The sequence below is a fragment of the Serratia sp. J2 genome, assembly GCF_046269175.1.
In the GTDB taxonomy this organism is placed as follows: Bacteria; Pseudomonadota; Gammaproteobacteria; order Enterobacterales; family Enterobacteriaceae; genus Chania; species Chania fonticola_C.
In genome coordinates this window covers 115,344-172,254 of record NZ_JBKABN010000003.1, presented here as the reverse complement: position 1 = coordinate 172,254, position 56,911 = coordinate 115,344, and the positions used below count along the sequence as shown (strand labels likewise).

Annotated in this window: 55 protein-coding genes and 1 riboswitch (2 of these 56 only partly in view); of the genes, 19 read left to right on the top strand and 36 right to left on the bottom strand. The window is 54.5% G+C overall.

Annotated features, from left to right (window positions below; genetic code table 11):
- Positions 1–1,123: the 3' portion of a glutamine-hydrolyzing GMP synthase gene (gene guaA / locus ACKWMY_RS04390; RefSeq protein ID WP_024527003.1), read on the top strand. The gene continues 455 nt to the left of window position 1, outside the view; the window shows 1,123 of its 1,578 coding nt (coding positions 456–1,578); its start codon lies off the left edge, out of view; the stop codon is at positions 1,121–1,123.
- Between the two features lie 204 nt (positions 1,124–1,327).
- On the opposite strand, the gene ACKWMY_RS04385 is transcribed toward guaA, so the two are convergent.
- Entirely contained in the window at positions 1,328–1,615 is a 288-nt protein-coding gene (locus ACKWMY_RS04385; RefSeq protein WP_029710740.1) for a putative quinol monooxygenase, read from the bottom strand.
- Between the two features lie 2 nt (positions 1,616–1,617).
- Positions 1,618–2,067, bottom strand: a complete 450-nt coding sequence (locus tag ACKWMY_RS04380) for a winged helix-turn-helix transcriptional regulator (protein ID WP_409485951.1) — start codon at positions 2,065–2,067, stop codon at positions 1,618–1,620.
- A 95-nt stretch (positions 2,068–2,162) separates the two neighbouring features.
- Here ACKWMY_RS04380 and ACKWMY_RS04375 point away from each other — a divergent pair, with 95 nt between their 5' ends.
- Positions 2,163–3,371 carry an MFS transporter gene (locus tag ACKWMY_RS04375; RefSeq protein WP_409485950.1) on the top strand — a complete coding sequence of 403 codons (1,209 nt, stop codon included), beginning with the start codon at positions 2,163–2,165 and terminating at the stop codon, positions 3,369–3,371.
- Between the two features lie 23 nt (positions 3,372–3,394).
- Here the strand turns inward: ACKWMY_RS04375 and ACKWMY_RS04370 are convergent, their stop codons facing one another.
- The 3 genes from ACKWMY_RS04370 to ACKWMY_RS04360 form a co-directional block, all read right to left on the bottom strand.
- Positions 3,395–4,645, bottom strand: a complete 1,251-nt coding sequence (locus ACKWMY_RS04370; RefSeq protein WP_409485949.1) for an MFS transporter — start codon at positions 4,643–4,645, stop codon at positions 3,395–3,397.
- An 87-nt stretch (positions 4,646–4,732) separates the two neighbouring features.
- The gene (locus ACKWMY_RS04365) at positions 4,733–6,157 is read right to left on the bottom strand and encodes a DASS family sodium-coupled anion symporter (RefSeq protein WP_065686593.1); all 1,425 of its coding nucleotides are present in this window, start codon (positions 6,155–6,157) and stop codon (positions 4,733–4,735) included.
- Positions 6,158–6,198: 41 nt separating this feature from the next.
- Positions 6,199–7,551, bottom strand: coding sequence for an adenylosuccinate lyase family protein (locus tag ACKWMY_RS04360; protein WP_261160608.1), 1,353 nt, complete (start codon positions 7,549–7,551; stop codon positions 6,199–6,201).
- Between the two features lie 245 nt (positions 7,552–7,796).
- On the opposite strand from ACKWMY_RS04360, the gene ACKWMY_RS04355 reads away from it, so the two are divergent.
- Complete coding sequence (locus ACKWMY_RS04355; protein WP_065686591.1) at positions 7,797–8,525, top strand: GntR family transcriptional regulator; 729 nt, start codon at positions 7,797–7,799, stop codon at positions 8,523–8,525.
- Between the two features lie 8 nt (positions 8,526–8,533).
- Here the strand turns inward: ACKWMY_RS04355 and ACKWMY_RS04350 are convergent, their stop codons facing one another.
- From ACKWMY_RS04350 to ACKWMY_RS04340, 3 genes are read right to left on the bottom strand one after another with little or no spacing between them, the layout of a single operon-like run.
- Positions 8,534–8,959 (bottom strand): GNAT family N-acetyltransferase, encoded by a 426-nt coding sequence (locus ACKWMY_RS04350; protein ID WP_074029441.1) that lies wholly within the window; start codon positions 8,957–8,959, stop codon positions 8,534–8,536.
- Positions 8,960–8,997: 38 nt separating this feature from the next.
- Positions 8,998–9,468, bottom strand: coding sequence for an SRPBCC family protein (locus tag ACKWMY_RS04345; protein WP_024527009.1), 471 nt, complete (start codon positions 9,466–9,468; stop codon positions 8,998–9,000).
- 13 nt (positions 9,469–9,481) lie between these two features.
- Entirely contained in the window at positions 9,482–10,033 is a 552-nt protein-coding gene (locus ACKWMY_RS04340; protein ID WP_409485948.1) for a DUF1571 domain-containing protein, read from the bottom strand.
- Positions 10,034–10,275: 242 nt separating this feature from the next.
- Here ACKWMY_RS04340 and ACKWMY_RS04335 point away from each other — a divergent pair, with 242 nt between their 5' ends.
- From ACKWMY_RS04335 to ACKWMY_RS04300, 8 genes are all read left to right on the top strand, one after another.
- Entirely contained in the window at positions 10,276–11,460 is a 1,185-nt protein-coding gene (locus ACKWMY_RS04335) for an SIS domain-containing protein (RefSeq protein ID WP_308871349.1), read from the top strand.
- Positions 11,450–12,181, top strand: a complete 732-nt coding sequence (locus ACKWMY_RS04330; protein WP_308871348.1) for a GntR family transcriptional regulator — start codon at positions 11,450–11,452, stop codon at positions 12,179–12,181. The genes ACKWMY_RS04335 and ACKWMY_RS04330 overlap by 11 nt, the downstream gene beginning before the upstream one ends.
- A 187-nt stretch (positions 12,182–12,368) precedes the next feature.
- A complete protein-coding gene (gene agaB, locus ACKWMY_RS04325) occupies positions 12,369–12,842 on the top strand; it encodes a PTS galactosamine transporter subunit IIB (RefSeq protein ID WP_308871347.1) in 474 nt (157 codons plus the stop codon).
- A gap of 35 nt (positions 12,843–12,877) precedes the next feature.
- On the top strand, positions 12,878–13,663 hold the full coding sequence (gene agaC / locus ACKWMY_RS04320; protein WP_308871346.1) for a PTS galactosamine transporter subunit IIC: 786 nt from the start codon (positions 12,878–12,880) through the stop codon (positions 13,661–13,663).
- Complete coding sequence (agaD, locus tag ACKWMY_RS04315; RefSeq protein ID WP_409485947.1) at positions 13,653–14,507, top strand: PTS galactosamine transporter subunit IID; 855 nt, start codon at positions 13,653–13,655, stop codon at positions 14,505–14,507. The genes agaC and agaD overlap by 11 nt, the downstream gene beginning before the upstream one ends.
- A 58-nt stretch (positions 14,508–14,565) precedes the next feature.
- Entirely contained in the window at positions 14,566–15,003 is a 438-nt protein-coding gene (agaF, locus tag ACKWMY_RS04310; protein WP_308871344.1) for a PTS galactosamine/N-acetylgalactosamine transporter subunit IIA, read from the top strand.
- 199 nt (positions 15,004–15,202) lie between these two features.
- Positions 15,203–15,517, top strand: a complete 315-nt coding sequence (locus tag ACKWMY_RS04305) for a helix-turn-helix transcriptional regulator (RefSeq protein ID WP_342342518.1) — start codon at positions 15,203–15,205, stop codon at positions 15,515–15,517.
- Positions 15,510–16,769: a type II toxin-antitoxin system HipA family toxin gene (locus ACKWMY_RS04300; RefSeq protein WP_308871343.1), complete on the top strand. Its 1,260-nt coding sequence runs from the start codon at positions 15,510–15,512 to the stop codon at positions 16,767–16,769. The genes ACKWMY_RS04305 and ACKWMY_RS04300 overlap by 8 nt, the downstream gene beginning before the upstream one ends.
- Before the next feature lie 37 nt (positions 16,770–16,806).
- On the opposite strand, the gene ACKWMY_RS04295 is transcribed toward ACKWMY_RS04300, so the two are convergent.
- The 4 genes from ACKWMY_RS04295 to ACKWMY_RS04280 form a co-directional block, all read right to left on the bottom strand.
- Positions 16,807–18,057: an ABC transporter substrate-binding protein gene (locus ACKWMY_RS04295; protein ID WP_409485946.1), complete on the bottom strand. Its 1,251-nt coding sequence runs from the start codon at positions 18,055–18,057 to the stop codon at positions 16,807–16,809.
- A gap of 11 nt (positions 18,058–18,068) precedes the next feature.
- The gene (locus ACKWMY_RS04290) at positions 18,069–19,547 is read right to left on the bottom strand and encodes an ATP-binding protein (protein WP_409485945.1); all 1,479 of its coding nucleotides are present in this window, start codon (positions 19,545–19,547) and stop codon (positions 18,069–18,071) included.
- A complete protein-coding gene (locus ACKWMY_RS04285; RefSeq protein WP_308871340.1) occupies positions 19,528–20,235 on the bottom strand; it encodes a response regulator transcription factor in 708 nt (235 codons plus the stop codon). Before ACKWMY_RS04285 ends, ACKWMY_RS04290 begins: the two co-directional genes overlap by 20 nt.
- A 217-nt stretch (positions 20,236–20,452) precedes the next feature.
- On the bottom strand, positions 20,453–22,045 hold the full coding sequence (locus ACKWMY_RS04280; protein WP_024527012.1) for an ABC transporter substrate-binding protein: 1,593 nt from the start codon (positions 22,043–22,045) through the stop codon (positions 20,453–20,455).
- A gap of 245 nt (positions 22,046–22,290) precedes the next feature.
- Here ACKWMY_RS04280 and pepT point away from each other — a divergent pair, with 245 nt between their 5' ends.
- Positions 22,291–23,520 carry a peptidase T gene (pepT, locus tag ACKWMY_RS04275; RefSeq protein ID WP_409485944.1) on the top strand — a complete coding sequence of 410 codons (1,230 nt, stop codon included), beginning with the start codon at positions 22,291–22,293 and terminating at the stop codon, positions 23,518–23,520.
- A gap of 485 nt (positions 23,521–24,005) precedes the next feature.
- On the top strand, positions 24,006–24,944 hold the full coding sequence (glsA, locus tag ACKWMY_RS04270; protein WP_074029435.1) for a glutaminase A: 939 nt from the start codon (positions 24,006–24,008) through the stop codon (positions 24,942–24,944).
- A gap of 111 nt (positions 24,945–25,055) precedes the next feature.
- Here the strand turns inward: glsA and ACKWMY_RS04265 are convergent, their stop codons facing one another.
- From ACKWMY_RS04265 to rluF, 3 genes are all read right to left on the bottom strand, one after another.
- Entirely contained in the window at positions 25,056–25,271 is a 216-nt protein-coding gene (locus tag ACKWMY_RS04265; RefSeq protein ID WP_024527015.1) for a YgdI/YgdR family lipoprotein, read from the bottom strand.
- Positions 25,272–25,352: 81 nt separating this feature from the next.
- The gene (locus ACKWMY_RS04260) at positions 25,353–26,939 is read right to left on the bottom strand and encodes a phosphoethanolamine transferase (RefSeq protein ID WP_024527016.1); all 1,587 of its coding nucleotides are present in this window, start codon (positions 26,937–26,939) and stop codon (positions 25,353–25,355) included.
- Between the two features lie 376 nt (positions 26,940–27,315).
- Positions 27,316–28,065, bottom strand: coding sequence for a 23S rRNA pseudouridine(2604) synthase RluF (rluF, locus tag ACKWMY_RS04255; protein ID WP_024527017.1), 750 nt, complete (start codon positions 28,063–28,065; stop codon positions 27,316–27,318).
- A 111-nt stretch (positions 28,066–28,176) separates the two neighbouring features.
- Positions 28,177–28,268: riboswitch (TPP riboswitch) on the top strand.
- 36 nt (positions 28,269–28,304) lie between these two features.
- Here rluF and thiM point away from each other — a divergent pair.
- From thiM to ACKWMY_RS04235, 4 genes are read left to right on the top strand one after another with little or no spacing between them, the layout of a single operon-like run.
- The gene (gene thiM, locus ACKWMY_RS04250) at positions 28,305–29,099 is read left to right on the top strand and encodes a hydroxyethylthiazole kinase (protein WP_024527018.1); all 795 of its coding nucleotides are present in this window, start codon (positions 28,305–28,307) and stop codon (positions 29,097–29,099) included.
- Positions 29,096–29,896: a bifunctional hydroxymethylpyrimidine kinase/phosphomethylpyrimidine kinase gene (gene thiD / locus ACKWMY_RS04245; RefSeq protein WP_024527019.1), complete on the top strand. Its 801-nt coding sequence runs from the start codon at positions 29,096–29,098 to the stop codon at positions 29,894–29,896. The genes thiM and thiD overlap by 4 nt, the downstream gene beginning before the upstream one ends.
- Positions 29,883–30,146 carry a hypothetical protein gene (locus tag ACKWMY_RS04240; RefSeq protein ID WP_409485943.1) on the top strand — a complete coding sequence of 88 codons (264 nt, stop codon included), beginning with the start codon at positions 29,883–29,885 and terminating at the stop codon, positions 30,144–30,146. The genes thiD and ACKWMY_RS04240 overlap by 14 nt, the downstream gene beginning before the upstream one ends.
- A 19-nt stretch (positions 30,147–30,165) precedes the next feature.
- Complete coding sequence (locus ACKWMY_RS04235; RefSeq protein WP_409485942.1) at positions 30,166–30,624, top strand: inhibitor of vertebrate lysozyme family protein; 459 nt, start codon at positions 30,166–30,168, stop codon at positions 30,622–30,624.
- An 82-nt stretch (positions 30,625–30,706) separates the two neighbouring features.
- On the opposite strand, the gene gutQ is transcribed toward ACKWMY_RS04235, so the two are convergent.
- The 16 genes from gutQ to ACKWMY_RS04155 all read right to left on the bottom strand — a co-directional run bounded on the left by gutQ (position 30,707) and on the right by ACKWMY_RS04155 (position 47,182).
- Positions 30,707–31,678 (bottom strand): arabinose-5-phosphate isomerase GutQ, encoded by a 972-nt coding sequence (gene gutQ, locus ACKWMY_RS04230; RefSeq protein ID WP_309205219.1) that lies wholly within the window; start codon positions 31,676–31,678, stop codon positions 30,707–30,709.
- A complete protein-coding gene (locus ACKWMY_RS04225) occupies positions 31,671–32,447 on the bottom strand; it encodes a DNA-binding transcriptional repressor (RefSeq protein ID WP_021178807.1) in 777 nt (258 codons plus the stop codon). The genes gutQ and ACKWMY_RS04225 overlap by 8 nt, the downstream gene beginning before the upstream one ends.
- Before the next feature lie 83 nt (positions 32,448–32,530).
- On the bottom strand, positions 32,531–32,887 hold the full coding sequence (gutM, locus tag ACKWMY_RS04220; RefSeq protein ID WP_024527023.1) for a transcriptional regulator GutM: 357 nt from the start codon (positions 32,885–32,887) through the stop codon (positions 32,531–32,533).
- 246 nt (positions 32,888–33,133) lie between these two features.
- Positions 33,134–33,913, bottom strand: a complete 780-nt coding sequence (srlD, locus tag ACKWMY_RS04215; RefSeq protein ID WP_024527024.1) for a sorbitol-6-phosphate dehydrogenase — start codon at positions 33,911–33,913, stop codon at positions 33,134–33,136.
- Positions 33,914–33,923: 10 nt separating this feature from the next.
- Complete coding sequence (gene srlB, locus ACKWMY_RS04210; protein ID WP_211135643.1) at positions 33,924–34,286, bottom strand: PTS glucitol/sorbitol transporter subunit IIA; 363 nt, start codon at positions 34,284–34,286, stop codon at positions 33,924–33,926.
- An 18-nt stretch (positions 34,287–34,304) separates the two neighbouring features.
- Positions 34,305–35,294: a PTS glucitol/sorbitol transporter subunit IIB gene (locus tag ACKWMY_RS04205; RefSeq protein WP_024527025.1), complete on the bottom strand. Its 990-nt coding sequence runs from the start codon at positions 35,292–35,294 to the stop codon at positions 34,305–34,307.
- 15 nt (positions 35,295–35,309) lie between these two features.
- Positions 35,310–35,858: a PTS glucitol/sorbitol transporter subunit IIC gene (locus ACKWMY_RS04200; protein ID WP_021178802.1), complete on the bottom strand. Its 549-nt coding sequence runs from the start codon at positions 35,856–35,858 to the stop codon at positions 35,310–35,312.
- Between the two features lie 243 nt (positions 35,859–36,101).
- The gene (gene fbaB / locus ACKWMY_RS04195; protein ID WP_409485941.1) at positions 36,102–37,151 is read right to left on the bottom strand and encodes a class I fructose-bisphosphate aldolase; all 1,050 of its coding nucleotides are present in this window, start codon (positions 37,149–37,151) and stop codon (positions 36,102–36,104) included.
- 224 nt (positions 37,152–37,375) lie between these two features.
- Positions 37,376–38,062 (bottom strand): GntR family transcriptional regulator, encoded by a 687-nt coding sequence (locus ACKWMY_RS04190; RefSeq protein WP_024527027.1) that lies wholly within the window; start codon positions 38,060–38,062, stop codon positions 37,376–37,378.
- A gap of 101 nt (positions 38,063–38,163) precedes the next feature.
- Positions 38,164–39,624, bottom strand: coding sequence for a mannitol dehydrogenase family protein (locus tag ACKWMY_RS04185; protein ID WP_409485940.1), 1,461 nt, complete (start codon positions 39,622–39,624; stop codon positions 38,164–38,166).
- A gap of 67 nt (positions 39,625–39,691) precedes the next feature.
- Positions 39,692–41,086, bottom strand: coding sequence for an MFS transporter (locus ACKWMY_RS04180; RefSeq protein ID WP_024527029.1), 1,395 nt, complete (start codon positions 41,084–41,086; stop codon positions 39,692–39,694).
- 107 nt (positions 41,087–41,193) lie between these two features.
- Complete coding sequence (locus ACKWMY_RS04175; RefSeq protein WP_409485939.1) at positions 41,194–42,207, bottom strand: Zn-dependent oxidoreductase; 1,014 nt, start codon at positions 42,205–42,207, stop codon at positions 41,194–41,196.
- A 14-nt stretch (positions 42,208–42,221) separates the two neighbouring features.
- Complete coding sequence (gene manD, locus ACKWMY_RS04170) at positions 42,222–43,436, bottom strand: D-mannonate dehydratase ManD (RefSeq protein WP_024486179.1); 1,215 nt, start codon at positions 43,434–43,436, stop codon at positions 42,222–42,224.
- A 442-nt stretch (positions 43,437–43,878) separates the two neighbouring features.
- Positions 43,879–44,778, bottom strand: coding sequence for a lipid kinase YegS (gene yegS, locus ACKWMY_RS04165; RefSeq protein ID WP_074029415.1), 900 nt, complete (start codon positions 44,776–44,778; stop codon positions 43,879–43,881).
- 532 nt (positions 44,779–45,310) lie between these two features.
- On the bottom strand, positions 45,311–46,663 hold the full coding sequence (yegQ, locus tag ACKWMY_RS04160; RefSeq protein ID WP_024527032.1) for a tRNA 5-hydroxyuridine modification protein YegQ: 1,353 nt from the start codon (positions 46,661–46,663) through the stop codon (positions 45,311–45,313).
- Between the two features lie 180 nt (positions 46,664–46,843).
- Positions 46,844–47,182 (bottom strand): YegP family protein, encoded by a 339-nt coding sequence (locus ACKWMY_RS04155; RefSeq protein ID WP_024527033.1) that lies wholly within the window; start codon positions 47,180–47,182, stop codon positions 46,844–46,846.
- A gap of 345 nt (positions 47,183–47,527) precedes the next feature.
- Here ACKWMY_RS04155 and ACKWMY_RS04150 point away from each other — a divergent pair, with 345 nt between their 5' ends.
- Together ACKWMY_RS04150 and ACKWMY_RS04145 are read left to right on the top strand one after the other, a co-directional pair.
- Positions 47,528–47,788: an antitoxin gene (locus ACKWMY_RS04150; RefSeq protein WP_024527034.1), complete on the top strand. Its 261-nt coding sequence runs from the start codon at positions 47,528–47,530 to the stop codon at positions 47,786–47,788.
- A 6-nt stretch (positions 47,789–47,794) separates the two neighbouring features.
- On the top strand, positions 47,795–48,184 hold the full coding sequence (locus ACKWMY_RS04145) for a type II toxin-antitoxin system VapC family toxin (RefSeq protein WP_024527035.1): 390 nt from the start codon (positions 47,795–47,797) through the stop codon (positions 48,182–48,184).
- 3 nt (positions 48,185–48,187) lie between these two features.
- On the opposite strand, the gene baeR is transcribed toward ACKWMY_RS04145, so the two are convergent.
- The 5 genes in view from baeR to ACKWMY_RS04120 are tightly spaced (at most 29 nt apart) and all read right to left on the bottom strand, a layout consistent with a single transcriptional unit that may run on beyond the window.
- Positions 48,188–48,904 carry a two-component system response regulator BaeR gene (baeR, locus tag ACKWMY_RS04140; protein WP_065686567.1) on the bottom strand — a complete coding sequence of 239 codons (717 nt, stop codon included), beginning with the start codon at positions 48,902–48,904 and terminating at the stop codon, positions 48,188–48,190.
- A gap of 12 nt (positions 48,905–48,916) precedes the next feature.
- Positions 48,917–50,287: a two-component system sensor histidine kinase BaeS gene (gene baeS / locus ACKWMY_RS04135; protein ID WP_024527037.1), complete on the bottom strand. Its 1,371-nt coding sequence runs from the start codon at positions 50,285–50,287 to the stop codon at positions 48,917–48,919.
- Entirely contained in the window at positions 50,284–51,729 is a 1,446-nt protein-coding gene (locus ACKWMY_RS04130; RefSeq protein WP_024527038.1) for an MFS transporter, read from the bottom strand. Before ACKWMY_RS04130 ends, baeS begins: the two co-directional genes overlap by 4 nt.
- A gap of 29 nt (positions 51,730–51,758) precedes the next feature.
- On the bottom strand, positions 51,759–54,839 hold the full coding sequence (gene mdtC / locus ACKWMY_RS04125; RefSeq protein ID WP_409485938.1) for a multidrug efflux RND transporter permease subunit MdtC: 3,081 nt from the start codon (positions 54,837–54,839) through the stop codon (positions 51,759–51,761).
- Positions 54,836–56,911 carry the 3' portion of an MdtB/MuxB family multidrug efflux RND transporter permease subunit gene (locus ACKWMY_RS04120; RefSeq protein ID WP_199063006.1) on the bottom strand. The gene runs 1,044 nt beyond the window's last position, so only the last 2,076 of its 3,120 coding nucleotides appear in the window; its start codon lies off the right edge, out of view; it ends in the stop codon at positions 54,836–54,838. Before ACKWMY_RS04120 ends, mdtC begins: the two co-directional genes overlap by 4 nt.

The window sequence follows — 56,911 nt, the reverse complement described above, 5'->3', positions numbered from 1 at the left end:
AGATTTCGTCACCGTTGCCAGTACCGATACCTGCCCGTTTGCCATTATGGCCAACGAGGAAAAACGCTTCTACGGCGTACAGTTCCACCCGGAAGTCACCCATACCCGCCAAGGCCAGCGTATCCTGGAGCGTTTCGTACTGGATATCTGTGGTTGTGAAGCGCTGTGGACGCCTGCCACCATCATTGAAGATGCCGTTGCGCGTATTCGTGAGCAGGTCGGTGAAGATCACGTGATCCTCGGCCTGTCTGGCGGTGTGGACTCATCCGTTACCGCCATGCTGCTGCACCGTGCCATTGGCAAGCGCTTGACCTGCGTATTCGTAGATAACGGCCTGCTGCGCCTGAACGAAGCTGACCAAGTGTTGGAAATGTTCGGTGACCACTTCGGCCTGAACATCGTGCACGTGGCGGCAGAGAACCGTTTCCTGAGCGCGCTGGCGGGTGTTGATGAGCCAGAAGCCAAGCGTAAGATCATTGGCCGCGTCTTTGTCGAAGTATTCGACGAAGAAGCCTGCAAGCAGAGCGCCGTGAAGTGGCTGGCTCAGGGCACCATCTACCCGGATGTGATCGAGTCTGCTGCTTCGGCTACCGGCAAAGCGCACGTGATCAAATCGCACCACAACGTCGGTGGCCTGCCGAAAGAGATGAAGCTGGGGCTGGTGGAACCGCTGAAAGAGCTGTTCAAAGACGAAGTGCGCAAGATTGGTCTGGAGCTGGGCCTGCCGTACGACATGCTGTACCGTCACCCGTTCCCAGGGCCAGGTCTGGGCGTGCGCGTATTGGGCGAAGTGAAGAAAGAGTATTGCGATCTGCTGCGCCGTGCCGATGCGATCTTCATCGAAGAGTTGCACAAAGCCGATCTGTACAACAAGGTCAGCCAGGCGTTCACCGTGTTCCTGCCGGTGCGTTCCGTTGGCGTGATGGGTGATGGCCGTAAATACGATTGGGTTGTCTCTCTGCGTGCGGTAGAAACCATCGACTTTATGACCGCGCATTGGGCACACCTGCCGTACGATTTCCTTGGCCGTGTTTCCAACCGTATCATCAACGAAGTCAACGGTATTTCCCGTGTGGTTTATGATATCAGCGGGAAGCCACCGGCGACGATCGAGTGGGAATGATTCAGTCGATTTCCTCCCTGCACTGAAGCATTTAGTTTGATATTAACCCTCTGTTTTTACAGGGGGTTTTGTTTTTACTCTATTATGAATTTCGACTAACTCACACCTGTTGACGGTATTGCCAATTGGCATATTGTTAGTCTGCTTAACTTTATTTTTGTACGAAAAACTAGCCCAAGGAGCACATGGGCTGTAATCATGCTGTTAGACAAAGGGATCCATCAATATATAGCTGGCATCCTTACGTTTATGTTGATCGATCAGCGGCACCAGGCGTTTAAAGTGTTCGGTCGCGCAGTGAGCATCCAACGCCGCGCGATCTGGCCACTCTTCGATAAAGATAAAGTGCCCGGCATCCTTTTGATCGACATACAGATCATAGGCAATGCAGCGGGGTTCCTGCTTGGTGGCTTCAACCAGCTCTTGATAAAGTGGCAACACCGTTTCTATCGCTTCAACCTTGATAAAATCTTCGGCAATGACTTTCAGCATTTTTATTTCTCATCCACTTTTACGACTCGAGTATTGCGTAAGTTGAGTGCTTGCCCGGCATGACCGATTGGTGTCATACGAGGTATTGGCTGGCCGCTGTCGTTTTCCACCAGGCGTGAATAGTCCTCTCCTGCCGCAAAAAGATGATCCTCTCCCCATTGGCGCAGTGCGACGATAATCGGGAAGATTTCGCGGCCTTTATCGGTCAGCAAATACTCCTGATAGGCGCTGCCATCGGCGGCAGGGCTTACTTGCAAGATCCCCTGGGCGACCAGCGTGCGTAGCCGAGTGGAAAGAATATTCTTTGCCATCCCCAGATTCTTTTGAAACTCACTAAACCGGCTGATGCCGTCAAAGGCGTCGCGGATGATCAACAGTGACCACCAGTCACCCAGCACATCCAAGGTTCGTGCTACTGGGCATTGAGCATCCTCAAGGCTTTTTCGTTTCATGCTGCGGCTCCAGAATTATTCTGGTTGCATTATAAAACCTCTTTCACTAAAGTGCATTGAGTTTAATAATGAAACCACTTGTAACGAGGCGCTTGATGAGTGATAAACCGCTGGAAGCCTTCCGCTCGCAGTCTGTTGAGCTTTTACCTACGTCACTGGTGCTGCTGTTGGCCGCAGCCTGCGCTTTCAGCGTGGCCACTGTTTATTACGCGCAACCGCTGCTTGATGCCATTGCGGAGGATTTTAATATCAGCTTGGCAAGAGTAGGGATGGTGATTACGGCGACCCAGGTCGGTTGTGCCTGTGCGCTGTTATTGGTGGTTCCTTTGGGGGATTTGCTGGATCGCCATCGCCTGCTGGCAGTGCAGCAAATACTGCTGATGCTCGCGTTGCTGATGGTCGGCGTGTCGAGCAGCAGCGTGGTGCTACTCGTGGCTATGCTGTTGGTGGGACTGTTGGGAACCGCAATGACGCAGGGATTGATCGCCTTTGCCGCTACGTTGGCCTCCCCGCAGGAACGTGGACGCGTGGTGGGGGCCGCTCAGGGCGGAGTGGTGATGGGTTTACTGCTGGCGCGCACTCTCTCTGGGGGACTCGCGGATATCGGCGGTTGGCGAACGGTCTACTTTTTCTCAGCGGCTATTACCCTGATATTACTTCCTGTTCTGGCTCGTTTATTGCCAAAGCAGCCAGCTTCCGAGGTGAAGTTAAGTTATTGGCAACTGCTGAGCTCAATGCTGAGCCTGTTACGCCATGACCGGATTTTGCAGGTGCGCGGTATGTTGGCGTTGCTGATGTTCGCGGCATTCAGCATCTTCTGGAGCACGCTGGTTCTCCCCTTGAGCCAGCCCCCATTTCTTTTTTCTCATTCGACCATTGGTGCATTTGGGTTGGTAGGGGCAGTTGGTGCGCTGGCGGCGATGAGAGCCGGGCATCTGGCTGACCAAGGCTGGGGGCAGACAGTTAGCGGGATGTGCCTGTTGTTGTTGATGATCGCTTGGTTGCCGCTTGGGTTGATGGAGCGAGGAATGGCGTACCTGATTGGCGGTATCATCTTGCTGGATCTGGCCGGGCAGGCAATCCATGTCCTGAATCAGAGCATGATTTTCACTGCGCACCCGCAGTCCCACAGTCGCCTGGTTGGGTGCTACATGCTGTTTTATGCCGTCGGCAGTGGGTTGGGGGCGTTTGCCGGTAGCCATATTTATGCGTGGGCGGGGTGGCATGGCGTATGCTGGCTGGGCGGCTCGGTAAGCCTGGTGGCATTGCTGTTTTGGTGGCGCACGCTGAAATATTGCCGTTGACCCTTCCATACGCCAGTGCAGGGTTATGCTGCCGCTTTTTTTTCCGCCATACCCTGGATAAACAACAATCCCAACGCAATGACGACTGGGATAAACACCAGCATATTCAGCCAGAACCAGCCGAGAATATGCATCATCTGCCCAGATAACAGAGAGGCTAATGCGGTGGTGCCGAAGACAAAAGAGTCATTCAGTGATTGAACCTTCAGCCGTTCTTGATGTGTGTAACAAGCGCTCAGCATGACGGTCGCGCTGACAAAGCCAAAGTTCCAGCCGACGCCAAGCAGAATTAATCCTCCCCAGAACCAGATGACCTCGGTGCCTATCATGGAAACCGCAGCGGCGCAGGCCGTCAGCAATAGCCCGCTGGCGCAGACGTTACGTGGCCCGAAACGCGATATCAGCCGGCCAGTGATAAACGCCGGCGCGTACATGGCCAGAATATGCCATTGGATACCTAATGTGGCAGTAGACAGGCTGTGTCCGTGATGGATCATCGCCAGCGGCGTTGCGGTCATCATAAACGTCATCAGCCCATAAGAGACCAAGGCTGCCACTGCGGTGGTGATAAAGCGCAATGAACCGGCGATTTCCCCCAGAGAGCGAATTTTATCTGTTGATGTTGTTTGAACGGGGTCGGAAAGCGGGTTTTGTTGAGCCGCCAAGCGAGCGGTCATGCGCCGCATTTGCCATAAAAGCAGCAACGCAATCAACGCCAGCAGAGACTGCCCGAGGAAACTGGCCGACAGGGGAACTGGCAACAGGTTTTGCGTCCAGATCACCAGTTGTGGGCCAATCACTGCTGCCAACAGTCCGCCAAGCATAACCCGGGAGATCGCCACGGGTTGCTCAGGTTTGGTGACATAATCCGTTACCGCAAAACGGTAGCTTTGCACGCACGCCGCGTAACCCCCGGCCATCAGACAGCCCAGACAGAACAGGATGAAGGAGCCGTTTATGACGCCCCATGCAGCTATTATCCCCCCGATGAGCGCACTGAGCGCACCAAGGGTATAGGCGTTAACGCGCCCAAAGCGGGCTATCAGGGCTCCTACAGGTAACACGGACAAGGCCAGGCCAATATTGAAGAGACTGACCGGCAGCGTGGATAAGGCTTTATTACTGCTTAATGTCTCACCCACCAATCCGCCCAGTGAGATGATAATCGCAGGTGAGGATGCACCTATCGCCTGAAGGGCAAAAAGCAGATGTACGTAGCGCTTTGTTTGTGCGCGGTAGGTGTCTATCCCTGTATTGACGCCAGCCGGATCCACGATGGCTATTCCTTGGTTGGTTATGGGGAGTGAATGCACTGAATGAATCAGGCGCTATGCCCATGACGCCTGATTCGGTAATAGTAATCAATAGTACCCCAGCAATTTCCACCAGGCGAGGCCGACAACGAAGATCAGAATGACGTTGAACGTCACCACGCAAAAATTGATTTTGTAGAAACGTGGCCGTTCAAAATATCCCTGAGCGAAGTAAATGGGGCCAGGGCCGCCGCCATATTCGGTATTTCCCCACATCAAATTGCTGAAAATACCAAAACAGATGGCAACCATCATCGGTGGCGCGCCAGCAGCGATAGCGGTAGCCGCGAACGGTGCATACAGTGCAGCGACATGGCCGGAGGCCGTGGCAAACAGATAATGCACATAAATATACAGTATCCCCAGAATGACAAACGTCTGCATTGCGCCAAAACCGCTAATAGTGGTTTCGAGCTTGGTGGTCATCCAACTGATAAAACCGAGGCTGGATAGCCCGCCCGCCAGGCTGATGATGACGCTGAACCAGATCACCGTATCCCACGCGGCCTGATCTTTAAGCAGGTCTTTCCAACTCACGGCATGAGTAGCAAACAGATAGGCAGCCAACCCCAGCCCTACCGTGGTGGCCGATAATCCTGTCAGCAGACTGGTGCCCCAGCCCAGCAGCGCCAAGATAAAACCCAGCGCGACCTTTTTTTCAACGCCTGACATAGCACCCAGCTCATTGAGGGCACGGCGTCCCATGTCTTTCGCTTCCGGGGTCTTTTTAAGTTCCGGGTTCAAGATCTTATAGACCAGCAGTGGCATCAGGAAAAAGCACACCATGGCGGGAACGACCGCGGCCACGAACCAGCCACCCCAGGTTATTTCTACCCCCAACGAATCTTTTGCCAGGCTGCCCACCAGTGGGTTCGCCGCCATACCCGTCAGAAATATGGCACCGGTAATGGGGGTGAACTGGAAGCACACCATAATCAGAAAGTCGCCGATCTTTTTACCGCTCTTACCTGGTGCCGACCCTAAGACTTCATTGATAGAGCGTACGATGGGAAAGATGATGCCTCCCGATCTGGCGGTTACCGATGGCATGGCCGGAGCCATAATCAGATCGGATACCCCTAGCGAGTAGGCAATCCCCAGGCTGCTGCCACCAAATAGTGACAGCATTTTATAGGCGATACGCTTGCCCAAGCCGGAGGTAACGAACCCCAGTGACAGGATATAAGCACAGAAAATCAGCCATACTGTCCCACTGGCAAAGCCGGATAAGGCTTTAGCCTCCGTCAGGGTTCCGGTAAAAATGGCTACGCAAAGCGCGACCAGCATGACTGCCCCGGAGGGCAGTGGTTGAGTCAGAATTGCCGCAATAGTTGCTGCAAAGATGGCGAACATCTGCCAAGCCTGCGGTGTTAATCCCTCGGGGACCGGGTAAAGCCAGATTGCCAAGCCTAAAAGCAGTGGGATCAGGGTGGCGATAGCTTTTTTCTTTCTGTCGGGTGATCCTGCTGACATAATTATCTCCTTATACAAGGATTGAATTTCCTGCGGATGCGTTAGCCCTGTTTGGCTGATTGCTGTACTGCCCGATCCACCATTTGCGGTGCCATACCCAAATAATTGGTCGGATCGGTAAGCTGCTCAATCAGCTCTGGCTCCAGACGACTGGCAATAGCCGGTAACGCGTTCAGCACATCGGCGAGGCGTCCACCCTGTTCATTGACAATGCGGCAGGCGTCATACACCACATCATGGGCATCCTGGCGGCCAATATAAGGTGCAAGCCCCATCATCACGGCTTCTGCTACGATCAACCCATTAGTCATGTCCAGGTTTTTTGCCATGGCAGCTTCATCCACAATCAGCCCACCGAGCATAAATCTTGCCTGCTTCAGTGCACCGGCGCTGAGAATGAAGCTTTCTGGGATGGCTATCCATTCGGCATGCCAGGGCCCGGTAGCGCGCTCCAGATCCTGGACCATCGCATCCAACATCAACCCAGCCTGCTGACGAACTCCTTTGGCACAGGCCAGCATAAGCTCACTGGATATGGGATTGCGTTTTTGCGGCATGGTACTGCTGGCACCACGGCCTTTGACGAAGGGTTCATAGAGTTCGCCGAATTCGTTTGAGGCCATTAGCATGACGTCATAGGCGATTTTGCCCAACGATCCGGTGATCAGGCCCAACAGGTTAACGGCTTCGGCAAAACCGTCGCGTGCTACATGCCAGGTGGAGTCCGGAGTACCCAGCCTCAGCTCTTCCATCATCGCCTGCTGCACAGCCAGCCCCTTATCCCCCAGCGATGCCAACGTCCCGGCGGCTCCGGCGAATTGACCTACCAGGACGCGCGGGCGGGCTTGTGCCAGGCGTTCAGCGTGCCGATCAAACATATTGAGCCAGATTGCCGCCTTATAACCGAAGGTGATCGGCAAGGCTTGCTGCAAATGGGTGCGTCCGGCCATTGGGGTGGTTCGGTAGCGCTGTGCCATGTCAGCCAGAATGCGGCGTAGTTCGTTGATATCGGTTTCGATAAGTTCGAATGCATCGCGGATTTGCAGGACTACTGCGGTATCCATAATATCTTGTGTCGTTGCCCCCCAGTGAACGTATCCCCCTGAGCTGCCAGCCTGCTTCGATATCTGATGCACCAACGGTAAAATGGGATAGCCAACGATTTCGGTTTCATGACGCAGTAGGTCAAAATCCAGCGTGTCTGCACTGCATCTGGCCGCAATTTCCTCTGCGGCTTCCACTGGGATCACCCCACAGCGAGCTTCGGCTTTGGCCAGAGCGACCTCCACCTCGACGTACTTGCGTACCAACTCGCGATCATCAAAAATGGCACGCATTTCCGGGGTACCAAAAGCGTCACGGAACAGAATAGAATCAAGAACATTAGAAGCCATATTGCCTCCCTGAGTGTAAGAATGGTGGTAAGATTTATTTCATATGTCATATAGGGACAGGTGGCTAAACAGCAGCTCGTGAGGCGCGAGGAAACGAGGACTCTTGCTGTTCAGGTTACCTTAAATGTCCGTACATTTGATATGTACGGACAATATAGTATGTACGGACATTTGAGCAAAGCTGTCTTGCTACAACTTTGTGATGTTGATCTGAAAGTTTTTTCGGGAGTAACGGCCAGACCGCTATGAAAGAATCTCTTTATAAACGTATTGCTCGTGAGCTGGTGCAAAGCATTGCCTCGGGTAAGTACCCGGTAGGCACGCTGTTGCCACCTGAAATGGAGCTGTGCGAACAGTTTGATGTCAGCCGACATACCATTCGTGAAGCCTTGCGTGATATCACCGAGCAGGGGTTGATCGTCAGGCGTAAGGGGATTGGCACGCTGATAGTGGAAAAAAAATCAGACAGCGCTATGAATCACCCGCTGGCCAGCCTGGAAGATTTGCTTTTCCTGGCCAACAATAACCTTCGGGTGGTGAAAAAGATTGATGAGGTGGTGGCTGATGAGGAGCTATCTCAAGTGATCGGCGGTGCGCCAGGGTCGCGCTGGTTACATATCGCCAGTATCCGTGAAGACGGCGCAAAGAAAGACGCCCCCATCTGCTGGACAGACAGCTATACCCGACTTATTTATGACAAGATACGTCGCCTGGTGCGCAGCGATCCCTACGCATTGATCAGCGAGCTGATTGAAAAACATTATGGGGTCAAGAGTGAAGAGGTTCGGCAGACCATCACCGCCGTTGGTGTATCGCCGAAAATTGCCAAAGTGCTTGGCGTTGAACCCGGCTCACCCGCACTGAGAATTGTTCGTCGTTACGTGGACCGCCATGGTGAAACGTTCGAAACGACGGTGTCCATCCATCCGGCGGACAGATACGCTTGTTCCATTGTGCTGAAACCGCAAGCTTAAGAACAACGCTATCCTTTCGGCGAATGTAAAAGGTAATACTCTTCGCCGCCGTCACCACCGGTGGAGACGATCTGCCAGCCGTGCTTGTGATAGAACGCCAGCGCCTTGTCATTTTTCACCAGGCACTTGAGCGACCCGGTTGAGGTAAACGTCTGTTCTGCGGCATGCAACAGCGCGCTGCCCACGCCCTGCGGCGGCAGGAGAGGATCGACATACAGATTATGAATAAAATTATCGGCGTGATAAATCGAGACAAAGCCGAGCAGCTTGCCGTCCCGTTCGGCTACCCAGATCTCTTCGCCAATCGTTGAGCGATCAAAATCTTCCAGCCGATAATTTCGCGTGTCACGCCAGGTAAAGGCGGTTTGGCGGGCGGCCAGATACAGGCTGCGCAGGAAAAGGCGATCGGCCTCTTGGTAAGGTCTTATGTGCATGGCGGCTCCTGATGATTTGCTAGCACTATAGCTGACAATCAACTCATTTCAACGCTGGTACCCAGCCGTTGCGCCAATCCTTTGGCTCCGGCCCGCATCACCGCATCGTGGTTCCAGCGAAATAACGGTGCTGCCAGCGGTGCCAGGCAGTTCATCCAGAGCGTAGTGGTTCGGACATGCCAGGTATAACGCGCAAGGGTATAAACCCCATCGGAACTTAACAGCCATTGGCCAACCCCTTCAACTTCGCCGCTGGCTTGTCCCTCCAATAGCTGTAGTGGCACGATATTGACTATATGCATGTCGAAAGTGATGCGGTAAGGCAGCACGCCTTGCCAGGTATAATGATGTAGCGCCCCGATCCCAAGCTCATTGCCTTTCACTATCTCGACCACCTGTAACAGGTTTTTCCACCAGCTTGGCCAGATATCGGGATGATAGAGTACCTCCCACACCGTCTGTAATGGGGCTTTGATACGCCAGGTGGTGACGAACTGGTATTCGGCCATATTGGGCTCTGCCTTAAGGGGTAAAGAAGTCAGTGGGAAAATGCAGGTTGAACACCAGAGCGTCCATCATCACGGTTTCTATTTCTCGATTGTCGGTATCGTAGCTGACCACCTTGGTTGGGAAGCTGTGACTATCCTCTAACCAAACCTCATAACGGTGAACGCCACCGACATTAACCCCCGCTGCTCCAAGGATGGTGACATGCAAAGCGGCTTGTCCCGCCAGGGCTTCCTTACCGATGACGGTCGTTTTTCCCCCTTGCTGGAGGTGGCGAATATTACGCAGCAAGGTGCCAACGTCCGATTGGTCTATGCGATGGCCGTTAGGGCCTTGTACCAACGAGTTGCTGGGTGACAGGCTCAGCACTGGCAGAGTGCCGATACCGAATGGCCATACGCGTACCTTAGCGCTATCGGGATCATAGATCAGCACGGCACCACGATGAGGTTCGCTGAAATCCATCCGCACATAGCCCGGCTTACGGTAGCTGTAACGCATCAGGTTGCGATCGCCTTGTGCCGAGCGTGAGTCGATCTTGCACTGATACTCAGCAATCTGGGCCAATTGCTCCTGCGCCTGACTAATCGGGTCAGAGGGGGATGCTGCGAAAGTATGAGCGCTAGCTATCAACATCGTTGCCAGAAGCCATTGGTGGCCGAATAAGTGGTTGATACTTTTCTCCCTGTGGAACCCTGGCCGAAAAAGGCTGGCCTCATTAATTAAATATAGGATCTGGATCACAGACGATAGCGGTTTTATTCTTCATTCTGAAAACATCATAACATTCGAATGTTTGGAGGTTTAAGATGCCACATACCCTGAGTGAACTTTTTGACCAGCAACAATGGCAGCAGAATGGCGGATTGCTGACGCTGCAATCGATCTGTAATCAGCCGCAGATCTGGCAAGCCGGCTTTGATATCGTGCAACAACATCGTGAGGAGATAGAGAGCTTTTGGCGAGGACTGGGCGATAAGCCACTGAATATCATTCTGTGTGGCGCTGGCTCTTCACTCAGCGCCGCGCGGGTCGCTGCTACCTGGCTGCGCCAGCAAACCGGGCACAATATCCGCGTATTGGCCAGCACCGATATCGTCGTCAAACCCGAACTGTATCTGGAGGATCAGCCGACGTTACTGGTGTCGATCACCAGTTCAGGCAGCACGCCGGAGAGCATCGCGGTGCTGGAGCTGGCCGAGCGCTATATTGATGAGTGCCACCATCTGTTTATCGTCAACGATCCCCAGGGTGAATTGCCCAAGCGCAGCCAGCAACAGCCAAGAACGCTCTATATCCCGGCACCGGCAGAGACTAAAAATGGCTCGTTTGCCGCCGCCGCCGAGTTCACGCTCCCTATCTGGTACCTGTTGCTGATCTTCCTGCCGCAGCAATGGGAACGTGCAGAACAGGCGCTGAATATCTACCGGCATGGCGCTCGTTACTTCTTATCGCAGCAAATGGCTATCTTGGATCAACTGGCGCAGAGTGAGATGCCGGTAGTGATCAGCCTGGGTTCCTCATCGCTGCAGTTTATCGCCGCCGATGCCAGTCTGAAGCTGCTGGAGATGTGTAACGGCCTGCAAGCTACGGACGATTTCTCTCCGCTGGCGTTCCGTCATGGGCCAAAACTGATCGTGAACCAACCGGTGACCGTGGTGAATTATCTCTCGCCAGACCCGGAGATCCTGCGTTACGACCTGGATATGGCGGCCGAGCTGAAGGCACAGCGTCATCCGCAAGGAAAAATCATCGGTATCTATGCCAACGAAGATCCGCGAGTTGCGCAGGCTTGCGACCAGTATCTGCATTTTGATGCTGCCGAATTAACGCAAATGCCCGAAGTGTTTAGTGGCCTGCTGTATGTTATCTTTGCCCAAATGTTAGGACTTTTACGCGCCCGCCATCTGGGTGTGCAAGCCGATATGCCGTCCAACGATGGCAAAGTGGCCAAAGTCTGTCGGGTGACGATCTACGGAAGAGATGATGGTTAACGAGCTCGAACAAGCTGCACCGCTGTATTTACATATTGCCAAGAACTTACGTGAACGGATTGAAGCGGGTGAATTCCCGCTTGATTCGCTGTTGCCGCCGGAGCAGGCGCTTTGCCAGCATTACCAATGCGGTCGCGTCACCTTACGCGCCGCGGTGGAAATGTTGGCGCAGCGCGGCTATCTGACCAAGAAACGGGGTTTTGGTACCATGATCACCACCCCGGCTTGGTTGTCTGATAACACCTTGCCGGTGAGCTTCAGCGAGAAAATGGAGCAGGCCGGTTTGGCGCACCATACGCAGGTTTTGCGGCTTGAACGCTGCCAACCCAGCTTACAGCAGGCGCAGAATCTTAACCTTCCACCCCAGCAACAGGTGCTGTTGCTGGAGCGTTTGCGCTTCGTTGAAGGGCTTCCTGCCCTGTATGAAACCACGCTGCTGCCCGCCGAACGTTTTGCCACACTGGATCGTCTGCGGGTTGAGCAATATGGGCTGTATTACACCTTGGCGCGGGACTTTAACCTGCTGAGTATGCAGGCGCAGGATGATTACCGTGCCCTGGCCGCGTCTACACTGGTGGCACAGCGACTGGATTTCTCCCCGGGCCAATCCTGCATTGAAATCACCCGTTTGGCCTCCAGCCACGGTACGCCTTTTGAGCTGACCGTCAGCTACGCCAATACCGAACGTTATCCCCTGAGTTTCCGCTACTTGCGTGGTTAAGCCGCCAATCCTTGCGGTGTTGCAAGATAGGCCGCCTTATCTTGCAGCGCTGCAATAAATCAACATTATCATGTAGCCTTCGCGCGTTTTGTTCGCCGTAGACTGAGGTTGTCCGCTTCTCTACCCGTCGGGTATCCCGCAGGGGAAGAAGAAGCAGGCGTCTTTATTCTTGGCAAGGAGAAACGCTATGGCAAACCCGAATATTCTTTTACTGCGTATCGATAACCGTCTGGTGCATGGCCAGGTTGGCGTTGCGTGGTCCTCCTCACTGGGCGCCAACTTGCTGTTGGTTGCCGACGACGGTGTAGCAAACGATCCGCTGCAACAGCAAATCATGTCGATGACCGCTGAATCGATGGGGATTGGCATCCGTTTCTTCTCGCTGCAAAAAACCATCGAAATCATTAATAAAGCTTCGGCGGCGCAGAAGATCTTTATCGTTTGCCGCACCCCACATGAAGCGCGTGTGCTGGTGGAAGGTGGCGTGCCGATCAAGGACGTCAACGTGGGCAATATGCACTTCGTTGAGGGCAAACAGGCGCTGAGCAAGAAGGTCTACGTGGACGAGCAGGATCTAACCGACCTGCGGGCCATCAAGGCCAAAGGGGTTACGGTGTTTATTCAGGACACGCCAAGCGATGGTAAAAGCAACATCAACTAATCGGTTACCACAACTCAACAATGGCAGGATAAACCATGCATGAAATTACGCTTATGCAGGGCGCCGGATTGGCAATAATGGCCTTGATAGTCGGTATCGACTTCTGGTTAGAGGCCCTTTATATCTTCCGTCCTCTGATAGTTTGCACGCTGACCGGCGCGATCCTGGGTGATATCCAGACGGGGCTGATCACCGGGGCTTTGACCGAGCTGGCCTTTACTGGCCTGACACCGATTGGCGGCACTCAGCCACCGAACCCCGTGTTGGCGGGGATCATGACGACGGTGATTGCCCACAGTACCGGCGTGGACGCCAAAACGGCCATTGGGCTCGGGCTGCCGTTCAGCTTCCTGATGCAGTACATCATTCTGTTCTACTACTCAGCCTTCTCGTTCTTTATGCAGAAAGCCGATAGCTATGCCAAAGCAGGCGATACCGGTTCGCTGGGCCGTCTGAACCTGCTGCTGACCAGCATTGTTGCGGTGACCTATGCGGCAGTGACGTTCCTGTGTGCCTATGTTTCGCAGGGGGCGATGCAGACGCTGGTGCAATCAATGCCAGCCTGGTTGACGCACGGATTTGAAGTAGCCGGTGGCATATTGCCTGCCGTTGGTTTTGGCCTGCTGCTCAAGGTCATGATGAAGACGCCGTTTATTCCGTTCTTTATCGTCGGCTTTTTGTTTGTCACCTTTATTCCGGTACAAAACCTGTTGCCGGTAGCGGTGCTGGGCGCGGCGTTTGCGGTGTACGAATACTTTAACCAGCAGAAAAAGGCTGTGGCTCCAGCAATCACTTCGGGGGATATGGAAGATGGCATCTGAAATCAATGTGACCGAAACGGCGCTGCCTGCGGTGGATGAGCAGGGCAACCCGCCAAAAACCGTGCTGACCCGGGGCGATATTACCCGCCTGGGTTTCCGTTCCGCGCTGTTGCAGTCAGGGTTTAACTACGAACGTATGCAGGCCACAGGCTTTGCCAGCGCGCAAGCGCCGTTGCTGAAAAAAATCTATGGCAAGGATAAAGATGCGCTAGCCGCATCCATGACAGACAACCTGGAGTTCATTAACACCAATACCAACGCCGCCGGGTTCCTGATGGGGCTACTGATCTCACTGGAAGAGCGCCGTGAAAGTCGCGACCTGATCAAAGGCTTGAAGGTGGCGCTGTTCGGTCCGTTGGCGGGGATTGGTGATGCCATCTTCTGGTTCACTCTGCTGCCGATCGTCGCTGGGGTGTGTGCCTCTTTCGCCAGCCAGGGCAGTATTCTTGGCCCGGTGATTTTCTTTGGCGTTTACCTGGCGCTGTTCCTGTTACGGGTGGTCTGGACTCATCTGGGTTATTCGCTCGGGGTGAAAGCCATCGACAAATTGCGGACCAGCTCGGTGGCAATCTCGCGGGCGGCTACCATTCTGGGGGTGACGGTGGTTGGCGGGCTGATCGCTTCCTATGTCCATCTGAGCGTAGTGGCGAAGGTGGAGGTGACCGCAGGCCATGCGGTTTCCATTCAGGAGGCATTCTTCGATAAGGTCTTCCCGAACCTGTTGCCGCTGGGCTATACGCTGCTGATGTATTACCTGCTACGGGCCAGGAAGGTTAGCCCGGTAACCCTGATTCTAGTGACGTTTGTCCTGTCGGTGGCGTTGTCCTGGCTGGGGGTGCTGTAACGCATCATTTTAGTGGGGTGCTCGCTGAAATTTTAATGACTTAGCAGGAGAGTCTGTAATGATTAACCTTATTATCACCGGGCATGGTCGGTTCGCCAGCGGGCTGTTTAATGCGGTTGAGCAGGTGATCGGCCCACAGCCCCAGGTTGTGGCCGTGGATTTTATGCCGGAAATGAGTACCCAGCAGTTGGATGAACAACTGAAACAGGCGCTCGAGTCTCTGCCTGTGGGCAGCGGAACTCTGTTCTTTACCGATCTGATTGGCGGTTCTCCGTTCCGCAGCTCGGTGTTGCTCAGCCAGGCGTTACCCGCCAGCGACGTGATTGCCGGAACCAACCTGCAAATGCTGGCCGAGATGATGATGGAACGCGACGAGGTTGACGATGTTAAGGTCTTTGTTGCCCAGGCGTTAGCCTGCGGGAAGCAGGGGATCTTGAATTTCCGCTCAGCCGATCAAAGTAAGCCTGCCACAGAAGATTTCAGCGACGGAATCTGAAACTTTCCCTCGGGCTACCTGGTGGTGGCCCATTATTTCCCGAGTGATTTAGGAATATAAATCCATTTTATTGTATATTAAGTTTTATTTATCGGTATAAGACACTATATTTTATAGTTATGAGCCTTGTTGGCTGTAACTGCTAACTCTATAATTATTGTGTTAGGGAGCTATAACGAAGGGAGGGGGGACACGCATGTTGGACTTAAGCCTTAGTAAGCCGAGTGAGATAGTCAAACTGCTGTGCGAGCGCCTACGTACAGAACGGTTAGCTTTGCAGATGACGCAAGCTGATGTGGCCGCACGTGCTGGCATTGGGGTCAATACGGTGTCCAATTTGGAGGCTGGGCGCAGCGTGGGTTTTGAGAACGTGATCCGGGTAGCCATGGTGCTTGGACGAAGTAAGGAGCTGGAAGCGCTCTTCTTGCCTAAGCTGGATAGCTTGGAGGACATTCTGCGCTATGAAAGCAGTGCCAAGCGTCAACGCACCAAGAGGAAACTCACTCATGCTTGAACAGGTTGATGTCTATTATGATGGCTGGGGTGAGCATTGGAGGTGGGGCACACTGGTTTCTACGACAGCTATTACCGGTCGTCCGCTGATTGCGTTTGAGTTCAGCGACGAGGCGAAGAATAGAGGATTAGAGTTGTCCTCTTTCAGACTTCCTTTGGCGGGGGGCAAGTTACGCAGGGATTTCCCACCCCATCAATGGGGGCTACCTGGACCTGTCTACGACTCGTTGCCAGACGGTTGGGGTATGTTGCTGATGGAGCGTTTGTTCAAGCGCCGCGGCCTCAATCCAGCACGTATTGGCCCATTAGAACGCTTGGCCTACATTGGCAATAATGCCATGGGGGCAATGTCGTTTGAGCCTGTGGCACTCGAGGGGCTAGTGCCTGAAGTGCATCTTGCCGTTGAGCGGCTGGCCGCAGAAGTACAGGAAGTGCTCAATGGTGAGGGAGGGGAGTTCCTGCAGCAATTGCTGTCGGTGGGCGGTTCTCCGCAAGGTGCCAGGCCAAAGGCCCTGGTTTATCGCGATCCTCAAAGCGGAACATTTACCACCGCTTTCATACCAGGATTTGAAGCCTGGCTGATCAAGTTTCCGGCCAAACAAGAGCATCCCGAAGTGTGTGCTATCGAAATGGTCTATGCCGAATGCTTGCGCACGTGCGGTATCCAGACCCCCGATACTCAGCATTTCATCCTGCCTGATGGGTTGGCGGCTTTCGCGATCAAACGCTTTGATCGCCAAGATGGCCTACGCGTGCCTATGCAAAGTCTTGCCGCATTTACCGGAGCCGATTACCAAACTGCTGGCACTTTGGACTACGTAAATTTCTTGCGCGCGACTCAGTTATGCACCAATGATATGCGGCAGAAGGCGCGCGCGTTTGAGCGTGTAGTCTTCAATATTGTGTTCAACAACCGAGACGACCACCCCAAGAATTTTTCCTACATTATGTCATCTACCGGTGAATGGAAGTTAGCACCAGCCTATGATGTGACTTTTTGCGAGGGGCCGGGCGGGTACCATCAGATGGACGTGATGGGCGAGGCTTTGGATATCTACCGAGAAGGCCTGCTAGCCCTGGCGGATGAAGCAGAAGTCCCAATGGATACGGCTGGCAGCATCATTGATCGAATGTGTGACGTGGCCAGCCAGTTTGCGACTATAGCTCGCAACATGTACCCAAGTGCGATCACGCAAGATACCCTGCGCACTATTCAACATCGGATTGACGAAAATATCGATCTGCTACGCTAAACTTGGGGTTTAGTACTCAAGGGCAACGGCCCGAAGATTATAACCCTTTCACTGCAATCAACGCGGTGTTTAACTGAGTTACCGCCTGCTTGGCAGACATATCGGGATGGGTGAAAAAGTCATTCAGCACGCGGAAAAACACCTCTTTCGTCTGTACATCCACCGCCATTGAGTGTGCCATGCTCGGCAGTAAACGGTCGGCGGCTCCTGCACTCTTGAACAGCTTGGCGGCTTTTTGTGCGCAAACATCAAAGGTGCTCATGTCGATATCGGTACGTGCCGGAATTGACCCTTTGATCTGATTAAAACGACGTTGGAAATCGGGGTCCATAAGCACATCCGCCAAGTGGCGCTGTGCCTCAATGGCCGTGGCGTTGCCGTTCTGCTGCAAAATGGCAAAGCTGTCGGTGCCGTAGATAAAATAGTCTTCACTGCCGGGTGTCGCGACGCACAGAAAATCTTTCCCCGGCACGGCGCCCATCTGCATTAGCTCGCCTTTGGCCCAGTCCCCCATGATCATCATGGCGGCCTTACCGCTGTAGAGCAGCTCGACGGACTCATGCCATGGGCGGCCTGCGGAATTAGGATCGATCTCGTCATGCAGGCGGCGGAACTGTTCCAACACGTGGATCATGCGATCGCTGGTGATGGCCTTGCTGTCCAGCCTTTCGAATACGTCGCGATAGAAATCCCCCCCTTCAAGGCCCAGCAGGATATTTTCAAACAGCGTGGCGTCTTGCCATGCCTGGCCACCATGGGCTAGCGGAATATAACCTGCGGCCTTCAACTTGTCGGCGACAACAAAGAATTCGTCCCAAGTGGTGGGGATGGGGAGATGGAGTGCCTTGAACGGCTTGGGGTTGATCCACAGCCAGTTGATGCGGTGATTATTAACCGGTACGGCCACGTATTCCCCGTGATACTTGGTGAACTGCTGGATCATCGGCGGCAGAACGCGATCCCACGCGTCGGTTTGTTCTTTGGTGTAGGGGCTGGATAAAAAGCCCAATGCGCCCCATTCCTGGATAAATTTGCCTTCCATCAGCGCTGCGGTGGGCGGATTACCGGCGATCATGCGGGTTTGCAGCACGCTGTAGGCGCTCTCGCCCCCGCCGCCTTTCACCGTAAAGTCTTGCCAGGTATCGCCTTTGGCGGCCAGCGCCTGCTTGAGCACCTCCAGGGCAGCGGATTCACTCTCGGAAGTCCAGTAATGCAGGACTTCCACCGTGGCAGCCAAGCTCTGGGCCGAGAGACTTAACAGCAGGCAGGCTAACAGCGATTTTTTCACCGGGCTCTCCATTACATGTAACGCCGTAAGCGCAGTACGGCGATCAATCCACCGCAGGGATGATTATATAAAGTGATATCGCCGCCGTGTGCACGGGCGATCCCTCTGGCGATGGCTAGCCCAAGCCCATTGCCTTGTTGCTCATGCTGTAACCGATAGTAGGGTTTGAAGACGTTCTCGCGCTGATCCTGAGGGATGCCGGGGCCGTCATCTCTAAAGCTCAAGGTAGTGTGCTCGGTATAGTTATCCACGCTGATCTCTACCTTATGGCCATATTTCAGGCCATTATCTACCAGGTTATTGATACAGCGTTTGAGTGCCAATGGCCGCCCGAGTAACCGTTGTGGCTCACCGCGCAGGGTGACGTTAGGGCGGTGGGCATCCATGAGCTGTTCCAGCAGATGCTTGAGGTTGATCTGCTCCATATTTTCATGGATATCGGTATCTTTCATGCTTTGCAGCGCGCCTTTGACCATCATTTCCAGATCGCATAAATCCTGTTCCAGCTTTTGCTCCAGCACCGGATCGCCGAGCACTTCCACCCGCAGGCGTAACCGGGTTAACGGCGTTTTCAGATCGTGGCTGATGGCGGTAAACAGGATCTCCCTGTTATGCAGGTAGGCGCGCAAGCGATCCTGCATCTGGTTGAACGCTCGGGTGGCGCTGATCAACTCGGCACTGCCTTCTTCGGGCAGCGGCTGGCTGTCTAACTGGGTATTCAGTTGGTGAGCGCCCTGAGCCAGATGGGCCAGCGGACGCAATTCTCGGCGGATCAACCAGCCGCCAAACAGTACCGCCAACAGCATACTGCATAGGGTAAAACCGATCTGGCGCGTACCGATCAGCGGCAAATCGAGCTGATCATAAGGGGGGGGCAGAGGTGAGGCAATAAACAGCCATTCGTCTTTATTCAGCGCGATTTGCAGCACCAGAACCGGTTGGTCTCCCTTGGCGGTCACCAAGCCAAAGCGTGCCCAGCCGGTTGGCAGATCGACCATTAACACCCCCGCATTGAATACCCGTAGCTGATTGGCAGCGGTTAGCGAAACCCGTGTGGGGAGTTGGTTACCCAGTTGACTGCGCACTTCACTTTGCGCCAGTTCCAATGCCCTGGTGGCATTGCTCCCTTTGGCAATCGGCTGCTGCTGAAGCGGATGATTGTTGATCGAGAAAAAGAACTGGGAACCCCCTAATTCCAACTGCTGTTGCAATACCAGATAGCGGTAATTACGTGGCAGGGAAGACATGAAGTTATAGGTCGAAAGCATATTTTGCGTCAGGCTGCGCACTGCGCTTTCAAGGCCCGCGTCGTTGCGTATGCTGTATTGCTTATACCAAATCACTCCGGAAATCACTTCAGCCAACAGCAGGGCGCACACCAACATACCGATCATCCGGCTGACCAGCTTGCGTGGCCACAGCCTTTGATACCAGGCCGGTGGCTTTTGCCGGGGATTAAAACGCACCAGCTCAGTATTCACGGCTGACATCGCAACACATCATGTAGCCCTGGTTTCTGATTGTGCGCAGCAAACGGCGGTCGACGTCGTGAATACGTTGGCGTAACCGGCTGATTTGCACGTCGATGCCACGCTCCAGCGGGTTATTCTCCCGACGGCGGGTGATCTCGGATATCTGATCCCGATCGAGGATCTGATGAGGGCTACGCAGAAACAGGTATAGCAAGGCAAACTCAACGCCAGAGATGATCTCGGCCTCGCCGCCAGGAGGGATCAACTCGCGCCGCAGCAAATCCAGCTTCCAGCCGTTAAAGCATAGGTAGCGTGCTTCGGCCGTTGGGATTTGGGCTATTTGGTTGCGGCGAAGCTGGGCCTTGACGCGGGCCAGCAGTTCGCGGGCGCTGAAGGGTTTAGCCAGGTAATCATCGGCGCCCAGTTCCAACCCTATGACTTTGTCCGTTTCGTCGGAGGCGGCGGTCAGCATGATGATCGGCACCGAGGAAATATTGCGCACCATACGGCACAGGGTGAAACCGTCCATGCCTGGCATCATCACGTCCAGAATAATCAGATCCACCGGGTGCTGATTTAGCTTAGCCAACAGGTTTTCGCCACCGGGTAGGGCAATCACCTCGAAACCGGCGCGGGTAAAATATTCGGAGAGCAACTGGCGGATTTCCGCGTCGTCATCGATCAGCAATAGCGTTTGGGGCAGCATGGTGTAGCTCCGGCAACGGCAGGTCAAACAAATAACAGAGCAAAGAATGATTATACCTTGAAGCTAGGCTGGCTGCTGGATGTATGCGTGGGGGGCAGGTTGCAGTTGTGATAGCTATCACAGTCAGATTGTTGCGAAATTCGGTTACGGGGCAGTAATAAAAAAGGCTTCATCCCTCTCGGTTTGAAGCCCTGAGTCATCGTTCAAGCGTCAGCGCTTATTTCACATCGACCTGATAGAAAATATGCTTGCCGAACGGGTCGATTTCGTATCCGGTGACCTCTTTGCGCACCGGCTCAAAAATCGTCGAGTGGGCAATCATCACCGCCGGCATCTGATCGTGCATCATCTGCTGGGCTTCCTTGTAAAGCGCTACGCGCTTTTGGTGGTTACTTTCGGCTCGAGCCTCCAGGATCAGCTTATCAAACGGCTGATAACACCACTTCGACGAGTTAGAGCCGCCGTTGGCTGACGTGCAGCTATACAGCGGGCCAAAGAAGTTATCCGGATCCCCGGTTGCCGTGGTCCAGCCCATCAGTGCGGCCTGATGCTCGCCGTTTTTCACCCGCGTCAGGTACTCGCCCCACTCATAGGTCACTACTTTGGCCGTTACGCCCACTTTCGCCCAGTCGGCCTGGATCATCTCTGCCATGCGCTTGGCGTTCGGGTTATACGGGCGTTGAACCGGCATTGCCCACAGATCGATGGTCATACCGTTGGCGAAGCCAGCTTCTTTCAGTAGGGCTTTGGCCTTCTCCGGATCGTAATCGTAGTCTTTCAAATCCGCATCGGCACTCCACACGCCCGGAGGCAGTATATTTTTCGCCGCAGTGCCAGTACCTTGGAATACTGCCTCGATGATTGCCGGTTTATTGATGGCCAACGCCAACGCCTGACGGACCTTCACGTTATCCAGCGGGGCCTTTTGAGTGTTAAACGCCAGGAAGCCGGTGTTCAAGCCTGCTTTTTGCATCAGGTTGATGTCTTTATTTTCCCTCATGCGTGGCAGGTCTGCCGGGTTAGGGAACGGCATCACCTGGCATTCATTTTTTTCCAGCTTGGCGTAACGGATCGACGCGTCCGGCGTGATGGAGAACACCAGACGGTCGATTTTCGCTTTGCCCTGCCAGTAATCAGGGAAGGCGGTAAACAGGATGCGGGAGTCTTTATGATATTGCTTCAATTCAAACGGCCCGGTGCCAATCGGCTCCATATCCACACGCTCTGGCGTGCCCGCTTTCAACATGCTATTGGCGTATTCCGCAGAGAGAATTGAGGCGAAATACCAGCCTAAATCGGCAACAAACGGCGCTTCCGGATGGGCCAGAGTGAAACGCACGGTATGGTCATCAACCTTGTCGATGGCGGTGATTAGCTTGCCGAACTCCAGGCTTTCGAAGTTGGAGTAGTTGCCGTTGGAAACGTTGTGATAGGGATGGTTTGGATCTTTCTGGCGCATAAACGAGAAGATCACATCATCGGCGTTAAAGTCGCGCGTTGGCTTGAAATATTTGTTGCTCTGGAACTTCACTCCTTGGCGCAGATGGAAGGTGTACACCTTACCGTCTTCGCTGACGTCCCAGCTTTCTGCCAGGCTAGGCTGCAGTTCGGTGGTACCGACTTTGAAATCCACCAGTCGGTTATAGATCGGCACCGCGCTGGCATCTACGCTGGTCCCGGAGGTGTAGAGTTGCGGGTTAAAGTTTTCTGGTGAACCTTCTGAACAATAGACTAACGTTTTTGCTGCTACCCCAGAGCTTATTGAGAGCGCTGCTATGGCCAGCGCAAGCTTTGTAATTTTAATTATCATCACTATCTTCCTGTTGGTGAGCCTACCACTGAAAAATAAAGCTTGTACTAAAGCGCTTAATAAATAACATTAAATTTACATTGTCAGCAAACAACATCGAACGATAACAATGAGGTCAACGCTAGCCTCGGTAAAGGCAGTAGTTGGCAAAAATAAACTCTAACAAAAGGGTGAATTCTGAAAGATTGCTCTGGTGATCCTAGCCATGGAAGCCTTGCAAACGGGATGCGTTCATACACAACATAATGTCTTCACCGCTCGCCACGCAGTTAACCCAACGTTTCTTCCGCTACCTGGCCGTCACCAGCCAGAGCAACCCAGCGGTGAGTACTTTGCCCAGCACTCCTGGCCAGTTCGCCATGGCGGAGATGCTGGCTGAGGAACTACGCCAACTCGGCCTGGATAATGTGGTTATTGACGAACATGCCACCGTCACCGCAGTGAAAAAAGGCAACGTACCTGGTGCGCCACGTATCGGATTCATCACCCATATTGATACCGTAGACGTTGGTTTATCGCCGGACATCCATCCACAAATATTGCGTTTTACCGGTGAGGATTTGTGCCTGAACGCGCAGCAAGATATCTGGCTACGCACCGCTGAACACCCGGAAATCAAAGCCTATCCGGGGGAAGAGATTATTTTCAGCGATGGCACCAGCGTGTTGGGGGCGGATAACAAAGCGGCCGTCACGGTAGTGATGACGGTGTTGGAAAACCTTACCGTAGAGGACCAACACGGCGATATCGTGGTGGCGTTTGTACCGGACGAAGAGATTGGCCTGTGTGGCGCCAAAGCGCTGGATCTGGCGCGTTTCGACGTCGACTTTGCCTGGACTATCGACTGCTGCGAATTGGGTGAAGTGGTGTATGAAAACTTCAACGCCGCCAGCGCCGAACTGCGCTTTACCGGCGTGACCAGTCACCCGATGTCCTCTAAAGGTGTGCTGGTGAATCCGCTGCTGATGGCGATGGATTACATCGGCCACTTCGATCGCCAGCAGACTCCTGAGCATACCGAAGGGCGCGAAGGTTATATCTGGTTTAACGGTATGCAGGCATCGCAAAGCGAAGCGCTGCTGAAAGCCAATATCCGTGATTTCGATTTGGCGAATTTTGAGCGCCGCAAACAGCAGATTGGTGAAGTGGCGGAGAAGATTGCTGCGCAATATCCCACCGCTCGGGTGGAGTATCACATCAGCGATACCTACAGCAATATCAGCAATGCCATCACCGATGACCGCCGGGCCATAGATTTGATTTTTGCCGCACTGGCCGAGTTGAACATTGAGCCTAAAGTCATCCCGATGCGCGGCGGTACAGACGGTGCGGCGCTGTCTGCCAAAGGGTTATTAACGCCAAACTTCTTTACCGGCGCGCATAATTTCCATTCACGGTTTGAGTTTTTACCCCTCAAGTCGTTTGAGGCTTCTTATAATGTGGCGTTAACGCTGTGTAAGCTGGCGGCTAAATAAAGGAGGATATCGCTTCAACATTATCGCAGCCAGGCTTATTCAAGCCAGGCTGCGAAAGTTCTATTTGTTTGGTTAACTCGAATAAACACGAAAGCCGCTACGATTTAGCAGATAAAAACTCAGACAGCCGCTATTTTTTCACTATGATCAGATGATAATCGCCGTTTATGCCGATATAGCTGGTCATACCACTATTGAAACTATCCTATCGCCATTATGTTAGCAGCAGTGGGTAACGTACTGATCTTTGTGCCAGGCACTTTGGGTCCCTCAGCCCGATATCAATCTTGGGTGCCTATTACACAATGTTTAAGTGAGTGGGCCTAGAATGGCTGGGCCTGATGGTGGCTTTGCATAGCCATTGGCGTGATGAGAACTATTGAGTCTGCTGTAATAGCCGCTCAGGTGCCAAAACCTTAATATTTCTTTCAAGGGTTGGGAGTATTATCCCCCAACTCCGCAAATTCAGTCTGGGAGTAAACAACATGACTATCGATTTACAACGTCTTCAACAGGTGGCATCGGATGCCTATGCGCAGTATTCCACATTGAGTGGCGGCGAGAATGCCAGCTATATCCCTTTTTTAGCGAGCGTGCCAAGCCATTTAGCCGCCTTGGCGATTGTAACCGTTGACGGGGATATCATTTCTCAGGGGGATGCGGAGTTTCGCTTTGCGCTGGAGTCAATTTCAAAAGTGTGCTCGCTCGCCTTGGCGTTGGAAGATGTTGGCCCACAACAGGTTCAGGACAAGATTGGTGCCGATCCCACTGGCTTGCCCTTTAACTCAGTGATTGCTCTGGAGCTACATAAAGGTAAACCCCTCTCGCCGCTGGTGAATGCCGGGGCAATGTCAACGGTGAGCTTAGTGAAAGCGAGTGACCGTGAAAACCGCTGGTTGCGTATTCTTGATATGCAACAGCAGTTAGCGGGTGCACAAATCGCACTCTCTGACGAGGTGAATGATTCAGAGCAAACGACCAACTTCCATAACCGTGCGATCGCCTGGTTACTCTATAGCGCCGATGCGATGTACTGCGATCCAATGGAAGCCTGCGATGTGTATACCCGTCAATGTTCAACGCTGCTTAATACCATTGAATTGGCCACGATGGGGGCGACAATTGCCGCCGGTGGTATCAACCCCGTCAGCAAAAAGCGAGTGCTGACAGAGTCTAACACGCCCTTTATTTTGGCAGAAATGACGATGGAAGGGATGTATGGTAGTTCTGGCGATTGGGCATACACCGTTGGTTTGCCAGGTAAAAGTGGTGTTGGGGGCGGTATTTTGACCGTGGTGCCTGGTGTAATGGGGATTGCTGCGTTCTCACCACCACTTGATCCCGTTGGTAACAGCGTGCGGGGGCAAAAAATGGTTGCGGCTGTTGCCCAGCAAATGGGATATAACCTTTATCGGGGGCGTTAATCATGAATAGGCCGCCAGTTTCTAAGGGCCTGTATAAAAAATGCAACCGCTGCAATCCATGGCAAGGCTTTACGCATGGCGGGCGTGAAAGTCACGCAGCCGCAGGAAAGGCTATTTTTTGACTATCCCTGAAATATCATTGGTATTGATCAGATGATAGTCGCCGTTCATGTCAGTATAGCTGGTCATACCGCTATTGCGGTCAGTGTCCGGTTCGCCGTGGGCCTGTAGGCTATCGCCATATTTAGTCGTGATAATGTAGTCACTGGTGCAACCTGCCAGCGCCAGTGTCAGGAAAATGAGAGGCAGAAAAGTGAGTTTTTTCATTGGTCAACAGGCTCTTTCCATTTTAACTGCCTCATATTACAGACAAAGTGGCCCGAGATGCAAAGGCTACCTTGTTACACTTCAGCGCGTTTGGGTTTCAAAGATATCCGTCGGTAAATGGGTGTAGTCCACCTTCTTGAGCTTAAAGTTGGTGATATAGACGGGGCCGGCTTTTTGCTCGGAAAGAAACGAGTATTTCGGCGTCAGCTCTTTGGTTTTTATCCCGGTCCACGAAGCGAAAAAGGTCAGGAAATCATTGGCTGAACGAGGGGCTTTAATCAGGCGGTGTTCGGTGTCATCGCTGGAAAGCACCATAAAGGGGACCTGAAAATTTTGTTGAAACTGGTCATCGTGCGCCAGATATTGCACCTGGGTACCGCGCTCTTTAAACGCCAGACCGTGATCGGAGAAGTAGACCATTGAGAAACTTTCCCCGGTATCGCGTAACTGCTGATAGAGCTGTTTTAGCAGGCTGTCAGTTTGCGTCATGGTGTAAAGATAGCAGGAGGTTTCTTTGGATTGTACAAAGTCCACGTATTTCCCCTGAGTTCGGTCGCAGGCTTGCGGATGTGAACCCATCAGGTGCAAGACGATCAGCTGCGGGTTAGTGTTGCGCGGGGCGGCAAAAACCTGGGCGGTCATCTTGAGCAGCGTTTCATCATGGGTATTCTTATCTGCTTCAAAATCACCGTTTTTCAGAAACTGCACTTCATCGGCACGTTTGGCAATGCTGGCGATAGCGGTGTCATATTCACCAATTTGGCCTTGGTTTGAGAACCACCAGGTCTGAAAACCTGCCCGATTGGCCAACGTGACGAAGTTATCTTGATACTGGGGTTTACCGTTAATAACACGGGTTAACGTAATGCCGAGCGATTTCTGTGTTGATCCGCTGGCCGCAATATAGTTAAGCAACAGCGTGCCGTTTACGTGGCTGGCAAAGGGGGTATTGTCCCAGTGCCCACCAAACGCACCTAAGGCATCTCGCCGCGCGCTTTCGCCGATCACTACCATGTAAATATGATACTTCGGTTTCACCGCCAGCACGTTCCAGGAATCTTTCAGTTGCGAAAGCGCCTGCATACGGGCTTTTTCATCAATCACTTCCTGGTTATTGACGATCACATCTCTGACGAAGCGAAACACGGGATAACCAGAATCGGTCAATTTAAACACGCCGCCGTACGCCAGATTCTGTACTGGCGTGACAAAAAAGCAGACCACGCTGATGGTGAGACATAAGCTGTTGAGGGTGTTCCAAGCGCCTTTCGGGGTTGGCTTACGGCGCAACGCGATAATGCCCAGAGCCAGAATAAACAGCGACACCAGATAGCTGTACCACGGGAAGATGGTCAATATCTCGCTGGACTCTTCCACCGAGGTCGAGTGTAACGCCAGCAGGGTATTAAAATTGGGCGAGCCATAGGCCTGAGCAAACGGGAAATACATGGCAGCGATGAGGCTACACAGCCCGATCACACTCTTTTGCAAGCGTGGGCTGAGACGCCACAGCAGCAGTAACACACAGCCGAACGCCACGGCATACAGCAGACTAAATGGATAGCCGAGGGCGAAGTTGATCAGCAGCGACTGCAGGAAATAAAAGCCTGTCCACGGGGTTAGGGTGACGTCACGTGCTGCCAGGGTATCTTTAACCGTTGAGTTCATGTTTACCGAAAGTTATCAAATGCTGTGTGGTAACTCTGACAAGAGAAGAGTCATAAATCCGTGTGGTAGACGGAAAGGGGGAGGAGGGATAGACCGCATCCAGCGAGCCGCTTCATGTACCCGGATGCGAGAAGATAGAGCCGAATGAAAACAAGATCAACTGATAATTACGGGCTGTTTTGAGAGGTTGATTACAATTTCGAGCGGAAAGAGAAGTAAAGTGGATCGGTGCGGATATTCAAGAAAATTGCAGCCCCCTTTGTGTGAACGGATCGTTATCAGTACGCCCCCTTTTTAGGGGTATCCAGAGCATTTTGTATCAGGTTAATCAGTATGGTCCGAGGAGCTATATTGTTACTGTCGCTTAAATCTGGCGTTATTGAAGCGGGGAGGAAATATCCTCGGATGAGGAGTGTTCAACCAGTTTAAATAGCTCGCGCCGTTCCTCTGTGGTGAAATCCCGCCATTCGCCCAGCGGCAACCCTTTCAGAACGATGTTCATAATACGTGCGCGCTCAAGCTTGGTGACTTCATAACCAAAATATTTGCACATGCGGCGGATTTGGCGGTTAAGCCCTTGCACCAGGGTGATGCGAAACACCTGCGGAGCTTCTTTCTCCACTAGGCATTTTTGAGTCACCGTGCCCAGGATGGGGACGCCTGCGCTCATGCCCTGAATAAACTCATCGGTTACTGGTTTGTTGACGGTGACCAGATACTCTTTTTGATGATTATTGCCAGCACGAAGGATCTTATTGACCAGTTCGCCGTCATTGGTCAGGAAAATCAGCCCCTGGGAGTCTTTATCCAGGCGTCCGATAGGAAAGACGCGTCTGCTGTGATTAACGAAATCACCGATATTATCCCGCACGTGCTTCCCCATGCTGGTGATGATGCCAACAGGCTTATTCAGTGCGATAAGCACCAAATCGTCCGCACTACGCGGTTCGATCGGCTGGCCGTTAACTTTCACCATATCCCCGACCAATACCTGATCGCCCAAGGCGGCTAACCGGCCGTTGATGAAAACGTGGCCCTCCTTGATGTGGAGATCGGCAGTGCGACGAGAACAAATGCCGCTGTCGCTAATGTATTTGTTAAGGCGGATAGATGAGTGAGTTAGCATGGTTTCCCCGTCAAACGCGAACTATACATTACCTGGGGGGGACGGAGTCTCTTTTTATTTTTTGACGCTATCGCGTGATTGACCTCACTGGCGGCAGCGCTAATAATGGCAAACGTCGACTCGGGGTGCCCTTAGGGGCTGAGAAATTACCCGTATTACCTGATCTGGATTATGCCAGCGTAGGGATGTCGCGGTATCTCAGCCGGTACCCGCCTTCTTGAACGCCGGTTGGGAGCATTATGTTTACTCGACCTGATGTGTTACCCGGCACCCGTGCCGCGGCCTGTTTTAACCAATTTAAACGCCAACCTCCATTGATCCACTGCCTGACCAACGAAGTGGTGCAAGAGCTGACGGCCAATGTGCTGCTGGCGCTTGGTGCTTCTCCCGCGATGGTGGTGGAACCGGAAGAGGCCGCGCAGTTCAGTCGCGTGGCCGATGCGCTGTTGATCAATATCGGCACCCTGCATGCATCGCGAGCAGAATCAATGCTAGCCGCCATAGAGGCTGCCAATTGTGCTGAAAAACCCTGGTTACTGGATCCGGTTGCCGTTGGGGGATTGGAATATCGCGCTACCTTCGCCCGCCGTTTGCTCACCCTGCGGCCTGTGGCGATCCGTGGCAACGCGTCGGAAATCATTGCATTGAGCGGCCTGCAGACCAGCGCCCGTGGCGTAGATAGCCAGGATGACTCGCTGGTGGCATTACCCGCAGCACAGGTATTGGCGCGTAATTGCGGGGCTATTGTGGCCGTCACCGGTGAGACAGATTACATCACCGATGGCGAGCGAGACTGGGCCGTTACGGGTGGTGATGTATTAATGACGCGCGTGGTGGGGACTGGCTGTGCGCTTTCAGCGGTTGCAGCAGCATTTTGCAGTTTGCCAGGCGATCGGCTGGATAACGTTGCCACCGCTTGCCGCGTGATGGCGCTTTGTGGTGAAAGGGCCACGGCGCAGTGTTCTGGCCCTGGCAGCTTTACTGCCGCCTTCCTGGATGCCCTCTACCAACTGCGGATGGAGGATCTGCTATGAAACGAATTAACGCACTCACCATCGCTGGCACCGATCCTAGCGGCGGGGCCGGTATTCAGGCCGATCTGAAAGCCTTCTCCGCGTTGGGGGCCTATGGCACCAGCGTGATCACCGCGCTGGTGGCGCAGAATACCCGTGGCGTGCAGTCGGTATATCATATCGAACCGGCATTTGTGGCCGCCCAGTTGGATTCGGTACTCAGCGATGTGCGTATCGATAGCGCTAAAATCGGCATGTTGGCTAATGCCGATATCGTGCGGGCAGTGGCCGAGCGCCTACGCCATTACAAGCTGCCTTATGTGGTGCTGGATACGGTGATGCTGGCTAAAAGTGGTGACCCGCTGCTGGCATCTGAGGCGGTGGAGTCCATCCGCCGTGAGCTAATGCCATTGGTTTCCATTATCACGCCGAACTTGCCTGAGGCCGCTGCTTTGCTGGCCTGTGCTCCGGCACAAAACGAAGCGCAAATGCGTGAGCAGGGCCAGGCATTGTTGGCGATGGGCTGTCAGGCGGTGTTGATGAAGGGGGGGCATCTAAGTGAAGAGGAAAGCCCAGATTGGCTATTTGCTCCTGGCTTTGAGCAGCGCTTTAGTGCGCCGCGCATAGCGACCAGGCACACGCACGGCACCGGTTGCACCCTATCTGCGGCACTGGCTGCCCTGCGTCCGCGCCACCAGAGCTGGGCCGATACCGTGGCAGCGGCAAAAAACTACCTGCAACTGGCTTTACAGCAGGCCGATAGCCTGGAGGTGGGGCAGGGTATTGGGCCGGTGCATCATTTCCATGCTTGGTGGTGAGCCAGAGATTGAGTTTAAGCTGGCTAAACGGGTGGTGACATTAATCGAAGGTATTGGTGACAAGCGGGGACGCCTTGCCACAATGTCGGAAGAAATGTCGGAAGAAAATTTACCACCGCTTCCTGGAAGGAAAGCGGTTAATCAGGGTTGGGGCAACCAAAAAAGGGTATTGGCAGGTAGTCTGATGACAAACGCTGAGCCAACTTTCCCGTGTAATTGTGGTCTGAGCTACTTGGAGCTACGCTTTTGATTTACCGAGGGAGAAGACCATGATAGGAAAAAAGAGGTTGCTGGGAGCCCTGGTTGCGGCCCTGCTTGGATTTAGCGCCGGCAGTTTTGCCGAACAGATTATCACTGCTTCAGATCTGATCCAGCAGCCGGGCTACCAAACCAGTTGGAAAAATATGGTGAAGGGCCAGGCACAGTTACCGGGTTGGGCGCGCAAAGGGATCGGCACTTCCACACCAGCCGAAACCGTCACCTGGCAAGGGCAAAGCTACCAGATCGGTAACATCTGCAAGCCGCATGACTGCGCCAATAACTTTATGATTGTGGCTTTCAAAGCAGACAAATCCCAGGCTTGGGGCGTGCGGGTTGAAGTGCCCAATAAGCCGCAGGCTATCGACCATCCGAAGAAATACGCCAAATATCAATGGTTGGGTAAACCGGATGATCAGATGAAAGCGTTGCTGAAGAAACAGTTTGAGGGTAATCCAGACTGGAAGTAACGCTGCTGAGGGGCAAAGCTACGCGCCAAGGCCGTTAAGCGGGCGTAGCATGCTACGCCCCTGCTTGAGAGGTTTGCTACTATCAGCCGATCCCGGCCTGATGCAGGTCGTGCAGATTGATTGCCCCGACCAGTACACCATCGATATCTACCACCGGAGCGGCGCTGATGTGCTGTTCGTGCAGCGCTTCCAGGGCTTCCCCGGCACGCCACTGTTCTGGCAAGCGGTAGCCGGGGCGAGTGATCGCCGGGCTGAGGCCATCATTGAGGCTATTGCCCTTCACCAACCAGCGGCGCAGGTCGCCGTCGGTAAACACGCCCACCACTTTTTGCTGTGCATCACATACGGCTACCAAGCCTAGTCCGGTACGGCTCAACTCCAGCATGGCTTCCATCACGTTGGCGCTTTCTTGCACCATCGGCAGGCGATCGCCAGTACGCATCAAATGATGGACGCGATTTAGCAGGCGAGCACCCAGGCTGCCACCCGGATGGGAGCGGGCAAAGTCCTCGGCATTAAAACCACGCTGGCGCATCAGGGCCATCGCTAATGCATCCCCCATCATCAGCGTAGTCACTCCGCTGGAGGTTGGTGCCAGGCCCATCGGGCAGGCTTCACGTTCAACGCTGATGTCCAACGTACAGGCAGCACCCAGCGCCAGTGGCGACTCTTTGCCACCGGTCATGGCAATGACTGGGATCTTGCTCTCTGCCAGCAGCGGCAGGATCAGATCCAGCTCTTTGGCGCGGCCTGAATAGGAGATGAAGATCACCACATCCTCGGCGCCGATCATCCCCAAATCGCCATGCAAGGCTTCCGCCGGATGGACGAAAAACGACGGGGTGCCGGTGCTGGCCAATGAAGCGGCAATCTTCTTGCCGATATGGCCGGATTTACCAATCCCGGAAATCACCGCCTTGCCACGGCAGTTGAGCAGCAGTTCACAGGCTTGGACAAAGTTGTTATCCAGGCGTGTCAGTAAGCGCTGCGCTTCGGTCAGCTCAATTTCCAGCGTTTCACGGGCAAAGTTGAGCAGGGCAGTGGCGTTACTCATCAAGGGGGTCTCCTACCAGAATGATATTGATACCTTTGGCCTGTAGCGCAGCCAGGTAATCCGGGTTGATGCCGTTATCGGTGATCAAAGTATCCACGACGCTCAGATCGCACACCACGTTAGGGCTTTTGCGGCCAAACTTCGAGGAATCGACCAGCAATACAATGCGGCTGGCGGCTTCACACATCGCCTTGCTGACATTATGCACCTCATTAAAGGTGGTGACACCCGCATTGAGGTCGACACCGTCGGCCCCAATAAACAGCTTGTCGAAGCTGAACTGCTGAAATGCCGATTCCGCTAGGCTGCCGTGAAATGAGGCAGATTTTTTCCGGTAGGTGCCGCCGGGCATCAGGATGGTTTGATCGTTATCCAGTTCCACCAGCGCGTTAACGATAGTCAGGCTGTTGGTCATCACGGTGATGTTATTGAACTGCGCCAGATGCGGCACCATCTGCAATACCGTGCTGCCCGCGTCAAAGATCAGTGAATCGCCATCGTCGATCAGCTTGATGGCCGCATAGGCGATCTGGCGTTTCTTTTCGGTGTTGATATGGGTTTTACGATCGATGGGCTGATCGCCATCGTCACGGCTAAGCACCACGCCGCCATAGGTGCGGATCACCTCGCCTTCTTCTTCCAGCAAGGTGAGATCTTTACGGATGGTGGTGCCGGTCGTGGAAAAATGCTCTGCCAGGGCATCCACTGCCGTTTTGCCATGCCGCTGCAAGTATTCGAGGATAGCGGCTTGCCGCTGCTTTGGTTTCATAGAGATCCCTGTTCACAAGAGTTGACCATTCCTCTCGGTGATATAGTTCACTATGAAAGGTAATGTCTTTTAATGTGAAAATATCATGATTTCGGTGCGATCGCTAACGATAGTGCAGTTTGGCATGCCCGATCCTCAGGGAAGATCACATCTGGGCAGAGTTGTTGTTGGTGCATGCCATGTAACTGCGTGAGTTGTTTCGGCTGGGCGAAGATGGTCAGGCCACGCATCAGCATGCTGCCACAGACTCGTTGTTGGGCGTCAAACGCCAGCGCCAATACCACGCGGGGTTTGAACCTCCCCCCAGAGCGGCCAACGCCCACGGTGCCCAACTGGCACAGGCTCTCGAACGCGCGGTTAAAGCGTTGGAGCTGCCACCAACCCAGGGCGATTTGCATCAGCCAGGCGATAACGGCGAAGGTAACTAGTGCGCTGGTCATACGGTTGTTCTCCTGCGTGAAAATGAAAGGGAGTCCGATGATCGTCCCCTCACCCTAACCCTCTCCCACAGGGAGAGGGGACTGTACGTGCCACAAGTTTGCTCCTGCACCAGACCGCGGCTCCGGACTGGCTCCCTCTCCCTAAAACAGGTGTCCATGAGGAGCATGGTCTATGCATTGGGAGAGGGTGGGGGTGAGGGGCTGTTAGGTACATATTCTAGTTAGCCCTTATTCCCAACCCGTAAATCAGAACATCACCTGGCCACCGGTAATGTTGATCGACTGGCCGGTACAGTAAGAGGCTTTGTCGCTGGCATAAAACAGCAGCGTGTTCAGCACGTCCTGATAGTCACAGCCGCGTTTCAGCGGAACCTTATCGGTATAATACTTCTCGACCTCTTCAGGCTTGATCCCCAGCTTCTGCGCATATTGCGGCAATAGCGACTGGAACATCGGCGACTTCAACAGGTTACCGAGCATCAGGGAGTGCACGGTGATCCCGTAATCGGCCAGATCGAGCGCCAGCGACTGCGTCAATCCAACGCCACCGAACTTGGCGGCGCTGTAGCCGGAATTATGCTTACTGCCGACCTTGCCGGATTTAGAGTTGATTTGAATGATGCGTCCGGCGATACCGTCGCGGATCATCAGGCGAGAGAACTCGCGGGCACACAGGAAATAACCCACCAGGTTCACCTGCAAGGAGCGGTCAAAGTCCCCCAGTGGGAAATCGGTGATCGGCGCGGCTTTGGCAATCCCGGCGCTATACACCAACAGGTTTGTCTGACCGAAAGCCCGGTCAACCGCGCTAGCCAGCGCGATAACGCTGGCCTCATCGGTGGCATCGGCCTGGAAACCGATGGCGCGATCGGCCCCGAACTCCTGATTGATTTGCTGTGCCACCAGATTGGCGTTGTCGGCATTCAAATCGGCGACCGCAACGCGATAACCCGCTTCAGCCAGGCCATGGCACAGGAAAGCACCCAACGTTTGGCCACCGCCAATCACTACAGCTACTTCAGACATGATCTACTCCTTATGCGATAAATTTCAGTGTGCTGCCTAACGGGATATCAGCGGGCGTGCTGCCTATTACGTGGATCGTGCCAGGGAATTCAGCCTGAGTTTCTCCATCAAAACGTACGGTGATATGGCCCAATTCGCGCAGGTTCTGGGTGGCAACCTCTCCGACAGCGGTGATGGGGTAGCGCCGGTCGCCAAGCTCCATTACGCCCCCGGTTTGTAATTCACCGGCGGTCTCGCCGTGCTGGTGGATGAAGCAGTACTCTTCAATATCTGCCGGTGCGCCTTCGCGGAAGGTGATCAGCATGTTGTCCAACAGTGCGTCACGGGCGCAGCCGCCAATCTGGGTGATCGTGGTCTGGAAAATGGTGCTCATGGTTTTCCTCCGGGCAATTTATTGGTAGATAAAGGCCGATGCGGCCCAGGCGATCAGTACCGTAGGGGCGCCAGTGAGGAAGCGCCCAACCAATACCGAAGGGACGCCGACACGTACCGTATCCTGCTTGGCCTCTGCCAGGGACAGACCTACCGGGATAAAGTCACAGGCGGCCTGGGCGTTAATGGCGAACAGCGCCGGGAGAGCCAACTGAGGGGGGATATGGCCAAGACCAATCTGTACGCCCACCAACACGCCGATGACCTGAGCGATGACGGCGCCAGGGCCGAGGAACGGTGAAAGCAGGGGGAAGGAACAGATCAGCGCCAATGTCACCAAGCCGATTGGGCTGTTGGCCAGCGGCGTCAGGCCGTGGGCGATAAAGTCACCCAGACCAGAGGCCATGATGATGCCGATCAGCGCCGAGACGAAGGCCATAAACGGCAAAATGGTTTTTAACACGGTGTCGATGGTGTCACGTCCGGCCTGGAAAAATACCGCTACAACTGACCCCATACCCATCCCGACTTTTGCCAACAGGCCATCGCTCTGTTCGGTGATTTTTTTGCTGGTATCGTAGTCACGTACCTTTGGTTGTGGCTGTTTTTCAGTGGGCAGAGGAGTTTCAGACCCTTGTGCAACCTCAATCAGGCTGATGTTGTTTTCCCGCACGCCGGAAACGTAAATATCCTCCAGAATAAACTGCGCCAGCGGGCCAGAACGGCCAGTTGAATGAATATTGATGGTTGGGATGCGGCGTTTAGGGTAGATGCCACAACGCAACGTCCCCCCACAGTCAATAATCGCCAGGCCAATCTCTTCCGCCGGTGGTTCGCCTTCTTTGAAACCGTCGACCGCAGGCCAGCCGGTTAAATCGCTGAGCTTATCGACGATCGCCGGACGGGTACCAGCGGTGATATAGACGATTTTCTTACCGGGTTCGATAGGTAACTGTAGTGGGCCACCCCAACCGCCAGCACCTTTCTCAATACGGATATAAGCACTCATGCTGCGCTCCACAAATTAAAGTTGAACCTGGCGATCCAGTTGGATGCCCATCTTGCGTTCAAACACGCTGGTGGTGAGATCGGTGATCCAACCGCGGAAGAAGTTGGTGAACAGCCCAACCAGGAAATAACTCACTGCCAGAGGGGCCAACGGCAAGCCAAGCGTGGTCAAACCGCTGGCAATTCCGAGGTAAACGAACAGTTCGCCAGGGTTGATATGGGGGAACAGGCCGTTCATGGAGTGGCAACTGTAGGAGGCTGCGGCGTAATAACTGGGTTTATATTTCTCTGGCATAAAACGTCCGAGACTCAACGTCATCGGATTACAAAACACAAAGGTGCCGATCAGGGGGAGCAGCAGGTAGCGTGAAACCGGGTTACCGGCACAGCGCTGTGCCAAACGTTCGATACGTTCCTGGCCAACAAAGTTGATCAACGCGTTCATGATAACTAACAGGCTGATCAACAACGGTAAAATGCCGGTCACCATACCGACAAACACTTCTCCGCCTTTTTGGAACAGGCCGATAAACCATTCGGCTCCGTGGGTTATTAGCTCAATCATTTTTTTCTCCTGTGATGGATGCTATGGCCTGGAGCGAAGTGCGGCTCTGTCGCCATGGGTCATACAGTAACCACTTTGCTGCGGTTTTTGTTTTAAATGGATCACACTTTGAAAGATAAATATTTTATTGTGAAAGTTAAAGATGAAAGAAAAGTAATTAATGATGAAAGGAGAGAAGGGTTAGGACATGAAAAAGGCCCAGCAGAGCTGAGCCTTGAAGACTAATAATTTGATAAATAACGATTAAGCGATGGTAACGCTGTTGTCGAGATAGGTGTCCTGCACGGCATTGATCAGGGCGATGCCATCCTTCATCGATTTCTTGAACGCTTTACGCCCCAGGATCAGGCCCATCCCGCCAGCCCGCTTGTTGATCACGGCGGTACGCACTGACTCTTGCAGATCGTTTTCCCCTGCCGCGCCGCCAGAGTTGATTAAACCAGCACGGCCCATGTAGCAGTTTGCCAACTGGTAGCGCACCAGATCGATTGGGTGATCGGTGGTCAGCTTGTCATAGACGCGATCGTCGGTATAACCGAATTTCACCGCACGGTAGCCGCCGTTGTTCTCGGCCATTTTCTGTTTAACGATATCGGCACCGATGGTGGCCGCAATGTGGTTGGCTTGGCCGGTCAGATCGGCGCTGGAATGATAATCGACGCCATCCTTGTTGAACGCAGGGTTACGTAGATAGGCCCACAATACGGTCACCATGCCCAGTTCGTGAGCGCGCTCAAAGGCAATCGAGATCTCTTCAATCTGGCGGCGTGATTGCTCGGAACCGAAGTAAATGGTTGCACCAACCGCCACCGCACCCATGTTGAACGCCTGCTCAACGCTGGCATACAGGGTCTGGTCGTATTGCGTTGGATAGCTCAGGGTTTCGTTGTGGTTCAGTTTGACCAGGAACGGGATCTTGTGGGCATAGCGGCGGGAGACTGAAGCCAGCACGCCGTAAGTGGATGCCACGCAGTTACACCCGGCTTCGATCGCCAGTTCAACGATATTTTTCGGATCAAAATAGAGCGGGTTGGCGGCAAACGAGGCCCCGGCAGAGTGCTCCACGCCCTGATCGACCGGCAGGATAGACAGGTAACCGGTGCCCGCCAGGCGGCCATGGTTGAACAAGGTTTGCATTGAGCGCAGCACGCTGTTTGGGCGGTTGTTGTCGATCATCACCCGATCAACAAAGTCGCCACCGGGCAGGTACAGATTTTCCGCAGGGATGGTGGCGCAGCGGTGCTGCAAAAGGTCTTCCGCTTCCTTACCTAACAATTGTGCAATATCCGTCATGATTCACTCCCGTTAAAGCTTCCTATACACCGGTAACTCTGGGTATTTGGCCACCGGCGTAGTCAAAAGCGGTGATTGAAGCTATGCAAAAGATACTAATCAAAACCTGATGGTGCGAAGAGACAATAGATGCGATTGAGAAGAAATGCTATTTAGAAGGCAAAATTTGCGAGTGAGCGCTTGTTGATGGCGTCCCCTTTCCTGATCGGAGAGGGGAACACTTTTTATTCGGCTTCAAACCAGTCGGTGTTTTGCAGGGCAATCGGGGTGATCGAGTAGATCATCTCTTGTAAATGCTCGTGAATAGCCCGCTCCGCCGCATCTGGATCCTGGGCTTTCAGTGCCTCAAAAATGCGGTAATGCTGGTGGATCAGATTCTCCGGCGGTGACACTTCGCTCAGGCTGAGGAAGCGCACCCGATCCATCGTCGCTTTGATGGTCTCGATGGTTTCCCACGCCAGGGCACAGTTGGCCATTTGCGTCAGCAGATGGTGGAATTCGTCGTCCAGCGCCAAAAACTCACGGATCTGATTATTCTGTGCCGCCAGCTCCTGGCGATGCAGGTTATGCTCCAGCGTCATCAACTGCTCGGGGGTGATGGTGGTGGCAACTCGCCGCACGATGGCACATTCTACCGCCTGACGGATAAAGCGCCCGTCGGCCACTCGTTTGGCGGAAATTTTCATCACGAAGGTACCGCGTTGCGGCAAGATCTGCACCAGCCCCGCTTCAGCCAGTTTGATAAAGGCTTCGCGCACCGGTTGGCGTGAAACGCTGAAACGGGTGGAGATCTCTTTCTCGGAAAGCAACGTGCCCGGAGGGATGGTGCAATCGACGATATCTTTGCGCAGGAAACGATAGATCTGCTGATTGACCGGGACATTATTCGTGAGGACGTACGATTCTGACATGGCGACAATCAATATATGAGAGTAGTAGTGAATGCCACCATACTAGCAGATTAACCCGTGAAAGAGGGCGGATAAATCCACCCGCATTCTATGCTTTGCTATTAACGCGCCAGCACTCTTGCCACCGTTGCTTTCGCTCCCCGCGCCAACAGCGCCAGATAAGCATTGGTCACGGCGTTGACGAAGCGTTGGTTATCCGGCAGGTCGCGTCCGAATACCGAGGTCATTTGCAGTAACGCCATCACGCGAGGCTCACCTTCAGCACTGTTGGCGACGCGTCGGGCAATTTCCTCACGCAATGGATCGCTGATGTCGATTGGTTGGCCCTGTTCGTCCTTACCGCCGACGTAACGCATCCAACCCGCTACGCCCAGCGCCAGACAGTCAAAATCACTACCGTTGGCCAGATGCCAGCGCACCGAATCCAGCATGCGCTGCGGCAGCTTTTGCGTACCGTCCATGGCGATTTGCCAGGTGCGGTGCTTCAACGCCGTGTTGCGATAGCGTGCCAGCAGGGAATCGGCGTATTTCTCCAGATCGGTGCCCGGGGTGTTCAGCGTGGGAGCCTGCTCAGCCAGCATCAGATGGCGGGCGGCATTGACGTAATGCGCATCCTGCATACAGTCGCTGATATGTTGGTAACCAGCCAAATAACCCAGATAGGCCAGGAACGAGTGGCTGCCGTTCAGCATACGCAGCTTCATCTCTTCGAACGGCAAGACATCGCTGACCAGTTCGGCACCGGCTTGTTCCCATGCCGGGCGGCCCGCGACAAAATTGTCCTCAATCACCCATTGGCGGAACGGCTCGCAGGCTACGGCTGCCGGGTCCTGCACGCCGGTTTGCTGTGCGACCTGGGCCAGGGTGTCTGGCGTCACGGCTGGCACGATGCGATCGACCATGGTGGAAGGGAAGGTGACGTAGGTTTCGATCCACGTTGCCAACGCCGGATCGAGCGCTTTGGCATAGGCGGTGATCACGTTACGGGTGACATGGCCGTTTTCCGGCATATTGTCGCAAGACATTACGCTGAATGCAGATTGCCCGGCCGCTTTACGCTGAGCTAAGGCTGCGACGATGACCCCAACGGCGCTCTGCGGATGATGCGGATTAGCCAGATCCCGCATAATCAACGGATGATCCAGCTGCAACTGGCCGGTGGCGGGGGAATGACAGTAGCCTTTTTCGGTGATGGTCATGGACACAATCGCCACTTCGGGCTGGGCCAGGGCCTGGAATACGGCGTCCAGTCCGTCAACTTGCGCATGTAGCGCCTGTTTTACTACGCCCACCACTCTGCATTGCCAGGCATCGGCTGACATCTCTGCCACGCTGTAGAGCATATCTTGCTGTTTGAGATCGGTGATTTGCTGTTCGCCACCGATCAGGTTGATTTCGCAATATCCCCAGTCGCTGCCGTGCTCCTGTGCCAGGATATCGGCATATAGCGCCTGGTGGGCGCGATGAAAGGCACCAAAGCCCAGATGAACCAGGCGCGGAACCAGTTTGCTACGATCGTACTGCGGAACAATGGCGTTGGCGGCTAACAGCTTGGTATTCATGTTAACACTCACTGTGTAATGGTCTGATTGCCGCAGAACCTTCTCTGCGGCAGAAAATTGAAGGGGATTAATGACTGCTGACGCGTTGGGCTATCGGCAGCGCAGGGCTTTCTGCGGCATCTTCCGCCAGGCTCAGGTCGCGATCTCTGACTTCTGGCATCAATATCGCGGCCAGCAAGCCGATAACGGAGTAAACGATCATCATGACGGCGATTGGCCACCAGGAGTCGGTCATATTGCAGAAGATACCGGCCAATACCGGGCCGAAGCCGACCGCCACCAAACCACCGGCCTCTTTGGAGATTGCCATGCGGGTAAAACGGTTACGTGAACCAAACATTTCCGCCATGGTGATGTTTTCCAGCGCAAACAGGCCCAGCACCGCGACGTTATGGATAATAATGATCGAGGCCATAATCACGTTCACCTCATTGGTCTTATCCACAATCATCGAAATCATTGGGTAAGCCAGAATGATGGCGGAGATATTGACCAGGATATAAGGCACCCGACGGCCGATCTTGTCGGAGAGCCAGCCAAGGAACGGGATGGTAATAAAGCCAATGGCGGAGCTGATCATCAAGGCGTCGGTAGGGATAGCCTTCTCAAACAGCAGAGTTTGCACCAGATAACCGGCCAGGAAGGTCTGGATCAGACCGGAGTTGCCAGCCTGGCCAAAACGCAGCCCGGTAGCCAGCCAGAAGGATTTGCTGCTGAACATCGCCGACAGCGAATGGGTATTGTCAGCCACGGCGTGAGCCGGTGTTGCGGTGGTGCTGTCGTCGTTAACCTTTTCAAACACCGGGCTTTCTTTCAGGTTCATACGCAGCCAGATGGCGAACAGCATGACGACCACGCTGGCCAGGAAAGGTACGCGCCAACCCCAGGCCAGCAGCTCTTCTTTAGACAGGAAGAAGAACATGACGGCCCAGATTGCAGTTGCCGACAGCGTGCCACAGTTGGTGCCCATGGCAACCAGGGAAGAGATAATCCCGCGTTTACCCTTAGGCGCATATTCCGCCAGCATGGTTCCGGCTCCGGATATTTCCGCACCGGCACCCAGCCCTTGAATAATACGCAGTAACACCAGTAATAGAGGGGCGAAAATACCGATTTGCGCATAGGTTGGCAGCACGCCGATTAAGGTGGTGCAGATCCCCATCATGGTAATGGTAATAAACAGCACCCTTTTACGGCCGATGGTATCCCCCATGCGTCCAAAGAAGAAGGCACCCGCGATACGGGCAATATAACCCGCGCCGTAGGTTCCCATCGCCAAGATTAACGCCATGGCGGCAGACTGTTCCGGGAAAAATATTTCATGGAAGACTAATGCTGCACCTAGCGAATAAAGCTGAAAATCCATAAATTCCAGTGCGGTACCAAGCCAGCCGGAAACGGCCGCCTTGATCAGATCCGAGGTACTTCTTTCCGGCTGAGTGTTGTCAATTTTTGCGTTCATCATTGTTCTGTTCTCTGCAAATTGTTGTTGTAAGGACGGCAAAGATTAGGGTCAGAAGCCCCTGTTTCTCTCTAGCTACAGCAGGCCGTAGCTGGAAAGTGGTCAGGTCAGAATTTCAGTAAAACCTTACAGCACTGCTTTTGGTCTTTTTCGAAGGTCTCCATCGCTTCAAGCACTTGCGTAAACGTAAACTGATGGGTGATCAACTTCTCTGGTTGGATCTGGCGTTGCGTCATCCAGGCAATCACCTGCGGGAAGCGGTTGCTGTTGAGGCGGGAGCTGTAAATCGAGATCTCTTTGCTGGTAATGGCTTGCTGGCTGATCACGCAGGGCTCGACAGAGAAGCCCATAATGCCAATGCGTGCGGCGGGAGAAGCCAAGCCGATCGCCTCCGGCAGAATGGCCGGGTGGCAGGCAGCATCGATGATCAGCGTTGGCCGGATGCCGAGTTTTTGTAACTCGTTGGCCAAATCAAGCTGGCTGTTGTTGATTACCACATCCGCGCCGTTGGCGGTGGCCATAGCCAGGCGCTCATCGATACGGTCAGCCACCACAATCTGTTTAACGCCGTAAACGCCGCGCAGTGCCTGAATAGAGGTGAGGCCCATCGGCCCGGCACCATACACCAATGCCACATCTAACGGGCCAGGTTGCAGTTGGCTACAGATGTTGGCAGCAATGGTGAAGGGTTCGACCATCGTGGCTTCGTTGTCTGGAATGCTGTCCGGCACCCGATGGGCATTTTGAGCCGGTAGCGTCACATATTCGCTGAATCCGCCGTCACGGTGCACGCCAATAACCTGCAGTTCGGTGCAGACGTTCGGCCTGCCCACCGAGCAGGGATAGCAATGGCCGCAGCTGACGACCGGATCGCCCACCACGCGTTCGCCGATGCGTGACGGGGCGACACCTTCGCCAATAGCGTCGATATGGCCAAAGAATTCATGGCCGATCACGCGCGGGTATTTGGCAAACGGGTTATGGCCACGGTAGATATGCACGTCGGAACCGCAGATCCCGGCGCTAGCCACACGGATCCGGACTTCACCCTGCTGCGGTGAGGGCAACGGGCGTTCTTCAATCACCAATTGCCCTGGCTGTTGAACAGTAATGCTTTTCATAGAAACTCCTCGGTTTACCAGTTCCACAGGGTGCCGTCTTCCAGGCGCGCTACCGGTAGGTAGGCCGGATCGTAGGGATATTTGGCAGCCAGTTTTTCGTCAAACTCGATGCCCAACCCTGGTTTTTCGCCTGGATGCATATAGCCGTTGTCAAACGTCCAGTTATGTGGGAACACTTCCAGCATCTGTTCGGAGTAGCCCATATATTCCTGCACGCCGAAGTTCGGCACCCACAGGTCAAAGTGCAACGCCGCCGCCATGCAGATTGGTGAAAGATCGGAAGGGCCGTGTGAGCCGGTACGCACCTGATACAGCGAAGCGAAATCGGCGATACGGCGCATGCCGGTGATGCCCCCGGCGTGGGTGATGGTGGTGCGAATGTAATCGATCAGTTGCTCTTCAATCAGCTGTTTGCAGTCCCAGATGCTGTTGAACACCTCACCGACCGCAATCGGGGTCACGGTATGCTGGCGGATCAGGCGGAAGCACTCCTGGTTTTCGGCCGGGGTAGGATCCTCCATCCAGAACAGGCGATATTGCTCAACGCTTTTGCCAAAGCGGGCCGCTTCGATCGGCGTCAGACGGTGATGCATGTCATGCAGCAGATGTTCGTCAAAACCGAATTTGTCACGCACGGCTTCAAACAGTTTAGGGGTGAAATCGAGGTATTTCTCGGTTGACCACAGCTGCTCTTCCGGCCAGTTACCTTTGGTCGCAGGTTCATACGCCAGGCCTTTGCCCTTGGCCATGCCGTAGGTAGTTTTCATCCCAGGTACGCCACATTGAGCGCGGATCGCCTTGAAGCCCAGTTCCTTGTGCTTGGCATAATCGTCCAGCACTTCGTCAATCGAGTGGCCGGTGGTGTGGCAATACACCATGACGCCGGTACGTGAAGCGCCACCCAGCAACTGGTACAACGGCATATTGGCCGCTTTGGCCTTGATATCCCACAATGCCGTATCCACCGCAGAGATTGCCGACATAGTCACCGGGCCACGGCGCCAGTAAGCACCTTTGTAGAAGTACTGCCAGATATCTTCGATCTGGTGAGCATCGCGGCCAATCAGCTGCGGGCAGACGTGGTCTTCCAGATAAGACGCGACCGGCAGTTCGCGGCCATTCAGGGTTGCATCGCCGATCCCGGTTAGCCCGCAGTCGGTAGTGATCTTCAGGGTGACGAAATTTCTTCCAGGGCAGGTGACAAACACCTCGGCTTTAACAATTTTCATGACTTCCACATCCTGTTGTTGCTGATAACGTATGGGCGGAAATTAACCTTGAACTAACTACCATACAAGTATGATTTATGAGAATTGCCGCTGGAGATCACATTTATTGGTGGATCGCAGACGTGGGGGGGGGTTATCTTGAGGTAAAAAGAGGGATGTTGGTTCGCTGGCGTGTTCAGAAGCGGGAGTTAATTTGTTGCACCAGCCCTTCACCCCAACCCTCTCCAACAGTGAGAGGGAACTGTTTCGATGATGTGGTGGGGACGAGATGGGGTTGCCGCAGATTAAATCACTCTGTTGGAGAGGGCGTTTATACGATGTAGTGGTTGAGCGCAGGATCTAATTTGTAGCACGTACTGTCCCCTCTCCTTGGGGAGAGGGTTAGGGTGAGGGGGTTACGCCGGGCTAACGCCTGCTCGATCTGAGCGCGTGGCTTATTTGCTTATCCCAGCAGGTCGCAATTTGGTGGCAAGCGGCACTCAATAGCATTTGGCAGCACCTCAATGCGGAAATTGCGGCCCTTCAGCGGTTCGCCATCAAGGTTAAAGGTGATTTCATGTGGCGCGGTGATTTCCAGCCATGGCAATGAGGCATCAACTACGTTGCTGTTTTCCTCACCGCTAAACAAGATATTGACCAGCGTAGGCAGCAACTCTTCGGCGGTGAGCAGGCGTACCTGCAATAAACCGTCGTTGATCAGCGCGCCAGGGCAAAGCTTTTGCCCACCCCCGGCTTGCCTGCCGTTACCGATACCGATCACCAGCGCTTCTCCGGCCCAATGGAAATCGGGCCCACGGATCTCGCAGCTGTCGGCTTTCAGCGCATCCAGGCGCAGCAGCCCATGGATGAAATAAGAAACGCCCCCCAGCGCAGACTTCAGTTTTTCCGGGGTTTCGGTGGTGATGCGGGTGCCAAAGCCGCCAGTCGCCATATTGATGAAATAGCGTTCGTCATTGACCTTGGCCAGATCGATCGGCACCGCTCGGCCCTTGATGGCTAACTGCAAGGCCAAATCTGGTTGTAGGGGAATAGAGCAGGCGGTAGCAAAGTCGTTGGCGGTGCCCAGCGGCAGTATGCCGAGTATTGGGCGAGATTCTGCGGGGAGTTGTGCCAATGCGGCAGCGACCTCATTGATGGTGCCGTCACCGCCACCGGCGATCACGGTTTCAACCCTCAGTTGGCTAGCCTCTTTGACGTAACGAGCAGCATCTCCCAGTTCCCAGGTGACGCGGACATGCAGGGTCTGGCCCTCATGGCGCAGCAGGTTCACCGCTGCGCGAACTTCCTCGTTGCCGGAGCTTTTACCATTGATGATAAGCAGTGCTGGTGCATATTGGTGCATTCCTGATCCTTGTGGCGAAAAACGAATCGGCTGTCAAAGGGTGGCCAGATGGTTTTCCCAGTAGCTAGACCCCTAACCCAAGCTGTCAACGATAAACCACAAGCCAGTGGCGGGCCATAAGAATATTCAGGTAATGCGAGTTTGGCTGCGGCCGGGTATTTATATAGTCAATGCCCAATGGAGGGAATATCTTTCTCCCACGCGAGTTAAGCGTTGGTATTAACGGCCTTATTAATCGCTATAGAATAGTTTATATATTGCAGAGAAAATGATAAGCCGCCTGGCGTAATGCAAGAAATATCCTAAAAATGCCAATAAAATTTTCAGTTGATTGAAATTAAAGGGGATAAAAAAGAAAAGGCCAACCCAAGGGAGATTGGGCTGGCTAAGGAGGTGGTTCCTAGTATTGCTATGCAAATATTTCGTTATTAGTTTTAAGCAGCCTGATAATAACCAAGCCGCGTGCTAATTGATGTGATCTGATTCTAATATTTGCCAAAAATTGCCACCCAGGCGGGTGGCGATAAACATCTTAACCGTTCTGGCTATCATCCTGCGGCAAATTGCGGATCAACAACGCATAATTGAGGTCGATATCCTCGGGGATCGGCAAATAAACGATATGGCCGTTGCCCGGAGCGACATCGATCGTTTCGCCCTTCTTGTTTTGCAAACTTTCCAGGGTAAACAATATGTTACCCCCTGGCGTCATCATCTCTACGCTGTCACCGACCAGGAATTTATTTTTTACATCCACTTCCGCCCAGCCGTTACGGCGCACCCCGGTAAATTCCCCGACAAACTGTTGCAGTTCGGAAATGGAGGAGCCGTAATCATAGTTCTGATGGGCATCGTGTGTATGGCGGCGCAGGAAACCTTCGGTATAGCCACGATGAGCCAGGCCTTCCAGCGTGGTCAGCAGGCTAGGATCGAAGGGTTTACCGGCAACGGCGTCGTCAATGGCACGGCGATAAACCTGTGCGGTGCGGGCGCAGTAATAAAACGACTTGGTACGGCCTTCAATCTTCAGCGAATGTACGCCCAACTGAGTGAGGCGCTCTACGTGCTGGATGGCTCGCAGATCTTTTGAGTTCATGATGTAGGTGCCGTGCTCGTCCTCAAACGCGCTCATGTACTCGCCGGGTTTCTGCGCTTCGGAAAGCATAAAGACTTTATCGGTTGGCGCGCCAATGCCCAGCGTCGGCTCGACGTTTTGCACCGCGATAGGCTCATGCAGATGCACGATGTTGCCGGTATCGTCTTCCTTGCCTTCTTCTGCCTTGTACTGCCAGCGGCAGGCATTGGTGCAGGTCCCTTGGTTGGGATCGCGTTTGTTGATGTAACCGGAAAGCAGGCAGCGGCCGGAATAGGCCATGCACAGTGCGCCATGCACGAAGATCTCCAGCTCCATTTCTGGCACCTGGCTACGGATTTCCGCCACTTCATCCAGCGACAGCTCGCGGGAAAGGATCACTCGCGTCAAGCCCATCTGCTGCCAGAACTTCACCGTTGCCCAGTTCACCGCGTTAGCCTGCACCGAGAGGTGAATGTCCATCTGCGGGAAAGCTTCGCGCACCATCATGATTAAACCGGGGTCGGACATGATCAGCGCGTCCGGGCCCATGTCGATCACCGGTTTCAGGTCACGCAGGAAGGTTTTCAGTTTGGCGTTGTGTGGCGCGATGTTAACCACCACGTAGAACCTTTTGCCTAGCGCATGGGCTTCGTTAATCCCAAGCTGCAGGTTCTCGTGGTTAAATTCGTTATTACGTACCCGTAGGCTATAACGCGGCTGGCCAGCGTAAACCGCATCGGCCCCATAGGCAAAGGCGTAACGCATGTTTTTCAGCGTTCCCGCCGGGGAGAGGAGTTCTGGTGTAAACATAGTGATTCTCGGTCTGATTTCAGGTCAGCACCGCGCCACCCAATGGCGCAGTGAAAGCGGGGGATTGTAGCGGCAGCCCGCCAAGAAATCAGCAATTAACCGGAAATTTTAAAGGGAGATTGATCTTCATCATCAGAGAAACCGCGCGGTAGCGGATACCGCGCGCAGGCCTGATGAGATTTATACGCTTAAATCACGTACATCTGTTGTAGGGCCATTCTTGATCACCGACTGAATCCCGCTTTTCGCTGCGCTATCCGAGCTGTACATCTGGCTGGTGCCAATCACCTGATGGTTTTTGGCTTTCAGCACGAAATAGGGTTTGTTGTTGCTGCTGACTTTCACTTCAAACTGCGCCTCATTAGGCGAATTGGTTTGCACGGAGGCAATTCCGTTTTCCGCCGAGGCTTTGCTGGCATACATCTCGCTGGAGAGAATGATCTCGCCATTGCTGGCCTTCAGGTTGAAGTGATACTGCCCGTTGCTCGATTTTGTCAGCTCATAATGTCCACTTGCCATGGTCCTGCTCCTGATTAGTGCCAATAAGTGAGATAAGTGTAGCTAATGTCTCAGCAAGCGTTTTTTTAACGGTGAAGTAATGCGTATCAGAGCACAGAAATGGGTGGCTTTTTGTGTCCATGGCCAGGTTGGGCTGGGGGTCGGTTGCCCTGGTTGCATTGGCGATTGCGTAACGGTTCGCATCGTTGGCACAAAACGTTCGACGGCAGATGATTTTGCTACGTTGAGAGGATAGGGTGGCTGATATCCGCATTCCTTATGTGAATGAAAAACAGGCAGCTTGGCCTTGGCATCCACTCAGAATAGGCATATGCTTTGGCCTATGCCAGCGTGAGGAGGTGCAATATGGAAAGGGTCGCCAAGCTTTTTAAAAACGGTAGAAATCAGGCGGTGAGATTGCCAGTGGAATTCGAATTCGATGTCGATCAGGTTTATATTCGCCGGGATGAACAGGGCAACGTGATCTTGTCGAAACACCCAATGAAATTGGACTCCTGGCAACCGCTGTTGACCATGCTGCAAAGTGCAGGGGTTCCTGATGACTTCCTGACTGCTGACGATCGCCAGCAAGGGCCCGCAGAGCGGGATCCGTTCAAGGAGAAATAGTCAGTCATGTATATGTTCGACACTAACACGGTAAGCCTGCTTTTTCGTCAACATCCCCGGCTGCTTGCGGCGATGGAGCGGGTACCGCCATCGTCGGTGTGCATTTCCAGCATCACCCAGGCGGAACTGCTTTATGGCGTAGCCAAGCGGCAGAACAAGGCGCTAAAACAGACGGTGATGATGTTCCTGGACGCCGTCACCGTTTACTCCTGGGACTCTGCGGCGGCACATTGCTATGGAGTCATGCGCGCAAGCATGGAAAAACAAGGCAGACCGCTGGGGGCGCTGGATCAGCTGATTGCCGCACATGCGGTAAGCCGTGGTGCAACCATAGTGACTAGCGATCGGGCTTTCACTATGGTCGCGGAGCTTGAGGTGGAAGACTGGACGCAGTAAGTGTCACAACCCATTGACCAACCGGCACTGTTCGGCTTCCCAGCGGTAGCCCACCCCGTAAACCGAACGGATAAACGCCTTGTCGCCGTCGATCAGCTCCAGCTTGCGGCGCAGATTCTTGATATGGCTATCGATGGTGCGATCGGTCACCACTCGGTAATCGTCATACAGATTGTTCAGCAGTTGTTCGCGGGAAAACACGTTGCCCGGCTGGCAGGCCAGGGTTTTCAGCAGGCGGAACTCCGCCGGTGTCAGATCCAGGATATGGCCCTGATAGCTGGCCTGAAAGCGCGGCTCATCAATATGCAACAGTGAATCATCATCGCTATGTTCCTGGGGCCGATAGCAACGGCGCAAGATGGTTTTCACCCTGGCAACCACTTCGCGCGGGCTGTAAGGTTTGCAGATGTAGTCATCCGCCCCGATCTCCAATCCCAGCAGCCGGTCGATCTCCTCGATTTTGGCGGTCACCATGATGACGGGGATGTCGGTAAAGCGCCGTAGCTCACGGCAAATGGTTAAGCCATCGCAGCCTGGCAGCATCAAATCCAGCAAAATAAGCGCCGGTGGCTGCTCATGCACCGCCGGGATCACCTCGCTGCCGTTGCTCAGCCAGCGGGTGGCGTAGCCAGCCGCCTGCAGATAATCGACCAACAGCTGGCCCAGCTTGGGTTCATCTTCCACAATCATGATCTGTAGTGGCTGATTTTGGTTTTCCATCAAACAACCTTATTATTCACCAGAGATGGGGAAATCTACTGTAATGCGCACGCCGCCTAAAGGCGAGTGTTGTGCACGGATCTCGCCGCCGTGTGCCTCCACAATGTTCTGACAGATGGAGAGCCCTAGCCCCGAACCGCCGCTGGCGCGGTTCCGCGAACCTTCAGTGCGATAAAAACGTTCGAAGATGAGAGCCAACTGCTCGTCGTTCACTCCTGGGGCGCTGTCCTGCCAGTAAATCCGCACCGTTCCCGGCAGGCGTTCGATACCAATCTCCAGCCGACCACCGGCATCGGTATAGCGTTGGCTGTTTTCCAACAGGTTGTTGAATAACTGGAGCAGTCGGTCAGGATCGCCGAACAGTGGCATCTGTTCCGGCAGGTTGGTGACGATCTCCAACTGTTTGGCATGAAAACGTTCACGGAAGGCCGCCACTGCGATCTGCACCAGATGCACACAATCCACCGGCAATTTACGGTAGGCGAGGGCACCGAGATCGGAGAGTGATAACTGGTGCAGATCGTCCACCAATTTGGTGAGGGTTGAGACCTCCGCCTGTAGCGAACTGAGCGAAGCCGGTGTGGGTTGGCGAACGCCGTCTTGCAGCGCCTCCAACTCGCCACGCAGTACCGCCAGTGGGGTACGCAGCTCGTGGGAAACATCCGCCATTAACGCCCGCCGCATTTGCTCGTTCTTTTCCAGCGAGGTGGCAAGCTGGTTAAAGTCCTGCGCCAGTCGGCCCAGCTCATCTTGGCTGCTGACCGCTACCCGAGCGCTGAAATCACCCGCCGCCAGCCGATGGGTACCGGCGACCAGGCGTTTAACCGGTGCCAGCAGGCCGCGCGACATCAGCCAGGTCACTGCCGCCGCCAACAAGGTGGATAGCCCAACGATCATCCAACTGGTGCGCCGCTGCTGGCGATCGAAGTTGATGTCCGCATTGCGTGTCAGTTTTTCTGGCGGTGTAGCCACTACCCAACCGACGATCTGATTGTTGTAATGAATCGGGTGGCGGGTACTTTCTTTAGGGATCGGGCCGGAATGACCCACCAGCCGGTTATACTGGCTATCTACCACCCAGAATTGGGTGCGCCAGCCCTTGGGGGGGAGATTGTGGCTGCTGTCGCTGTTCTGCTCAAACGAACGCATGATCTGATACACCACCTGATCGTTGTTACGCAGAAACTCCCAGTTGCCATGGCGACGATATTGATCTTCCAACGCGTCGCCGAGCATGCTGATGCGTTGCTCATTGCTGTGCTTGATATAATCGATAAAACCCCGTTCAAAGCTGACGCGTACGCCCCAGTGCATGGTGATCAACACCAACATGCAGGTGGCGAAGATCGCCATAAACAGCTTACCGGTAATGCCAATTCTCATTGTGTCCTCGTGGAGCCGGTGCCCGGCTCTTTGGTCAACGTACGGTTGGGGGCGATGTCGGTCGGTACGCGGGCGAAAGCCAGCGCCGGTAGGGCAATAATCAGTGCCATGCAGCCATAGCTGTAGATAAAGGCGTTGTGGATAGCCGGGCTATCGGCCACCACCTGATGATGCGCGAAGCTGCCAATCAGGATCCCGGCAATGCTGACGCCCAGGCTCATGGAAAGCTGCATCACCATCGACAGCAAGCTGTTGCCGCTGCTGGCCAACCGATCGGGCAGATCTTTCAGCGTCAGGGTATTCATGGCGGAAAAACGCAGGGAGTTAACCATGCCCTGGAAGAACAGCACCACCGGCAGCAGATAAACCCAGCCCAGCATCGCCACCAGCGGAAAACTCAGGGTGACCAGCGCCAACATCAACGTGGCAGTCACCAGCACATTACGATAACCGAAGCGGTTAACCACCTGTACCACGATGCGCTTCATGCCCATGCTGCCGATGATCATCGGGATCATCATCAACCCGGCGTGAAAAGGGGAAAACCCCATGCCCACCTGGAGAAATAACGGGGTCATAAAGGGCAACATACCGCTGCCGATCCGCCCCAACAGGCTGCCAGTCAGACCAACGCGGTAGGTTTCCGTCTTGAATAATCGTAGTGAAAACAGCGCCCGACTGTTACCTCTGGCGTGCAACCAGTAGCCAGCCAACGCAGCGCAACCCATCACCACCAGCCCGGTGATGGTAGCAGAGGAAAGCCCCATGCCTTTATGCCCGTCAAGTGCCAGCGTCAGCGTAGCCATGCCGATCGCCAACATGATAAAGCCGCTGATATCGAAACGCCGGGTCTGCATGGTGTAATTGGGCATCAGCAGCGCGGTGGCAATCGCTCCGGCGATACCCACGGGAATATTGATCAGGAAGATCCAGTGCCAACTGGCGTATTGCACCAGAAAGCCCCCTAAAGCAGGCCCCATCAGCGGGCCTATCTGGCCGGGTAGGGTGACGAAGGTCATCGCCGCCATATACTGTTCACGCGGGACGATTTTCATCACCGTCAGCCTGCCGACCGGCACCATCATCGCGCCGCCGATGCCCTGTATCACGCGGGAGGCCACCAACTCATTCAGGGTTTCTGAACGGGCGCACAGGATCGACCCGAGCGTGAATAGCACGATGGCGCTGAAGAACACCCGTTTGACGCCTACCCGATCCGCCAACCAGCCGCTGGCAGGTAGCATTACTGCGACCGTCAACACATAGGAAACAATCACCGATTGCATGCGTAGCGGGTTTTCCCCCAGGCTGGCCGCCATGGAGGGCAACGCGGTATTGACGATGGTGGTATCCAGCGTCTGCATAAAGAAGCCGAAAGCCACGATCCACAGCTGCCATCGCACCGAGGTGGATCCTGGCGGGGCGCTGGGTTTGATGCTCATAGGTCCTTTCTCTCCCGCGTGGCTGTCGATCAGTGAGGCAGCGGCGTCAGTTTTTTACCGTGCCGGAACTTCATCTGTAAGCGGTCAAAGTACAGATAGATCACCGGCGTGGTATACAGCGTCAACAATTGGCTCATCAGCAGCCCCCCGGCGATGGTGATCCCCAGCGGCTGTCGTAGCTCCGCCCCGTCGCCGCTGGTCAGAACCAGTGGTAAGGCGCCAAACAGGGCCGCCAACGTCGTCATCATGATGGGGCGAAAACGCAGCAGGCAAGCCTGGAAGATGGCCTCACGGGCGCTGATCCCGCCGTTGCGTTGCGCATCCAGGGCAAAGTCGACCATCATAATGGCATTCTTTTTAACGATACCAATCAACAGCATAATACCGATTAGCGCAATCAGGCTAAACGGTGCGTCAAACAGTTCCAGCGCCAGCAACGCCCCAACCCCGGCAGAAGGCAGCGTAGACAGGATGGTCAGCGGATGGATATAGCTCTCATACAGTATGCCCAGCACGATATACACCGTGGCGATGGCCGCAGCGATCAGGAACAGCTGTGATTTCAACGTTTCCTGGAATACCTGTGCGGTACCGGCAAACGAACCTCGCACGGTGGAGGGAACACCCAATTGCGTCATGGTCCGTTCGATGGCTGCTGTCGCCTCGGACAGGCTGCCACCGTCCGGCAGGTTGAATGAGATAGTGGAGGCTGCCGACAGCCCCTGATGGTTCACCGCCAGCGGTGCGTTAGCTGGCCGCCATTGGGCAAAGTAAGACAGCGGGATCGACTGGCCGCTGCTGTTGATCACAAACATTTTGTCCAGCGAGCTCACGTCCTGGGTATAGGGCGGAGCCACCTCCATCACCACTTTGTATTGGTTGAGCGGCTGATAGATGGTGGAAATCTGGCGCTGTCCGAAAGCGTTGTTGAGCAGGTTGTTAGCGTCGTTGACCGAAATGCCCAGCCGCGACATGGTTTCGCGATCGTAGGTCAGGTCCATTTCCGAGCCTTTGTCCTGCTGATCGGAGTTGACGTCCGCCAGCTCCGGCAACGCTGCCAGTGCGGTGCGGATCTTCGGTTCCCATTCGCGCAGAGCGCCAAGATCGTCGGCCAACAGCGTGTATTGATAGCTGGCGTTGGCCTGCCGCCCACCGACGCGGATATCCTGTACCGCCATCAAGAACAGGCTAGCCCCCGGTTCTTTCGCCAGTTTGGCACGCAGGCGAGCGATCACCTTCTGGGCATCATCGGTACGTTCCGACAGCGGTTTGAGGGAGATAAACATCGAGCCGCTGTTGGTGCGTGAACCGCCGGTAAAACCGGTGACGTTATCCACGTCCTTGTCCTCCCGCACGATCTTCATAAAGTCTTGCAGTTTGCTGCGCATCGCCTGAAATGAAATGCTCTGGTCGGCCTGGATAAAGCCCATCAGGCGGCCGGTATCCTGCTCGGGGAAGAAGGTTTTTGGAATACTGATGTATAGCCAGACGTTGAGGGCAATAGTGGCCAGGAACACTGCCATTACCCAGCGGGAATGGCCCAATACCCAGTTGAGCGAGCGGCCATAGCCCTGCTGCAAACCCAGCAACATGCGGCCAAAACCCCGAAGACGCCGCTGTTCGCGCGGTGGCTGGTAGCGCAGCAGATAGGCGCACATCATCGGCGTCAGCGTCAGTGAAATCAGCAATGAAAGCCCGATCGACACCGAAAGCGTCACGGCAAATTCACGGAACAGCCTGCCTGGCAAGCCGGCCATAAACAGCAAGGGGATAAACACCGCCACCAGCGATACGCTCATGGAAAGCACCGTGAAGCCGACCTCTCGCACCCCTTGCAGGGCGGCTTTGATCGGTTTCATCCCGGCCTCGACGTGGCGCGAAATGTTTTCCAGCACCACGATAGCGTCATCGACCACAAAGCCGGTGGCGATGGTCAGCGCCATCAGCGACAGGTTGTTCAGGCTGAAGCCGCACAGGTACATGGCGGCGAAGGAGCCGATCAGGGAAACCGGTACGGCCACTGCCGGGATCAGCGTTGCGCGGCCAGAGCGCAAGAAGATGAAGACCACCAGGATCACCAGCCCGATGGCTATTACCAAAGATTGCTCCACCTCGGCCAGCGAGGCACGGATCGTCGGTGAGCGATCCTGGGCAATACTCAGTTCGATCGAGGCGGGGATGTTCTCCCGCAACGCGGGCAACTCGGCGCGGATACGATCCACGGTTTGAATGATATTGGCACCGGGAGCACGGCTGATGGTCAGAATGATGGCAGGCTTGGCGTTGGTCATCCCGGCGTTGCGTACGTCCTGGACAGAATCGATGACGTTGGCCACGTCGCTCAGGCGTACCGCTGCGCCGTTGTTATAGTGAATAACCAACGGCTGGTAGGCCGCCGCGGTTTTCAATTCGTCGTTGGCCTGGATCTGCCAGCGCTGCTGTGGGTCATCTACCGCGCCTTGCGGTCGGCGTACGTTAGCGTTGGCGATGGTTTGCCGTACCGCATCCAGTGAAATCCCCTGGTTGAATAAGGCGCCGGGATTAAGCTCCACGCGTACCGCAGGTAGGGAACTCCCGCCGACAGAGACATCGCCTACGCCTTCCGTCTGGGCAATTTTTTGCGCCAGCTGCGTGGAAGCGAAGTCATACAATTGCCCTTGGTTGTAGGTATCCGAAGTCAGCGTCAGGATCATGATTGGCGCGTCGGATGGGTTGATCTTGCGATAGGTGGGGCGGCTTGGCATCCCGGTAGGCAACAGACTTTGGGCGGCGTTAATCGCTGCCTGTACGTCACGCGCAGCCCCGTTGATATCGCGATCGAGATCGAACTGCAGGATCACCCTGGTGCTGCCAAGTGAACTTGTCGAGGTCATTTCATTCACCCCGGCGATCCGGCCCAGGGCCCGTTCAAGCGGTGTAGCCACCGAGGAGGCCATGGTTTCCGGATCGGCACCCGGTAAAGTTGCAGTGATGGAGATCACCGGGAAATCCACCTGCGGCAACGGCGATACCGGCAGCAACCTGAAGCCAATCACCCCGGCGATGGCGATCGCTAGCGTCAACAGCGTTGTGGCAACCGGCCGGTAGATAAACAGGGCAAAGAATTTCACGGTAGCTCCTGCGGATCAGGCTGGCGGTGAGTATTGCGCGCCAATTTATCAAACAGCAGGTAAATCACCGGCGTGGTGAACAGCGTCAGGATCTGGCTCATCACCAGGCCACCGACCATACAGACACCCAGCGGGCGGCGCAGCTCGGCACCGACGCCGGTACTCAGCATCAGCGGTAATGCCCCCAGCAGCGCGGCCAGCGTGGTCATCAGGATCGGGCGAAAACGCAGCAGGCAGGCCTGATAGATGGCGTCGTATGGCGTCATCCCTTGCTCACGTTCGGCGGCCAGCGCAAAGTCGATCATCATGATGGCGTTCTTTTTCACGATGCCGATCAGCAAGATGATACCGATAATGGCGATCACATCCAGTTCATGGCCGGAGAGCATCAGCGCCAGCAGCGCCCCGACTCCGGCAGTGGGCAGAGTAGAAAGAATGGTCACTGGGTGGATAAAGCTCTCATACAGCACGCCCAGCACGATATACATTGCTACCACCGCCGCCAGGATCAGCCACAGCGTGCTGCCAAGGGCAGCCTGGAATGCCAGCGTGGCCCCCTGGAACTGGGTGGTGATGTCTTTGGGCATATTGAGGTCTTTCTCAGCCTGAGTGATCGCCTCTACCGCTTCCCCGAGCGAGTAATTACCGGCCACGTTAAACGACACGGTGGCCGACGGGAACTGATCGAGATGGTTGATCGACAGCGGGCCAACGCGTTCTTCTATTTTGGCGATGGTGCTTAATGGCACGATGGTGCCGTTGCTGCTGGTCAGGCGGATATCGTTTAACGCGGAAAGCCCTGGAGTGGTGGAGACATCATGTTCCAGCACCACCCGATATTGGTTGGCCTGGGTGTAGATGGTCGAGATCAGGCGCTGACCGAAGGCGTTATACAGTGCGCTGTCGACATCGCTCATGGTGATGCCAAGGCGCGAGGCCGAGTCTCGATCGACATTCACATAGGCTACCAGCCCCTGATCCTGCCAGTTGCTGGTCACCTCGGCCAGTTGTGGCGCCTGCTGCAATTCGGCCATTAACTTCGGCACCCACAGGCTGAGTTCATCCAGTGACATTGCCTGGAGGGTGAACTGGTACTGCGTGCGGCTCACCTGCGTATCGATAGTCAGATCCTGCACCGGTTGCAGATACAGCTTCACGCCGGGGAACTGTGCCGTTTGTTGTTGCAGGCGAGTAATGATCGCCGGAATGCGATCGCTACGTTCGCTCAGCGGTTTAAGGTTGATCTGCAAACGGCCGCTGTTGAGCGTGGCGTTGCTGCCATCCACACCGACAAAGGACGTCAGGCTCTCTACTGCCGGATCCTTGAGGATTTCGGCGGCCACCTGTTGCTGGCGCTCGGCCATATTGCTGAATGAAACGCTCTGTGGGGCTTCCAGCGTACCCTGAATGATGCCGTTATCCTGCACCGGGAAGAAGCCTTTCGGCATCAGCACATACAGTAACACGGTCAGCGCCATGGTGCCGAAGACGACGCCTAACGTCAGCCACTGATGGTTCAACACCACTTTCAGCCACACGCCGTATTGGGCGATCACCCGGTCAAAGAAACGCTCGGAGGCGCGGGAGAAACGGTTTTGCTTACGCAGCGATTCGTGGCTAAGCATCCTGGCGCACATCATCGGCGTCAGCGTCAGCGACACCAGCGCGGAAATCAGGATCGCCACTGCCAGCGTCACCGCAAACTCGCGGAACAGACGGCCAACGATATCGCCCATAAACAGCAGCGGGATCAGCACCGCTACCAGCGAGAAGGTCAGCGAGATAATGGTAAAGCCGATCTCTCCGGCCCCTTTCAGCGCCGCATCGAGCGGTTTTTCACCTTTTTCGATATAGCGCGAGATATTTTCGATCACCACGATGGCGTCATCCACCACAAAGCCGGTGGCGATGGTCAGCGCCATCAGCGTCAGGTTGTTGATGGAGAAGTCGAGGAAATACATGACGGCAAAGGTGCCCACCAGGGAAAGCGGCACCGCCACGCTCGGGATAATGGTGGCGGGTACGTTACGCAGGAAGACGTAGATCACCATGATGACCAGGGCGATCGCCAG

Excerpts from the sequence above, each read along its gene's own strand:
- ACKWMY_RS04385 (WP_029710740.1), bottom strand. The coding sequence starts at position 1,615 with ATGCTGAAAGTCATTGCCGAAGATTTTATCAAGGTTGAAGCGATAGAA.
- ACKWMY_RS04380 (WP_409485951.1), bottom strand. The coding sequence starts at position 2,067 with ATGAAACGAAAAAGCCTTGAGGATGCTCAATGCCCAGTAGCACGAACC.
- ACKWMY_RS04375 (WP_409485950.1), top strand. The coding sequence starts at position 2,163 with ATGAGTGATAAACCGCTGGAAGCCTTCCGCTCGCAGTCTGTTGAGCTT.
- ACKWMY_RS04365 (WP_065686593.1), bottom strand. The coding sequence starts at position 6,157 with ATGTCAGCAGGATCACCCGACAGAAAGAAAAAAGCTATCGCCACCCTG.
- ACKWMY_RS04360 (WP_261160608.1), bottom strand. The coding sequence starts at position 7,551 with ATGGCTTCTAATGTTCTTGATTCTATTCTGTTCCGTGACGCTTTTGGT.
- ACKWMY_RS04355 (WP_065686591.1), top strand. The coding sequence starts at position 7,797 with ATGAAAGAATCTCTTTATAAACGTATTGCTCGTGAGCTGGTGCAAAGC.
- ACKWMY_RS04350 (WP_074029441.1), bottom strand. The coding sequence starts at position 8,959 with ATGCACATAAGACCTTACCAAGAGGCCGATCGCCTTTTCCTGCGCAGC.
- ACKWMY_RS04345 (WP_024527009.1), bottom strand. The coding sequence starts at position 9,468 with ATGGCCGAATACCAGTTCGTCACCACCTGGCGTATCAAAGCCCCATTA.
- ACKWMY_RS04335 (WP_308871349.1), top strand. The coding sequence starts at position 10,276 with ATGCCACATACCCTGAGTGAACTTTTTGACCAGCAACAATGGCAGCAG.
- ACKWMY_RS04330 (WP_308871348.1), top strand. The coding sequence starts at position 11,450 with ATGATGGTTAACGAGCTCGAACAAGCTGCACCGCTGTATTTACATATT.
- agaB (WP_308871347.1), top strand. The coding sequence starts at position 12,369 with ATGGCAAACCCGAATATTCTTTTACTGCGTATCGATAACCGTCTGGTG.
- agaC (WP_308871346.1), top strand. The coding sequence starts at position 12,878 with ATGCATGAAATTACGCTTATGCAGGGCGCCGGATTGGCAATAATGGCC.
- agaD (WP_409485947.1), top strand. The coding sequence starts at position 13,653 with ATGGCATCTGAAATCAATGTGACCGAAACGGCGCTGCCTGCGGTGGAT.
- agaF (WP_308871344.1), top strand. The coding sequence starts at position 14,566 with ATGATTAACCTTATTATCACCGGGCATGGTCGGTTCGCCAGCGGGCTG.
- ACKWMY_RS04300 (WP_308871343.1), top strand. The coding sequence starts at position 15,510 with ATGCTTGAACAGGTTGATGTCTATTATGATGGCTGGGGTGAGCATTGG.
- ACKWMY_RS04290 (WP_409485945.1), bottom strand. The coding sequence starts at position 19,547 with ATGTCAGCCGTGAATACTGAGCTGGTGCGTTTTAATCCCCGGCAAAAG.
- ACKWMY_RS04285 (WP_308871340.1), bottom strand. The coding sequence starts at position 20,235 with ATGCTGCCCCAAACGCTATTGCTGATCGATGACGACGCGGAAATCCGC.
- ACKWMY_RS04280 (WP_024527012.1), bottom strand. The coding sequence starts at position 22,045 with ATGATAATTAAAATTACAAAGCTTGCGCTGGCCATAGCAGCGCTCTCA.
- pepT (WP_409485944.1), top strand. The coding sequence starts at position 22,291 with ATGTCTTCACCGCTCGCCACGCAGTTAACCCAACGTTTCTTCCGCTAC.
- glsA (WP_074029435.1), top strand. The coding sequence starts at position 24,006 with ATGACTATCGATTTACAACGTCTTCAACAGGTGGCATCGGATGCCTAT.
- ACKWMY_RS04265 (WP_024527015.1), bottom strand. The coding sequence starts at position 25,271 with ATGAAAAAACTCACTTTTCTGCCTCTCATTTTCCTGACACTGGCGCTG.
- ACKWMY_RS04260 (WP_024527016.1), bottom strand. The coding sequence starts at position 26,939 with ATGAACTCAACGGTTAAAGATACCCTGGCAGCACGTGACGTCACCCTA.
- rluF (WP_024527017.1), bottom strand. The coding sequence starts at position 28,065 with ATGCTAACTCACTCATCTATCCGCCTTAACAAATACATTAGCGACAGC.
- thiM (WP_024527018.1), top strand. The coding sequence starts at position 28,305 with ATGTTTACTCGACCTGATGTGTTACCCGGCACCCGTGCCGCGGCCTGT.
- thiD (WP_024527019.1), top strand. The coding sequence starts at position 29,096 with ATGAAACGAATTAACGCACTCACCATCGCTGGCACCGATCCTAGCGGC.
- ACKWMY_RS04240 (WP_409485943.1), top strand. The coding sequence starts at position 29,883 with ATGCTTGGTGGTGAGCCAGAGATTGAGTTTAAGCTGGCTAAACGGGTG.
- ACKWMY_RS04235 (WP_409485942.1), top strand. The coding sequence starts at position 30,166 with ATGATAGGAAAAAAGAGGTTGCTGGGAGCCCTGGTTGCGGCCCTGCTT.
- gutQ (WP_309205219.1), bottom strand. The coding sequence starts at position 31,678 with ATGAGTAACGCCACTGCCCTGCTCAACTTTGCCCGTGAAACGCTGGAA.
- ACKWMY_RS04225 (WP_021178807.1), bottom strand. The coding sequence starts at position 32,447 with ATGAAACCAAAGCAGCGGCAAGCCGCTATCCTCGAATACTTGCAGCGG.
- gutM (WP_024527023.1), bottom strand. The coding sequence starts at position 32,887 with ATGACCAGCGCACTAGTTACCTTCGCCGTTATCGCCTGGCTGATGCAA.
- srlD (WP_024527024.1), bottom strand. The coding sequence starts at position 33,913 with ATGTCTGAAGTAGCTGTAGTGATTGGCGGTGGCCAAACGTTGGGTGCT.
- srlB (WP_211135643.1), bottom strand. The coding sequence starts at position 34,286 with ATGAGCACCATTTTCCAGACCACGATCACCCAGATTGGCGGCTGCGCC.
- ACKWMY_RS04205 (WP_024527025.1), bottom strand. The coding sequence starts at position 35,294 with ATGAGTGCTTATATCCGTATTGAGAAAGGTGCTGGCGGTTGGGGTGGC.
- ACKWMY_RS04200 (WP_021178802.1), bottom strand. The coding sequence starts at position 35,858 with ATGATTGAGCTAATAACCCACGGAGCCGAATGGTTTATCGGCCTGTTC.
- fbaB (WP_409485941.1), bottom strand. The coding sequence starts at position 37,151 with ATGACGGATATTGCACAATTGTTAGGTAAGGAAGCGGAAGACCTTTTG.
- ACKWMY_RS04190 (WP_024527027.1), bottom strand. The coding sequence starts at position 38,062 with ATGTCAGAATCGTACGTCCTCACGAATAATGTCCCGGTCAATCAGCAG.
- ACKWMY_RS04185 (WP_409485940.1), bottom strand. The coding sequence starts at position 39,624 with ATGAATACCAAGCTGTTAGCCGCCAACGCCATTGTTCCGCAGTACGAT.
- ACKWMY_RS04180 (WP_024527029.1), bottom strand. The coding sequence starts at position 41,086 with ATGAACGCAAAAATTGACAACACTCAGCCGGAAAGAAGTACCTCGGAT.
- ACKWMY_RS04175 (WP_409485939.1), bottom strand. The coding sequence starts at position 42,207 with ATGAAAAGCATTACTGTTCAACAGCCAGGGCAATTGGTGATTGAAGAA.
- manD (WP_024486179.1), bottom strand. The coding sequence starts at position 43,436 with ATGAAAATTGTTAAAGCCGAGGTGTTTGTCACCTGCCCTGGAAGAAAT.
- yegS (WP_074029415.1), bottom strand. The coding sequence starts at position 44,778 with ATGCACCAATATGCACCAGCACTGCTTATCATCAATGGTAAAAGCTCC.
- yegQ (WP_024527032.1), bottom strand. The coding sequence starts at position 46,663 with ATGTTTACACCAGAACTCCTCTCCCCGGCGGGAACGCTGAAAAACATG.
- ACKWMY_RS04155 (WP_024527033.1), bottom strand. The coding sequence starts at position 47,182 with ATGGCAAGTGGACATTATGAGCTGACAAAATCGAGCAACGGGCAGTAT.
- ACKWMY_RS04150 (WP_024527034.1), top strand. The coding sequence starts at position 47,528 with ATGGAAAGGGTCGCCAAGCTTTTTAAAAACGGTAGAAATCAGGCGGTG.
- ACKWMY_RS04145 (WP_024527035.1), top strand. The coding sequence starts at position 47,795 with ATGTATATGTTCGACACTAACACGGTAAGCCTGCTTTTTCGTCAACAT.
- baeR (WP_065686567.1), bottom strand. The coding sequence starts at position 48,904 with ATGGAAAACCAAAATCAGCCACTACAGATCATGATTGTGGAAGATGAA.
- baeS (WP_024527037.1), bottom strand. The coding sequence starts at position 50,287 with ATGAGAATTGGCATTACCGGTAAGCTGTTTATGGCGATCTTCGCCACC.
- ACKWMY_RS04130 (WP_024527038.1), bottom strand. The coding sequence starts at position 51,729 with ATGAGCATCAAACCCAGCGCCCCGCCAGGATCCACCTCGGTGCGATGG.